At 64.9% G+C, this 56,152-nt stretch carries 54 protein-coding genes and 1 pseudogene (1 of these 55 cut by a window edge); 26 read left to right on the top strand and 29 right to left on the bottom strand.

What is annotated here, in order from left to right; all coding sequences use genetic code 11:
• Positions 1–412, top strand: the end of a protein-coding gene (gene mpl, locus AADJ04_RS01265) for a UDP-N-acetylmuramate:L-alanyl-gamma-D-glutamyl-meso-diaminopimelate ligase (RefSeq protein WP_341238488.1). 1,019 nt of this gene lie to the left of the window's left edge; only the last 412 of its 1,431 coding nucleotides appear in the window; the start codon falls outside the window, past its left edge; its stop codon occupies positions 410–412.
• A 111-nt stretch (positions 413–523) separates the two neighbouring features.
• Here mpl and AADJ04_RS01260 read toward each other — a convergent pair whose 3' ends face one another.
• The 7 genes from AADJ04_RS01260 to AADJ04_RS01230 form a co-directional block, all read right to left on the bottom strand.
• Positions 524–835: a hypothetical protein gene (locus tag AADJ04_RS01260; protein ID WP_341238487.1), complete on the bottom strand. Its 312-nt coding sequence runs from the start codon at positions 833–835 to the stop codon at positions 524–526.
• A 155-nt stretch (positions 836–990) separates the two neighbouring features.
• Positions 991–2,112 (bottom strand): 3-deoxy-7-phosphoheptulonate synthase, encoded by a 1,122-nt coding sequence (locus tag AADJ04_RS01255; RefSeq protein WP_198845866.1) that lies wholly within the window; start codon positions 2,110–2,112, stop codon positions 991–993.
• Positions 2,113–2,446: 334 nt separating this feature from the next.
• Positions 2,447–2,977, bottom strand: coding sequence for a hypothetical protein (locus AADJ04_RS01250; RefSeq protein WP_044401661.1), 531 nt, complete (start codon positions 2,975–2,977; stop codon positions 2,447–2,449).
• A gap of 122 nt (positions 2,978–3,099) precedes the next feature.
• Positions 3,100–4,584, bottom strand: coding sequence for a metalloprotease TldD (gene tldD / locus AADJ04_RS01245; protein WP_341238486.1), 1,485 nt, complete (start codon positions 4,582–4,584; stop codon positions 3,100–3,102).
• A gap of 60 nt (positions 4,585–4,644) precedes the next feature.
• On the bottom strand, positions 4,645–4,992 hold the full coding sequence (locus AADJ04_RS01240; protein WP_044401667.1) for a YegP family protein: 348 nt from the start codon (positions 4,990–4,992) through the stop codon (positions 4,645–4,647).
• Positions 4,993–5,122: 130 nt separating this feature from the next.
• Positions 5,123–6,295, bottom strand: coding sequence for a rod shape-determining protein RodA (gene rodA / locus AADJ04_RS01235; RefSeq protein WP_198845870.1), 1,173 nt, complete (start codon positions 6,293–6,295; stop codon positions 5,123–5,125).
• A 35-nt stretch (positions 6,296–6,330) separates the two neighbouring features.
• Positions 6,331–7,083, bottom strand: coding sequence for a GAF domain-containing protein (locus tag AADJ04_RS01230; protein ID WP_341238485.1), 753 nt, complete (start codon positions 7,081–7,083; stop codon positions 6,331–6,333).
• 173 nt (positions 7,084–7,256) lie between these two features.
• On the opposite strand from AADJ04_RS01230, the gene AADJ04_RS01225 reads away from it, so the two are divergent.
• Entirely contained in the window at positions 7,257–7,841 is a 585-nt protein-coding gene (locus AADJ04_RS01225; RefSeq protein WP_341238484.1) for a YqiA/YcfP family alpha/beta fold hydrolase, read from the top strand.
• Between the two features lie 6 nt (positions 7,842–7,847).
• Here the strand turns inward: AADJ04_RS01225 and AADJ04_RS01220 are convergent, their stop codons facing one another.
• Complete coding sequence (locus AADJ04_RS01220; RefSeq protein WP_341238483.1) at positions 7,848–9,443, bottom strand: Wzy polymerase domain-containing protein; 1,596 nt, start codon at positions 9,441–9,443, stop codon at positions 7,848–7,850.
• 249 nt (positions 9,444–9,692) lie between these two features.
• On the opposite strand from AADJ04_RS01220, the gene AADJ04_RS01215 reads away from it, so the two are divergent.
• The 4 genes from AADJ04_RS01215 to AADJ04_RS01200 all read left to right on the top strand — a co-directional run bounded on the left by AADJ04_RS01215 (position 9,693) and on the right by AADJ04_RS01200 (position 14,355).
• The gene (locus AADJ04_RS01215) at positions 9,693–11,774 is read left to right on the top strand and encodes an RNB domain-containing ribonuclease (protein WP_341238482.1); all 2,082 of its coding nucleotides are present in this window, start codon (positions 9,693–9,695) and stop codon (positions 11,772–11,774) included.
• A complete protein-coding gene (locus AADJ04_RS01210; RefSeq protein ID WP_341238481.1) occupies positions 11,771–12,631 on the top strand; it encodes a TonB family protein in 861 nt (286 codons plus the stop codon). The genes AADJ04_RS01215 and AADJ04_RS01210 overlap by 4 nt, the downstream gene beginning before the upstream one ends.
• Positions 12,632–12,714: 83 nt before the next feature.
• A complete protein-coding gene (gene aroE / locus AADJ04_RS01205) occupies positions 12,715–13,566 on the top strand; it encodes a shikimate dehydrogenase (protein WP_341238480.1) in 852 nt (283 codons plus the stop codon).
• A 54-nt stretch (positions 13,567–13,620) separates the two neighbouring features.
• Positions 13,621–14,355, top strand: coding sequence for a transglycosylase domain-containing protein (locus AADJ04_RS01200; protein WP_341238479.1), 735 nt, complete (start codon positions 13,621–13,623; stop codon positions 14,353–14,355).
• Between the two features lie 48 nt (positions 14,356–14,403).
• On the opposite strand, the gene AADJ04_RS01195 is transcribed toward AADJ04_RS01200, so the two are convergent.
• Positions 14,404–15,360, bottom strand: coding sequence for a cyanophycinase (locus AADJ04_RS01195; protein WP_341238478.1), 957 nt, complete (start codon positions 15,358–15,360; stop codon positions 14,404–14,406).
• 257 nt (positions 15,361–15,617) lie between these two features.
• Here AADJ04_RS01195 and AADJ04_RS01190 point away from each other — a divergent pair, with 257 nt between their 5' ends.
• From AADJ04_RS01190 to ruvC, 3 genes are all read left to right on the top strand, one after another.
• Positions 15,618–16,379, top strand: coding sequence for a lysophospholipid acyltransferase family protein (locus tag AADJ04_RS01190; RefSeq protein ID WP_198845875.1), 762 nt, complete (start codon positions 15,618–15,620; stop codon positions 16,377–16,379).
• A 146-nt stretch (positions 16,380–16,525) separates the two neighbouring features.
• Positions 16,526–17,518, top strand: coding sequence for a phosphatidate cytidylyltransferase (locus tag AADJ04_RS01185; RefSeq protein WP_341238477.1), 993 nt, complete (start codon positions 16,526–16,528; stop codon positions 17,516–17,518).
• Positions 17,519–17,577: 59 nt separating this feature from the next.
• Positions 17,578–18,126 carry a crossover junction endodeoxyribonuclease RuvC gene (gene ruvC, locus AADJ04_RS01180; RefSeq protein ID WP_273624685.1) on the top strand — a complete coding sequence of 183 codons (549 nt, stop codon included), beginning with the start codon at positions 17,578–17,580 and terminating at the stop codon, positions 18,124–18,126.
• A gap of 114 nt (positions 18,127–18,240) precedes the next feature.
• On the opposite strand, the gene AADJ04_RS01175 is transcribed toward ruvC, so the two are convergent.
• Positions 18,241–18,726 carry a CZB domain-containing protein gene (locus AADJ04_RS01175; protein ID WP_288485536.1) on the bottom strand — a complete coding sequence of 162 codons (486 nt, stop codon included), beginning with the start codon at positions 18,724–18,726 and terminating at the stop codon, positions 18,241–18,243.
• A 203-nt stretch (positions 18,727–18,929) separates the two neighbouring features.
• Here AADJ04_RS01175 and AADJ04_RS01170 point away from each other — a divergent pair, with 203 nt between their 5' ends.
• From AADJ04_RS01170 to AADJ04_RS01155, 4 genes are all read left to right on the top strand, one after another.
• Positions 18,930–19,967, top strand: a complete 1,038-nt coding sequence (locus AADJ04_RS01170) for an LLM class flavin-dependent oxidoreductase (protein WP_341238476.1) — start codon at positions 18,930–18,932, stop codon at positions 19,965–19,967.
• A gap of 178 nt (positions 19,968–20,145) precedes the next feature.
• Positions 20,146–21,378, top strand: coding sequence for a type II secretion system inner membrane protein GspF (gene gspF, locus AADJ04_RS01165; RefSeq protein WP_198845878.1), 1,233 nt, complete (start codon positions 20,146–20,148; stop codon positions 21,376–21,378).
• Positions 21,379–21,402: 24 nt separating this feature from the next.
• Positions 21,403–22,347, top strand: a complete 945-nt coding sequence (locus AADJ04_RS01160; protein WP_341238475.1) for a 5'-nucleotidase — start codon at positions 21,403–21,405, stop codon at positions 22,345–22,347.
• 170 nt (positions 22,348–22,517) lie between these two features.
• On the top strand, positions 22,518–22,850 hold the full coding sequence (locus tag AADJ04_RS01155; RefSeq protein ID WP_341238507.1) for an EF-hand domain-containing protein: 333 nt from the start codon (positions 22,518–22,520) through the stop codon (positions 22,848–22,850).
• Positions 22,851–22,893: 43 nt separating this feature from the next.
• Here AADJ04_RS01155 and AADJ04_RS01150 read toward each other — a convergent pair whose 3' ends face one another.
• From AADJ04_RS01150 to AADJ04_RS01140, 3 genes are all read right to left on the bottom strand, one after another.
• A complete protein-coding gene (locus AADJ04_RS01150) occupies positions 22,894–23,325 on the bottom strand; it encodes a hypothetical protein (RefSeq protein WP_341238474.1) in 432 nt (143 codons plus the stop codon).
• 152 nt (positions 23,326–23,477) lie between these two features.
• Complete coding sequence (locus tag AADJ04_RS01145; RefSeq protein WP_341238473.1) at positions 23,478–23,993, bottom strand: DUF1854 domain-containing protein; 516 nt, start codon at positions 23,991–23,993, stop codon at positions 23,478–23,480.
• Between the two features lie 13 nt (positions 23,994–24,006).
• Positions 24,007–26,313 (bottom strand): ABC transporter ATP-binding protein, encoded by a 2,307-nt coding sequence (locus AADJ04_RS01140; protein ID WP_341238472.1) that lies wholly within the window; start codon positions 26,311–26,313, stop codon positions 24,007–24,009.
• A gap of 370 nt (positions 26,314–26,683) precedes the next feature.
• Between AADJ04_RS01140 and cphA (AADJ04_RS01135) the strand changes: the two genes are divergently transcribed.
• From cphA (AADJ04_RS01135) to AADJ04_RS01125, 3 genes are all read left to right on the top strand, one after another.
• Positions 26,684–28,918, top strand: a complete 2,235-nt coding sequence (cphA, locus tag AADJ04_RS01135; RefSeq protein WP_341238471.1) for a cyanophycin synthetase — start codon at positions 26,684–26,686, stop codon at positions 28,916–28,918.
• 78 nt (positions 28,919–28,996) lie between these two features.
• The gene (cphA, locus tag AADJ04_RS01130) at positions 28,997–31,576 is read left to right on the top strand and encodes a cyanophycin synthetase (protein WP_341238470.1); all 2,580 of its coding nucleotides are present in this window, start codon (positions 28,997–28,999) and stop codon (positions 31,574–31,576) included.
• Positions 31,577–31,593: 17 nt separating this feature from the next.
• Positions 31,594–32,064, top strand: a complete 471-nt coding sequence (locus AADJ04_RS01125; protein ID WP_341238506.1) for a CreA family protein — start codon at positions 31,594–31,596, stop codon at positions 32,062–32,064.
• A 122-nt stretch (positions 32,065–32,186) separates the two neighbouring features.
• On the opposite strand, the gene AADJ04_RS01120 is transcribed toward AADJ04_RS01125, so the two are convergent.
• Positions 32,187–32,834, bottom strand: coding sequence for a DsbA family oxidoreductase (locus AADJ04_RS01120; protein WP_341238469.1), 648 nt, complete (start codon positions 32,832–32,834; stop codon positions 32,187–32,189).
• Positions 32,835–33,059: 225 nt separating this feature from the next.
• Between AADJ04_RS01120 and AADJ04_RS01115 the strand changes: the two genes are divergently transcribed.
• The 10 genes and pseudogenes from AADJ04_RS01115 to AADJ04_RS01070 all read left to right on the top strand — a co-directional run bounded on the left by AADJ04_RS01115 (position 33,060) and on the right by AADJ04_RS01070 (position 43,856).
• Positions 33,060–34,049 carry a DUF533 domain-containing protein gene (locus AADJ04_RS01115; protein WP_341238468.1) on the top strand — a complete coding sequence of 330 codons (990 nt, stop codon included), beginning with the start codon at positions 33,060–33,062 and terminating at the stop codon, positions 34,047–34,049.
• Positions 34,050–34,325: 276 nt separating this feature from the next.
• Positions 34,326–35,642, top strand: a complete 1,317-nt coding sequence (locus AADJ04_RS01110; protein ID WP_341238467.1) for an SPOR domain-containing protein — start codon at positions 34,326–34,328, stop codon at positions 35,640–35,642.
• A 161-nt stretch (positions 35,643–35,803) separates the two neighbouring features.
• Complete coding sequence (locus AADJ04_RS01105) at positions 35,804–38,338, top strand: EAL domain-containing protein (RefSeq protein ID WP_341238466.1); 2,535 nt, start codon at positions 35,804–35,806, stop codon at positions 38,336–38,338.
• Positions 38,339–38,465: 127 nt separating this feature from the next.
• The gene (locus AADJ04_RS01100; protein WP_066695091.1) at positions 38,466–39,155 is read left to right on the top strand and encodes a DUF3334 family protein; all 690 of its coding nucleotides are present in this window, start codon (positions 38,466–38,468) and stop codon (positions 39,153–39,155) included.
• Positions 39,156–39,279: 124 nt separating this feature from the next.
• Positions 39,280–39,603 carry a winged helix-turn-helix domain-containing protein gene (locus tag AADJ04_RS01095; RefSeq protein ID WP_341238465.1) on the top strand — a complete coding sequence of 108 codons (324 nt, stop codon included), beginning with the start codon at positions 39,280–39,282 and terminating at the stop codon, positions 39,601–39,603.
• A 32-nt stretch (positions 39,604–39,635) separates the two neighbouring features.
• The gene (locus tag AADJ04_RS01090; protein WP_341238464.1) at positions 39,636–40,127 is read left to right on the top strand and encodes an ArsI/CadI family heavy metal resistance metalloenzyme; all 492 of its coding nucleotides are present in this window, start codon (positions 39,636–39,638) and stop codon (positions 40,125–40,127) included.
• Between the two features lie 13 nt (positions 40,128–40,140).
• Complete coding sequence (locus AADJ04_RS01085; protein WP_044399497.1) at positions 40,141–40,647, top strand: arsenate reductase ArsC; 507 nt, start codon at positions 40,141–40,143, stop codon at positions 40,645–40,647.
• A 29-nt stretch (positions 40,648–40,676) separates the two neighbouring features.
• Positions 40,677–41,753: an ACR3 family arsenite efflux transporter gene (gene arsB, locus AADJ04_RS01080; protein WP_341238463.1), complete on the top strand. Its 1,077-nt coding sequence runs from the start codon at positions 40,677–40,679 to the stop codon at positions 41,751–41,753.
• Between the two features lie 168 nt (positions 41,754–41,921).
• Positions 41,922–42,878 (top strand): annotated as a pseudogene (gene garD / locus AADJ04_RS01075) (galactarate dehydratase); the annotation flags it as partial.
• A 153-nt stretch (positions 42,879–43,031) separates the two neighbouring features.
• Positions 43,032–43,856: an MBL fold metallo-hydrolase gene (locus AADJ04_RS01070; protein WP_288484310.1), complete on the top strand. Its 825-nt coding sequence runs from the start codon at positions 43,032–43,034 to the stop codon at positions 43,854–43,856.
• Between the two features lie 156 nt (positions 43,857–44,012).
• Here AADJ04_RS01070 and hisD read toward each other — a convergent pair whose 3' ends face one another.
• The 15 genes from hisD to AADJ04_RS00995 all read right to left on the bottom strand — a co-directional run bounded on the left by hisD (position 44,013) and on the right by AADJ04_RS00995 (position 56,017).
• Positions 44,013–45,338 (bottom strand): histidinol dehydrogenase, encoded by a 1,326-nt coding sequence (gene hisD, locus AADJ04_RS01065; protein ID WP_198845896.1) that lies wholly within the window; start codon positions 45,336–45,338, stop codon positions 44,013–44,015.
• A 20-nt stretch (positions 45,339–45,358) separates the two neighbouring features.
• Positions 45,359–46,018, bottom strand: coding sequence for an ATP phosphoribosyltransferase (gene hisG, locus AADJ04_RS01060; protein WP_341238462.1), 660 nt, complete (start codon positions 46,016–46,018; stop codon positions 45,359–45,361).
• Positions 46,015–47,289 carry a UDP-N-acetylglucosamine 1-carboxyvinyltransferase gene (murA, locus tag AADJ04_RS01055; protein WP_341238461.1) on the bottom strand — a complete coding sequence of 425 codons (1,275 nt, stop codon included), beginning with the start codon at positions 47,287–47,289 and terminating at the stop codon, positions 46,015–46,017. The genes hisG and murA overlap by 4 nt, the downstream gene beginning before the upstream one ends.
• Positions 47,290–47,374: 85 nt before the next feature.
• Positions 47,375–47,617 carry a BolA family protein gene (locus tag AADJ04_RS01050; protein WP_044397039.1) on the bottom strand — a complete coding sequence of 81 codons (243 nt, stop codon included), beginning with the start codon at positions 47,615–47,617 and terminating at the stop codon, positions 47,375–47,377.
• Between the two features lies 1 nt (position 47,618).
• Entirely contained in the window at positions 47,619–48,374 is a 756-nt protein-coding gene (locus AADJ04_RS01045) for an ABC transporter permease (protein WP_066695064.1), read from the bottom strand.
• Positions 48,371–49,309, bottom strand: a complete 939-nt coding sequence (locus AADJ04_RS01040) for an ABC transporter ATP-binding protein (protein ID WP_341238460.1) — start codon at positions 49,307–49,309, stop codon at positions 48,371–48,373. Before AADJ04_RS01040 ends, AADJ04_RS01045 begins: the two co-directional genes overlap by 4 nt.
• A gap of 50 nt (positions 49,310–49,359) precedes the next feature.
• Positions 49,360–49,656, bottom strand: coding sequence for an STAS domain-containing protein (locus tag AADJ04_RS01035; RefSeq protein ID WP_044397037.1), 297 nt, complete (start codon positions 49,654–49,656; stop codon positions 49,360–49,362).
• A gap of 35 nt (positions 49,657–49,691) precedes the next feature.
• On the bottom strand, positions 49,692–50,333 hold the full coding sequence (locus tag AADJ04_RS01030) for an ABC transporter substrate-binding protein (RefSeq protein WP_288484323.1): 642 nt from the start codon (positions 50,331–50,333) through the stop codon (positions 49,692–49,694).
• A gap of 178 nt (positions 50,334–50,511) precedes the next feature.
• Positions 50,512–51,264 carry a VacJ family lipoprotein gene (locus AADJ04_RS01025; protein WP_270174980.1) on the bottom strand — a complete coding sequence of 251 codons (753 nt, stop codon included), beginning with the start codon at positions 51,262–51,264 and terminating at the stop codon, positions 50,512–50,514.
• Positions 51,261–51,746 carry an outer membrane lipid asymmetry maintenance protein MlaD gene (gene mlaD, locus AADJ04_RS01020; RefSeq protein WP_288484327.1) on the bottom strand — a complete coding sequence of 162 codons (486 nt, stop codon included), beginning with the start codon at positions 51,744–51,746 and terminating at the stop codon, positions 51,261–51,263. The genes AADJ04_RS01025 and mlaD overlap by 4 nt, the downstream gene beginning before the upstream one ends.
• Before the next feature lie 31 nt (positions 51,747–51,777).
• Complete coding sequence (gene mlaE / locus AADJ04_RS01015; protein ID WP_044397034.1) at positions 51,778–52,560, bottom strand: lipid asymmetry maintenance ABC transporter permease subunit MlaE; 783 nt, start codon at positions 52,558–52,560, stop codon at positions 51,778–51,780.
• Positions 52,557–53,375 (bottom strand): ABC transporter ATP-binding protein, encoded by an 819-nt coding sequence (locus tag AADJ04_RS01010; RefSeq protein WP_198845902.1) that lies wholly within the window; start codon positions 53,373–53,375, stop codon positions 52,557–52,559. The genes mlaE and AADJ04_RS01010 overlap by 4 nt, the downstream gene beginning before the upstream one ends.
• Before the next feature lie 234 nt (positions 53,376–53,609).
• On the bottom strand, positions 53,610–54,413 hold the full coding sequence (locus AADJ04_RS01005; RefSeq protein ID WP_288484331.1) for an amino acid ABC transporter ATP-binding protein: 804 nt from the start codon (positions 54,411–54,413) through the stop codon (positions 53,610–53,612).
• The gene (locus AADJ04_RS01000) at positions 54,394–55,047 is read right to left on the bottom strand and encodes an amino acid ABC transporter permease (RefSeq protein ID WP_044397031.1); all 654 of its coding nucleotides are present in this window, start codon (positions 55,045–55,047) and stop codon (positions 54,394–54,396) included. The genes AADJ04_RS01005 and AADJ04_RS01000 overlap by 20 nt, the downstream gene beginning before the upstream one ends.
• Positions 55,048–55,219: 172 nt before the next feature.
• Positions 55,220–56,017 (bottom strand): amino acid ABC transporter substrate-binding protein, encoded by a 798-nt coding sequence (locus AADJ04_RS00995; protein ID WP_273624672.1) that lies wholly within the window; start codon positions 56,015–56,017, stop codon positions 55,220–55,222.
• Positions 56,018–56,152: the final 135 nt, after the last annotated feature.

Raw genomic sequence — 56,152 nt, 5'->3', positions numbered from 1 at the left:
GCGCGGCATTGCCGTGTATGACGACTTTGCCCACCACCCCACAGCTTTGCGCACCACGCTCGACGGCCTGCGCCGCAGCCTGGGAGCCAAGGCACGCATCCTGGCTGTGTTTGAGCCCCGCAGCAACACGATGAAACTGGGCGCCATGAAAAGCCAGCTGCCCTGGGCGCTGGAACCCGCCGACCTGGTGTTTTGCCACACCGCCGGCCTGGACTGGGACGCCGCTGACGCCCTGGCCCCGCTGGGCGTCGGCCCAGGCCAACGCGCCCAAACGGCCCCCGACATTGCCACGCTGGTGGACCAGATCACCCAGGCCGCCCAGCCCGGCGACCACGTGGTGTGCATGAGCAATGGCGGCTTCGGCGGTATCCACACCCGCCTGCTTGAAACACTGGCCAACCAACCGCTATAAAAACAATAGCTGCTGGCGCTTTACGGATAAGCGCTAGCAGCTATTTTGATCTCAAAACCCGCAGGCACTGCACAGGGGCATATGCCCTGCCCGGCACGCTCGGGGCTGCGTTCAGTACGTGACGGCCATGGCGGGCACATCGACCCGGATCACCTTCCTGGCCAAGGCGGCACTGGCAGCGCGGGCAAATGCCTGGCCCCAGTCAGGCTGTGCAAGCAGGTGGGCACCGGCGGCCTGCGCGACGGTCAGCACCTTGTCGGCCAGCAGCACTTTGCCGCTGGCGCGCAGGGGTTCGCAGTCGAGGGAGGTGAACTGGTCGTCCAGCCAGCGGCGCCCCGCCTCGTGCGCCATGGGTTCCGCGCTGGTCAGGTCGAAACGAAACTCCTGGTCGTCGGCCAAGCGGACCGAAACTTCACTCTGCATGGGTTACCTCGTTGGAATGTTGGGGGCGGTGAGAGGGCGGTGGCCCGTGCCACCCACCCCGCACGCGCCACGCTCTTGCAGACTGAGCTTACACGGTTCAAAAAGGCGATGGCCTGGGTTTTTTCCCTGTCGGCACATCGCCCCCGCCAACCATCTCAGCGCGAGCGGCGTGCCTGCACTGCGGCCGACAGCTCTGCCAGGGCTACCAGGGAATCGTCCCAACCCAGGCAGGCATCGGTGATGCTCTTGCCATATTCCAGCGCGCTGGCGTCATCCTTGCCAGGGGTGAACTTCTGCGCACCCGCGTTGATGTGGCTTTCAATCATCACGCCGAACACGCTGTGCGAGCCACCAGCAATCTGGCTGGCAATGTCGCGCGCCACGTCCAGCTGCTTTTCGTGTTGCTTGCTGCTGTTGGCATGGCTGCAATCCACCATCAGCGTGGCGGGCAGCTTGGCGGCTTCCAGGTCCTTGCAGGCAGCGGCCACGCTGGCGGCGTCATAGTTGGGGGCCTTGCCGCCGCGCAGAATCACGTGGCAATCTTTGTTGCCGCTGGTGTTCACGATGGCCACTTGCCCGTTCTTGTGCACCGACAGGAAGTGGTGGCCGCGGCTGGCCGACTGGATGGCGTCGGTGGCGATGCGGATGTTGCCGTCCGTGCCGTTCTTGAAGCCGATGGGGGCGGACAGGCCCGAGGCCAGCTCGCGGTGCACTTGGCTTTCAGTAGTGCGCGCCCCAATGGCGCCCCAGGCGATCAGGTCGCCGATGTACTGGGGCGAGATCACGTCCAGGAACTCGCTGCCCGCGGGCATGCCCAGGCGGTTGATGTCGATCAGCAACTGCCGCGCAATGCGCAGGCCTTCGTCGATGCGGTAGGTTTCGTCGAGGTAGGGGTCGTTGATCAGGCCCTTCCAGCCCACGGTGGTGCGGGGCTTTTCGAAGTACACGCGCATCACGATCTCCAGCGTGTCCTTGTACTGCTCGCGCACCACTTTCAGGCGGCGGGCGTAGTCGAGCGCAGCCGCAGGGTCGTGAATGGAGCAGGGGCCGATGATGACCAGCAGGCGGTCGTCATCACCCGCCATGATGTTGTGGATGTTCTTGCGGGTCTGGCTGATGAGCCCTTCCACCGGCGTGTTGCTGATGGGGAAAAAGCGGATCAGATGCTCTGGAGGAGGCAGCACGGTAATGTCCTTGATACGTTCGTCGTCGGTCTGGCTGGTTTTCTCGACGCTGCGGTACCAGGCATCGCTGGCGGGGGTGGCTTGCAAGCTCATGTTGTCGTCCTCGTAAGGTGGAAAAAGTGAAAAAAGGGGGCTGAAAAACAAAAAACCGCCGGGCTTTGCAGCTGCGGCGGTTGGTATGGGGAGGGTGCTTCAGTTACTTGCGCGTTTTCCTCTCATCCGCCTAGGACCGAGATAAAAAACCAAAAATAAAACGCGCTGCGAACTTGCATGGCTTTCAATGTAGCACAGCCCCCGGGTGGTCTTGCAAGCAGCTTGCGCAAACTTGGGCCGAAAAAACCACACCTGAACCGCCGAGGGCGAAGGCCATGCTCCGGGCGTGGATACGCGTCAGCCTTCACCCAGGGGGCGCGCATGCAGCAATGCCTCAGCGCCCTAACCAGCGCAAGGCGCGCTGCCACCAAGACCGGCTGCGGGAGGGCACTGGAGGCTCCGCCCCTCCCTCGCCACGGCTGCCCTGCTCATACATGTCGATGAGCAGCAAGGCCTCGCCCAGCGTGCGCCAGGCCAGCAACTCAAATTTGTCAAAGTGCTCGGTTTCGCTGGAGTGGCGAAGCTCCAAGGCCTCTTTCCAGGTGGAAACCGACTGGCCCAGCTCCCAAAGCGCCCGCTGGTACACCCCAAACTCGTACAGGGTGTGCCACCCGGAACCCAGCCCTGTCAGCAGCCGCTGGTGCTCTCGCACGCCCTGAAACAGGGCCGTTGCGGTGCGGTGGATGAGTTGGGTGTCTGTGCTGGTGCGCCGAATGCGCACGGCCTCTTCGATCGCGTTGGACAAAGCACCCAAGCTGTCGCGCAGCTGGCGCGAATCTTCGTCGGCAACGCCTTCGCGCAAAAAGCGGCTGATGTCTCCAAACGACTGGAAACTTTGCGACAGAAAAGTGCGCGAAGCCGGCATAGGCCGATTGTGCTGCGCGCCGCAAAAATTGTTACAGCGCAAAACCCCTGAATGGCCAGGGTGCAGCCAATGCGCAACAGCTGCACTGGCAGCCCCGCCCTCGCACCCCGGTCGTCAGGTGGTCAGGCCGTGCCGCCCACGGTAAGGCCTTCGATGCGCAAGGTGGGCTGGCCCACGCCCACAGGCACGCTTTGGCCTTCCTTGCCGCAAGTGCCCACGCCGCTGTCCAGGCGCATGTCGTTGCCGATCATGGTCACCTTCTTGAGCGATTCAGGGCCGCTGCCCACGATGGTGGCGCCCTTGACGGGGTACTGGATCTTGCCGTCTTCCACCCAGTAGGCTACGCTGGCAGAAAACACGAACTTGCCCGAGGTGATGTCCACCTGGCCACCACCAAAGTTGCTGGCGTACAGCCCCTTCTTGATGCTGGCGATGATTTCCTGCGGATCCTTGTCGCCACCCAGCATGTAGGTGTTGGTCATGCGCGGCATGGGGATGTGGGCGTAGCTTTCGCGGCGGCCATTGCCCGTGGGGGCCACGCCCATCAGACGGGCGTTGAGCGAATCCTGGATGTAGCCCTTCAAGATGCCGTCTTCGATCAGCACATTGCGCTGGCTGGGGTTGCCCTCGTCGTCCACATTCAGCGATCCACGGCGGTCGGCAATGGTGCCGTCGTCCAGCACCGTCACGCCCTTGGCGGCCACACGCTGGCCGATGCGGCCGCTGAAAGCGCTGGAGCCCTTGCGGTTGAAGTCCCCTTCCAGGCCATGGCCCACGGCTTCGTGCAGGAGGATGCCGGGCCAGCCCGCACCCAGAACCACCGTCATTTCACCAGCCGGAGCGGGGCGGGATTCCAGGTTGGTCAAGGCAGCGTTCACCGCCTCGTCCACATACTTGCTCAGCTGTGCGTCATCGAAATACGCCAGACCAAAGCGGCCACCGCCGCCGGCCGAGCCCACTTCGCGGCGGCCGTGTTGCTCGGCAATCACGGTGATCGACAGGCGCACCAGCGGGCGCACATCTGCGGCCAGCGTGCCATCAGCACGGGCCACCAGCACTACGTCGTACTCACTGGCCAAGCCTGCCATTACCTGTGCCACGCGGGGGTCCTTGGCGCGGGCGCGCTGCTCCAGGCGCTCCAGCAAGGCCACCTTGGCGGTGCTGTCCAGCGAAGCAATGGGGTCTACACCCTGGTAAAGGCTGCGGCTGGTGGCAATCTTCTTGGCGGGCACGCGCACACGGCCAGTCTGCGCCACAGAAGAAATGGCACGCACGGTGCGCGCGGCGTCCAGCAGCGAAGCCAGCGAAATGTCGTCCGAATACGCGAAGGCGGTCTTTTCGCCGCTCACGGCGCGCACGCCCACGCCCTGGTCAATGCTGAAAGAGCCGGTCTTCACAATGCCCTCTTCCAGGCTCCAGCCCTCGCTGCGCGTGTACTGGAAGTACAGATCGGCATCGTCCACCTGGTGGGCACGAATTTCCGCCAGCGCACGGGCCAGGTGGCTCTCGTCCAGCCCAAAAGGCGTCAACAGCAGTTCACGGGCGACATCAATGCGTTGGGTGGTGGATGCGCGCTGCGGCGCTGCGGTAGAGGAGCGAAAGGTCATCGCCGCATTTTAGGCGGGCAACCCCACCCGCACCGCCGCAGGGGAAAACTGCGCTATGCGCTATGCGCTCTGCGAAGCCGAGAGGTCCACCAGCACCGCCACCGGGGCATGGTGCTGCACGGCCTCGATGCCGGCATCGCGGGCTTTGGCGCCGGAGTACATCTGGCTTTGGCCGATGACCTGGCCGTTGCCCGCCTTCAAGGTGAAGTAGGGTGCGCCGTTGCGGGCACTCAGGCGCCCGAAGCGGGCATCATCAGGCGCGTGCTTTTTGACGGATTCGATGCCCTGCAAGGCACTGGCGCGCGAGTCGTAGGTCTCGCTGGTCAAGATCACCTGCCCGTTTGAGGCCAGCAGGTTGAAAACAAACTTGTCGTTGGACGTTTTCTTGAGCTCGAACTTTGCCGCCATGGGGAGCACCTCCAGGGGTTAGTGAAAACACGCCCCCGGGTTGTAACCTCAGGACAGCCCCCGAGGCAAGGGTATTGACCCCGCCCCTGCATCACCTGAGGGCATCGCCCGGCAAAACCGGCGCATCGCGCTACAGCGGCGCACGGGCTTTGGCGGGCTCCTGGCGCTGCGCGCGCGCCACCGACATGAGAATGCCCAGCGCCAGCCCCAGGGTGACCATGGCCGTGCCCCCGTAGCTGACAAAGGGCAGCGGCACGCCCACCACCGGCAGAATGCCGCTGACCATGCCCATGTTCACAAACGCATAGGTGAAGAAAATCATCGACACAGCGCCCGCCATCAGGCGACCGAACAAGGTGCCGGCCCCCATGGCAATGGCCAGCCCGCGCCAGATCAGCAGCAAAAAGCACACGATCAGAAACAGGTTGCCAGCCAGCCCGAATTCTTCGGAATAGGCCGCAAAGATGAAGTCGGTGGTGCGCTCGGGAATAAACTCCAGGTGGGTCTGCGTGCCCGCCATGAAGCCCTTGCCCGTGAGCCCGCCAGAGCCAATCGCGATCATGCCCTGAATAATGTGAAAGCCTTTGCCCAGCGGGTCGCGCGTGGGGTCCAGCAAGGTGCAGATACGCTGCTGCTGGTAGTCGTGCAGCACCGGCCAGCGCACGCCGTCCGCGCACAGCTGGGGTTCAAACCACACGATGAGGGCAATGCCGATGCCCCCCAGCACCACGGGCGGCAGCACCAGCTTCCACGACAGGCCCGCGAAAAAGATCACCGACAGCCCCGCCGCCAGCACCAGCAGCGAGGTCCCCAGGTCGGGCTGCTTCATGATGAGCCCCACCGGAACGGCCAGCAGGGCCCCGGCAGCGACAAAGTCCAGCGGGCGCAACTGCCCCTCGCGCTTTTGAAACCACCAGGCCAGCATCAGGGGCATGGCAATTTTCAGAATCTCGCTGGGCTGGATGACGATGCCCAGGTTCACCCAGCGCTGCGCGCCCTTCTTGGTGATGCCAAACAGCGCCACCGCCAGCAGCAGCGCCACCCCCGCGGCGTACAAGGGCACGGCAAATGCCATGATCCTCTGGGGCGGCACCTGCGCCACCACAAACAAGATGGTTCCGGCAATGAGCATGTTGCGGCCGTGGTCCACAAAGCGGGTACCGTGGTCGTAACCGGCCGAGTACATGGCCACCAGGCCTGCCCCTGCCAGCAACAGCACGACAAACAGCAAGGGCAGGTCAAACCCCCGAAACAGGGGCAATATGCGTTGCAGGAGAGAGGTTTTTTCAAAAACGGCGGCCATCCCCCAATTATCGGGCTGACGGCTGCGCCGGGAAGTCAGCCCGCTTGGCGAAAGGCCATCACCGCCTGGTTGCGCAAGGTGCGCAGCAAACCCGGGGCCTTGTCGTCCACCACGATGCCGCCAGGAACCGCCTGGTCGGCATAAATGAGTGCAAACGGCTGCCCCTTCATCTGCAGCGGCAGCAACAGAAAAGAGGGGGCGTTGACGCGTTCCACGTACCACCGGGGCAAGCGCGCACTGATGCGGGGCTCTGTAGCATCGTTGATGAGGGTGTCGGCGCCCCGCAGGCACACGGCCGTGAACAAATCGCCGGGCACGTTCAGCGGCACCTTCATGGCACGCACCACGGCTTCGCTGCCTTCGCCCAGGCCAAAGCGGCCGGTGAGCTGGTCGGTGCGCGCCTCACGCAGGCAAAACACCATGCGCCGAAAACCCAGAGCGCGGAACATCGTCTCCAGGATCATGCGCAGCACGTCGTTGAGCTGAAAGCTCTCGACCATGGCGTTGGTGATGTCCTGGATGCCAGCAGCCAGCACCTCGTTCACCTGCGCGACCGACACCGCGCCGCCCGCCTGCGACGCCAGCAAAGCGGGCAAAGGCTTGGCTTCGCTGGGCTTGAGTTCCAGGGGGCTGAGGGCGTCGTCCTGCGCGGTGGCGTCTTGCGCCGCCGGGGGCAGCTTCAGCAACCGGGCAGCGGGCGAGCCAGCGTCCACCCGCAGATCCAGCGCCTCGGCCAGCGCCACCAGCTTGCGGCGTGCGCGCAGCGTCGCTTCGTTGACGGCCCGCATGCAAGGGAGCGCTGGCTGCAGAAAGCGGGGCAAAATCAGTCATGGTGCTGGCGGCTCAACAGACCCCGCACAGTGCCGGGTCTTCGTGGCTAGACATCTTATGCCCGCTCAGGCCCGCCAAAAGCAGTGATTCCCCTGCCCTGCGTCTTCCGCACACACCCTTCAACGCGCCCATGACCACCACGTACCTTCTGTACCTGCACGGCTTTCGTTCATCGCCCTCTTCGGCCAAAGCACGGCAAATGGCGGCCCATGTGGCGCAGCACCACCCGGCCGTCACCTTCTGGTGCCCGCAGCTTCCGCCCTCGCCCCAGGCCGCGATGGCGCTGGTAGCACAAGGCATTGCATCCTGGCCCAGGGGCGCCATGGCGGTCATCGGCTCTTCGCTGGGCGGCTTCTATGCGAGCTGGGTTGCGCAAGACGCAGGCTGCCCCAGCGTGATGCTCAACCCCGCTGTGGACCCGGCCCGCGACCTGGCGCGCTACATCGGCGAGCAAACCAGCTGGCACGACCCGGCCGAGCGTTTTTACTTTCTGCCCGAATACATCGGCGAGCTGCAGGCGCTGGATGTGCGCGGCCGCCCACCTGCTGCGCCCGAGCTGGCCATCATCGCCAAGGGCGACGAAGTGCTGGACTGGCGCGAGATGGTGGCCCGCTACCCGCAGGCCGAGCTGCGTTTGCTCGAAGGCGGCGACCATGCCCTGAGCGACTTCACCGAGCACTTGGAGCCCATCACGCGCTTCCTGCGGCTGGCATGACGACGGCTACTGCACGCCCGATGCGCTGGCCGCGCTGGCAGCATTGGCGTGGCGCGCCTGCCAGCGGGCGAAGTCGTTCGGGTAGGCAATGCGGTAGCGCTGCTGGTGCCAAGCCGCTTCGTCCACCCGGCCCAAGGCCAGGGCGCCGTCCACCACCTTCTCGATCACCCGGGGTTCGGGCGAGAAATGCAGCAAATCCAGCGCCACGGCGTGCATCTGGGCCGCGTTGGCGGGCGTTAAATCCTGCGTGGTGAGCCAGGCAAAGCGCACCTGGTCAGAAAACAGCACCCCCTTGGGCTGGGGCACGGCCCGCACATCGCGCAAGGTGGGTGGGCGCTGGGCCACCGGCTTGTAGAGCTGGCTCACCACCCGGTACTGGTAGGCAGCCATGCCCAGCACGGCGGCGCCGATCAGGCACACGGCGGCCCCCAAGCCCCACCCCACAGTGACATCGCCCAGCTTGCTGCCCAGCCACCGCCACGCCTCGGGCACACCACGCCCCGGCGCACGCCGCCAGCACAGCAACACCAGCGCAAACAGGGTAGTGACCTGGAAGGGGCCGTACCACAGCGGGTATTCGAGCAGGCTGTGCAGCCCCACCACGGCGACCACACCCCAGGCCAGCTGGCGCACGGGGTCGGTCTCGCGCCAGGGGCGCGACCACACCAGCCACGCCAGCACGCCGCCGCACAGCAGCAGCGCGGCGGGCAGGCCCAGCTCCACCGCCAGGTGCAGGGGCAGGTTGTGGGCGTTGTCCAGCAGCACGCAAAAGCGCTCTTCAGGGAACAGCGTGATGTAGTGCGCGTAGCTCAGCTCCCCCCACCCCCAGCCCGTCCAGGGCTTGAGCGAGATGAGGTGCAGCATGTTCGACCACAGCACCCGGCGTGCGCCGCAGGCGCCCGAGGTGTTGGAGAACCGGTCGAACAGCCCATCAATGCGTATGCCACTCACCTGCAGCAGCACCTGCGGCAGCGCCCAGGCGGCCAGCACATACAGCACCATGCCCACCAGCACCAGGGCGATGGCCTTGCGTGCATCGGTGCGGCGCCACAGGCAGAGCAAGCCCAGCATCAGCAGCCACTGCAGCGCGCCGGTGCGCGAATTGGTGGCGGCAGCGGCCACTGCCAGCACCGCCAGCGCCCCACCCAGCACCATGCCCATGCCCCACTGGGGGCGCTGCACCCGCTCGGCCCGCACCCACAGCCAGAGCAGGGACCACACGCCCAGCGCCATCAGCGATGCCTGCTGGTTGCGCTGGCGCAGGTTGCCCACCGCCTCACCCGGTATGGATGGATGGATCCACGGCAAGCCCCAGGGCTCTGCGCCCAGGTACTGCAACAGCCCCACCACGCCGCCCAGCACCGCCGCCAGCAAGAGCCCCCACGCCAGCGCGCCACCGGCACGGTTGCCCAGGCGCACGCACTGGGCGCGGGTGACTACCGCCGCCCCCAGCACCAGCCCCCAGGCAGCCAGTGCCAGGCCGCACGCCCAGGAAAACACCAGCGGCCAGAAGTTGGGAGACGGCGGCGCCGTGACCGCGAACAGGAAGGGCAGCGCCACGGCCAGCACCGCCAGCAGCGTGTTGAGGGCAGAAAACGGCATCGTCTGGGGTATGCGCAAGGGTCAGAAATCAAAAGACAAATAACGAGGCGGCGCCGCCAGCCCACCACGGGGCGCAGGCTGCGCCAGGGTGGCGATCATAGGGGCGCCAGAAAGGCTTTGGGCATAAAGTGCCTCTGACGCTTATCCAACAAGCGTCAGCAGCTACAAATTCAATAGCATTTCATTTCACCCGGCTTGGCCGGGTCTGCACCGTGCGGGGCGGGCAGACAGCCATGGGAGAATCCCCCGATGCATGCACTGTTTGAAGAAGCCGGCAAATTCATGGCCGGACGTATCCTGTCCGAAGCCGACACCTCGGCCCAGGTTGAGCTCGATTCGGGCAAGCGGGTCAAGGTCAAGGCCGCGAACATTCTGTTGAAGTTCGAAAAGCCCGCCCCCGCCGAACTCATCGCCCAGGCCCAGGCCGTGGCCGAAACCATTGAGCTGGACCTGGCCTGGGAATTCGCGCCCGAGGACGATTTCGGCTTTGCCGACCTCGCCCGCGACTATTTCTCGGAAAACGCCACGCTGGCCCAGCAGGCGGGAGCGCTGTTCCGCCTGTACGAGGCGCCGCATTACTTCCGCCGCGCAGGCAAGGGCCGCTTCAAGAAGGCGCCCGCAGAAATCCTGCAGCAAGCCCTGGCCGCCATCGAGAAGAAAAAGGCCATCCTCGCGCAAATCGACGAATGGGCCGCAGCCCTGGGCCGGGGCGAATGCCCCCAGCCCATCCGCGACCAGCTCTACAAAATCCTGTTCAAGCCCGACAAGAACGCGCCCGAATACAAGGCCGTGGTCGAGGCCAGCCGCGCCACGCACACCGCGCCGCTTGATCTGCTGCAAAAGGCAGGCGCCATTGACTCGGCTTACCAGTTCCACTGGAAGCGCTTTTTGTTCGAGAACTTCCCCAAGGGCACGGGCTTTCCCGCGCTCACGGCACCTGTCATTGCCGACGAGCTGCCGCTGTCGCCCGCGCAGGCGTATTCCATCGACGACTCGCAGACCACCGAAATCGACGATGCCCTGTCCGTTCAGGGCCTGGGCACCGGCACCGTGGTGCTGGGCATCCACATCGCTGCGCCGGGCCTGGCCATCCAGCCGGGCAGCGCGATCGACCAGCTCGGCCGCGCCCGCCTGTCCACCGTGGACATGCCGGGCTACAAGATCACCATGCTGCCCGACGAGGTAGTGCAGACCTACACGCTGGATGAAGGCCGCGCCAACCCGGCCGTGTCGCTGTACGTGACCATCGACGAAGCCACGCTGGAGTTCAAAGGCTCCGAGACCAAGCTGGAGCGCGTGCACGTGGCCGCCAACCTGCGCCATGACCAGCTCGACAGCGTGGTGACGGAAGAATGGCTCACCAACCCAGCGTTTGAGCACCAAAACGACCCGCAGCGCTTGTCTGACCTGCGCGGGCAGCTATCATTTTTATACCGCCTTGCCAAAGAACTCAAAGCCCGCCGCGAGGTGGTGCGCGGCAAGCCCGAGAACTTCAACCGGCCGGACTACAACTTCCGCCTCGTCGGCAACAACGGCGCGGAGCCCACAGGCAACGAGCAGGTGCAAATCAGCGTGCGCCAGCGCGGTGCGCCACTCGATCTGATCGTGGCCGAGGCCATGATCGTGGCCAACAGCACCTGGGGCAGCTGGCTGGCCGAGCTGGGCGTGCCCGGCATCTACCGCAGCCAGGCCAGCATGGCCCCCGGCGTGAAGGTGCGCATGGGCACCAAGGCGCTGCCGCACGCAGGCATTGGCGTCAAAGCGTATTCCTGGGCCACGTCGCCACTGCGCCGCTACACCGATCTGGTCAACCAGTGGCAGATCATTGCCTGCGCCCGCCACGGCGCCACGGCTGCGCTGGCCGCACCGTTCAAGCCCAAGGATGCAGACCTGTTCTCCATCATCAGCAGCTTTGATGCGGCCTACAGCGCCTACAACGGCTACCAGGCAGGCATGGAGCGTTTCTGGACGCTCAAGTACATCGAGCAAAACCACATCACCGAGCTCACGGCGGCCGTCATCAAGGAAGGGCCGGGTGGCAGCTTTCTGGTGCGGGCGGACGACATTCCGCTGGTCTTCCCCGTGCTGGGCGCGCAAAACCTGCCGCGCGGCGCGCGCCTGAAGGTGCGGCTGGGCGAGGTGGATGAAATCACCCTGGACATCCACGGCACGGTGGTGGAACGCCTGGACGACCCGAACGACGCCAGCGACGATGCCGTGGTGGAGGACGAGGGCGACGAAGACGCCGTGGCCGGCCCGATCGCCATCGCCGTGGATGTGAACGAAGCCGACAGCACCGCACCCGCCAACGCCGATAATCCGACGCCGTGAACATCCGCTCGCTTTTCCGCTCCTTCAGCACGCTGCAGATTGCCCTGGGCGTGTCGGTGGCCGTGCACGCGGCCCTCCTCTCGGTGCGCTTCATCGACCCCGAGGGCTTCAACCGCGTGTTCCAGGACACGCCGCTGGAAGTCATCCTGGTCAATGCCAAGTCCACCGAGCGGCCCGAAAAGGCCCAGGCCATCGCCCAGTCCAACCTGGCGGGCGGCGGCGATGCCGCGCAGGGCCGCGCCACCAGCCCCCTGCCCTACTCGGCCCTGACGGCGGTGGGCGACGACTTTGAAGAGATGCAGCGCAAGATGGACGCCATGCAGGAGCAGCAAACCCAGCTGCTCACGCAACTGCGCAAGCAGCTGGCCTCCATGCCCGAGCCCGACCCGCGCAAGCAAAGCGACAGCGGCGAGCAGATGTCGCAGGAAGAAAAGCGCCGCCAGTTGCTGAAGCTGCTGGCCGAGATTGAAAAGCGCATCAACGAAGAAAACTCGCGCCCCAAAAAGCGCTACATCAGCCCCGCCACGCGCGAGGAAGCCTACGCGGTGTACTACGACGCGCTGCGCCGCAAGGTGGAAGACAAGGGCACCGAGAACTTCCCCGAGCAGGGCGGCAAAAAGCTGTATGGCGAGCTGATCATGATCGTCACCGTCAACCACGACGGGCGCGTGCTCTCTACCGAAGTGGTGCAAGGCTCGGGCAAGACCGCGCTGGACCGCCGGGCCGAAGCCATTGCCCGCGCCGCCGCGCCGTTTGGCCGCTTCACCCCCGAAATGCGCGCCAAGGCCGACCAGGTGGCCATGGTGGCCCGCTTCAAGTTCACCCGCGAACAGACCCTAGAAACCAGCGTGCGGTAACCCCCTTCAGGCACCTGTGGACTGGCGCAGCCAGCTTCGCGGCAGCCCTGGCCTGCCCCCTGCATGCAGCCCTTGTTGTTCCCATGAACTCTTCGACGCTCCCCTACGACCTGTACTGCGTGATGGGCAACCCCGTAGCCCACAGCCGCTCGCCCGCCATCCACGCCCGCTTTGCCGAACTCGCCGGCCAGCAGCTGCGCTTCGAGCGCCGACTGATCGCGCTGGACGGCTTTGCGCAAGGCGTGCGTGACTTCATCGCCGAGGGCGGGCGCGGCTGCAACATCACCGTGCCCTTCAAGTTCGAGGCCCCGGCCCTGGCCAGCGAATGCAGCGAACGCGTGCGCCTGGCCGGTGCTGCCAACACACTGAGCCTGCAACCCGATGGCAGCATCCACGCCGACAACACCGACGGCCTGGGCCTGGTGGCCGACATCACCCGCAACGCGGGCGTGCCCCTGCAAGGCGCGCGCGTGCTGCTGGTGGGTGCGGGCGGTGCGGCCGCCGGCGTGCTGGGCCCGCTGCTGCAGGCTGGCGTGCGCCACATCACCATTGCCAACCGCACCGTGGCCAAGGCCGAGGCGCTGGTGGCCTCGCACAGCGCCCTGGCGGCGCTACAAAAAGCAGAGCTGCTGGCGCTTGCTCCGCAAGCGTTAGTGGGCGATTTTGATGTGATCATCAACGCCACTGCCAGCAGCCTGGCGGGCGATGCCGTGCCCGTGCCCGCCAGCGTGCTGCGCCCCGGCAGCCTGGCCTACGACATGATGTACGGCCCCGCTGCGCAAGGTTTTCTGGACTGGGCCCAAGCCCACGGCGCGGTGGCGCGCGACGGCCTGGGCATGCTGGTGGAACAGGCCGCCGAGGCGTTTGCCATCTGGCGCGGCGTGCGCCCGCCATCGGCCCAGGTGCTGGAAGAACTGCGCCGCGCCCCGCACTGACCCAGCCATGCGCGCCCTGCCCGTCACGCCCTGCAGAACCCTGGAGCCCAGGCCATGAAAGCGCTGCTGCGCTGGCTGGGCCTGGTGCTGCTGGCCCTGGTGGGCCTGCAGCTGTTCTTTGTGCTGCGCATTGCGGCCATGGCAGCCATCAACCCCGAATCCACCACCTTCCAGCGCTCGGAAGCCTGGACACTGCTGACCAGCAAGGGCAGCGTGCCCTGGCGCCAGCAGTGGGTGCCCTACGGCAGGATTTCCGACCACCTCAAACGCGCCGTCATCGCATCGGAAGACGATGGCTTTGTGAACCACGAGGGCGTGGACTGGGCCGCGATTGAAAAGGCCTGGGAGCGCAATGCCAAGGCCGAGGCCCAAATCGCCAAGGCCCAGATCCGCGCCCCCGACCGCCCGGTGCGTGCGCCCAAGATCCGCGGCGGCTCCACCATCACGCAGCAGCTGGCCAAAAACCTGCTGCTCTCGGGCGAACGCACGCTGCTGCGCAAGGGGCAGGAGTTTGTGCTCACGCTGCTGCTGGAACAGATCCTGAGCAAAGAGCGCATTCTCGAGATTTATCTCAACAACGTGGAATGGGGTGAGGGCGTGTTTGGCGCCGAGGCCGCTGCGCAGCACTACTTCAAGAAAAGCGCAGCCCAGCTCACCCCCACCGACGCAGCCCGCCTGGCCGTGATGCTGCCCGCGCCCAAACGGTTTGAGAAAACGCCTGGCTCGGCGTATCTGGCGGGGCGCACGCGAACCATCCTGGCGCGGATGGGCAGCGCTGAACTGCCTTGATGCAACCACGCCGCCTTGGGGTGTAGCGCAGGGTCGTAGGTCGCACGCTCAGGGGATGTTCACCTCCTGGAATTCCACCCGGCGCCGCCGCGGGTCGAACAGCCCGCCCTCAGGCAGCACATGCATGCGGATGTCGGCGGCCTTGGCCATGGGCCCCCGGTCGTCCACGATCTGCGCGCGGCGGGCGTCAAAAATCTTGACGTAGTAGTTGCCCAGCACCTCCCACTGGCCGTCTGCGCGCACCAGCAGGGCGGTCTCTTCGTCAATGCCCACGCCAATGAGCTGGGGGTGGTCGAGCACCGCGCTGATGAGCCGGTTGTAGCGGGCGCGGTGCATGAAATGCTGGTCCACGATGGCGCCCTTGAAGAAGCCGAAGCCCGGGGCCAGCTCCTTCATGCCGCGTGCGATGTTGACCTGCTCCTCTTCATCGGAATTGCGCGGCGTGCGCCACTTGCCGGTCAGCATCAGCCGGCTCATCACCGAAGCCCCGGCCGAGGTGCCGCCCACCACCGCGCCGGCCTGGTAGCGCGCCTCAATGGTCTGCAGTGCGCGCGTGCCCACCAGCAGGGCGGACAAGCGCGACTGGTCTCCCCCAGAAAACCAGAAGCCACTGAACTTCTCCAGCGTCTGCGCCACAGCAGCGCTGTTGACATCGGCGGGCCGGATTTCCACCACCTGGGCCCGGGCGCCCAGGCCCTCCAGGTCGCGCACCACTTCCTGCGCTTCTTCGTCTGACCGGGAACTCGCCATGGGCAGCACGGCAATGCGCGCGTTTTCAGGGCCACCGGCCAGCGCCACAAAGCGCTGCTGCACGCTCAACGGGGTGTCTCCACCGCCCACGATGAGCAGATTGCCCTGTGGGCGGCTGAACAAGCGGCCCACGGCCTGCAGGGCGCTGCTGCCCAGGCCACCGGCACCACCGGCCGTTTGCGCCTGCACCGAGGCGCCCACGCCCAGCCCTGCCGCCATGCCCCCCAGCACGCGCAGCGCCCCCCGGCGTCCCATAACAAACCCATCACTTTTCACCATGGAATGAAACCCCACCAATGAGCCTGTGTTCAACGCAGCCAGGGCTTGCCACAGCGTGGCGATGCGCGCGCAGGTAAGGCGCGCCCTGCGGCTGCGTTCGTCAAGAAATGCCTGGAGCCGACCGTGCAACACCGGGCGTGGCGCCCCACCCGCGCCGGGGCGCAAGGTGGGGCGCGCATTCTAGGGCCTGCACAGCGGGCAGGCACCGCACCCCTGCCCGTATGATCCCCGCCATGCTTGCCAAGTTAATGAGTTACCTTCTGCTCGGCGTGGTGCGGTTTCTGACGGGCTCCCAAGCGCGCTGGTACGGCTGCCCACCCAAGGCCGAGCAGCGCATCTACTTTGCCAACCACCAGAGCCACGCCGACATGGTGCTGATCTGGGCTGCGCTGCCCGAAGAGCTGCGCAGCATCACCCGGCCCATCGCCGCCAAGGATTACTGGACCAAAACCCCCTTCAAGCAGTGGATCACCACCGCCGTGTTCAACGCGGTGTATGTGGACCGGCAAGCCAGCCCTGCGCGCACGCCAGCCCCGGCCGCGGAGGCTGCAGGCAACGCCGCCCCGGCGCTGGACAGCGCCGCAGAAACCGCCGCCCCCGGTGGCCCCGACCCGGCCCCCGAGCCCGCCGCCCCGCCCTCGCCCGAAGCCCTGCGCGCTGCGCTGCCTGACAGCGACCCGCTCGCACCGCTGGTGCGGGCGCTGGAGAGCGGGGATTCGATCGTGATCTTCCCTGAGGGCACACGCGGCCATGGCGACGAGCCCCAGCCCTTCAAGTCGGGCCTGTACAAGCTGGCGCAGATGTTCCCGAACGTGGTGCTGGTGCCCGCGTGGATCAACAACGTGCAGCGCGTGATGCCCAAGGGCGAAGTGGTGCCGGTGCCCATCCTGTGCTCGGTGACGTTTGGCGCGCCGATTGCGCTGGAACCGGGGGAAGAGCGCCGCCCTTTTCTCGACCGTGCCCGCCGCGCGGTGATGGCCCTGCGCGAGGTATGAAATGAAGCCCCCCCTGAGTCGCTTTGCGCCTTCCCCCCGAGGGGGGACGACGCCCTCACTGCAGGGCGGCCTTTGCTCGGCGTCCCCGGCAGGGGCAGCGCCCACTGCAAAGGCAGCATTGAATGGGTCGATATGGGATTCCTGGAATGAATAGTTTTTTGCGCAACCTCACCGCCTCGCAGCAGATCGGTGCCTTGTTCATCGTGGTGTTTGGCGTGCTCTCGCTGGCCACCTTGTGGGGGTTTTTCCGTTCGCTGCGCGAGCACGCCAGCGACGACCCGCAGGCCGAAGCGCATGCGCAGGAGGTCAAGCGCTTTTGGGGCCTGATCAAGACCTCGTGGGTGATGGCCACGGTGTTCTGGATTGGCTGGGCGCTGGGCGACACAGTGGCCACGGTGCTGTTTGCCATCGTCGGCTTTTTTGCGCTGCGCGAATTCATCACGCTGTCGCCCACGCGGCGGGGCGACCACCGCAGCCTGGTGCTGGCCTTCTTTGTGGTGCTGCCGCTGCAGTTCACCATCGTGGGCAGCCGCATGTTCGACCTATTCACCGTGTTCATCCCGGTGTACGTGTTTTTGGCGCTGCCGGTGGTGAGCGCACTGGCCAACGACCCGGAGCGTTTTCTGGAGCGCAACGCCAAGCTGCAGTGGGGCATCATGGTCTGCGTGTACGGCATGAGCCATGTGCCCGCGCTGCTTCTGCTGGACTTCCCTGGCTACCGCGAAAAGGGCGCGTTCCTGGTCTTCTTCCTGGTGTTTGTGGTGCAGACCTGCATGCTGGTGCAGCACCTGGTGGGGCAGCGCTTCCCGCACAAGCCGGTGGCGCCGCAGGTGAGCCAGAGCTTTCAGTGGGCAAGCTGGCTGGCCGGCGTGGCCGCCGGGGGGCTGGCGGGCGGGCTGCTGTCGTTCATTACCCCATTCAAGCCGGGGCAGGCGTTGGGCATGGCGCTGCTGGCCTGCTTTGCAGGCAGCCTGGGGCATCTGGTGATGAAGGCCCTCAAGCGCGACCGGGGCGTGACCAGCTGGGGCATGCAGGGCATGTCGGTCACCGGCGCGGGCGGCCTGCTCGACCGCGTGGACGCGCTGTGCTTCGCCGCCCCCGTGTTCTTCCACTCCACCCGCTGGTACTTCGGTCTTTAAGCAAAATTGGCCACTAGCGCTTGATGAATAAGCGCTAACAGCTATTAATTCAATAGCACATGCGTATTTTAGGGATTGACCCCGGCCTGCAGACCACTGGTTTTGGCGTGGTGGACATGGATGGCCACCAACTCCGCTACGTGGCCAGCGGCACCATCCGCACCACCACCCTGGCCCTGGGCGACCTGCCCGGGCGGCTGAAGATTCTGTTCGACGGCATCACCGAGGTGGTGGCCCGCTACGAGCCCGATGTGGCCTCGGTCGAAATTGTGTTCGTGAACGTCAACCCGCAGTCCACCCTGCTGCTGGGGCAGGCGCGGGGCGCGGCCATCACCGCCCTGGTGGCCAGCAACCTGCCCGTGGCCGAATACACCGCGCTGCAGATGAAAAAAGCCGTGGTGGGCCACGGCCGCGCCGCCAAAAGCCAGGTGCAGGAGATGGTGCGCCGCCTGCTGCAACTGCCCGGCCTGCCCGGCACCGATGCGGCCGACGGGCTGGGCCTGGCCATTACCCACGCCCACGCGGGTGCCGCCATGGGCCGCCTGGGCGAAACCGCTACGCTGAACCGCCGCCAGCACGCCATGTACAAGGGCGGGCGCAGTTACTGAGGGGGTTGGCATCGCCCCCTGCTTATCGCCTGAATTTTTATAGAGAATCGGCCTCTAGCGCTTATCCAGCAAGCGCCAGCAGCTCACCTATTGATAGCAAAAGCCGGTTGACGATCAGCGCCCCAGCCCGCGCTTGAGTTCTTTGAGCAGCAACAGCACCTGGTTAGACGCGTGGCGGCAACTGGTGTTGAAAAGGTGCAGCGCCTTGGGCTGGTCGCCCGCGCGCATCTGATCGACCACCCCGGCCGCCTGCTGGTGAAAGTACTGGTGGCGGGCCACCAGCATGCCAAACGCCGGGTAGTGGCCCAGCCGCAGCCGCCCGGTGCCGCCCAGCCAGCGCCCCAGGTCACACCGGTCGGCGCTGCAAATGGGCTCGGCCTGCGGCACCTCGCCCGAGCGGCCATGCACCAGGTCTTCCAGCTGCTGGCGCCACACCTCGTGGTTGGCAATGGCTGCGTCCAGGTCCAGCTCGGTCATCAGCGTGGCAGCGTATTCAGGGTCCAGCACCAGCTCGCTGCCGTTGTCTTCCATGGCCCAGGTGGTTTCTGCGCTATCTGGGTCTTGTTCGCGGATCTTGAAAAAACGGCTGAAAAAGCCCATACCTTGCCTTGGTTGGTGAACGGGGAAGTGCGGAGGCATTCCGCAATTGGAGCCGCCATTCAGAAACATTTTGTATTGCAAGCAAGTTTTTGGCTATCAAAAAAATGCACTCCTGTGCTTTTGCAATGCAGAGCAACCCCGCTGGCGGGCACGGCTCCCCACCAGGGCCTGCAGACTGCCGTCAGGGGGCGGACAATGACGGCATGAACGCACCCACTCCCACCCATCGCCCTGCCCTGTCCATGCTTGATCTGGTCGCCGTGCGCGAAGGCGGCACCGTGGCCCAGGCGCTGCAAATCGCCCTGCGCACCGCCCAGCACGCCGAAAAGCTGGGGTTTGCGCGCTACTGGCTGGCCGAGCACCACAACATGCCAGGCATTGCCAGCTCGGCCACGGCGGTGCTGGTGGGCTACATCGCGGGGGGCACCTCGCGCATCCGCGTGGGCTCCGGCGGTGTGATGCTGCCCAACCATGCCCCGCTGGTGGTGGCCGAAGCCTTTGGCACGCTGGCAGAGCTGTACCCTGGCCGCATCGACCTGGGCCTGGGCCGCGCACCCGGCACCGACCCCACCACCATGCGCGCGCTGCGCCGCAGCCGGGTGGAAACCGCCGACGACTTCCCGCAGGACGTGGCCGAGCTGCAGCGCCTGCTGGGCCCCGTGCAGCCAGGCCAGCGCCTGGTGGCCATGCCCGGTGCGGGCACCAACGTGCCGATCTGGCTGCTGGGCTCCAGCCTGTTTTCTGCGCAACTGGCCGCACAAGAAGGGTTGCCCTACGCCTTTGCCTCGCACTTTGCGCCGCGCCTGATGCACCAGGCCATTGACCTGTACCGCCGCCTGTACCAGCCATCGGCCGCATGGCCCAAACCGTACGTGGCCATTGGCGTGCCCTTGATTGCTGCCCCCACCGACGACGAGGCCGAATACCTGGCCAGCAGCACCTACCAGCGGGTACTGGACATCCTCACCGGCAACCGCCTCAGCCTGCAGCCACCGGTCGAGAACTACGCCGCCCGCCTGCAACCGCAGGAACGCGCGGCCATTGGCGACTTTCTGGCCGCCGCCGTGATTGGCGGGCCCGATACCGTGCGTGACGGCCTCACCACGCTGGCGCAAGAAACGGGTGCCGACGAGCTGATTCTGGTGTGCGACGTGTACGACCCCGCGCTGCGCCTGCGCTCGCTGGACATTGCCGCCCAGGCGCACAGCGCCATGGGGCAGGCCACAGCCGCTGCGCTGTGAGAGCCTGCTCGGCGGACCGGCAGGCCATCGGCCGATCACGGCGCAGGTCACCGCCATGCGCTGGGCATAAGGCCCCCGCACATTCCCAGGCACCCCGGTCACACCGAGCGGCTACCATCGCGGGGGCAGCATTGCCTTGAGCGCAGTGCCCCTTTGCCCCCGACACCGCCACTGATTCATGCCCGCTTTTTCTTTTGAAGCCCTGGACGCCCAGGGCCAGACCCGCAAAGGCCTGCTGGAGGCCGACACCGCCAAGTCCGCTCGCAGCATGCTGCGCGCCCAGGCTTTGGTGCCCCTGACGGTGGAGCTGGTGCAGACGGGGCAGACTGCCGCGGGTGGCGGCACCTCGCTGGGCCAGCGCCTGTTCACCCGCCCGGTGTTCAGCGCCACCACGCTGGCGGTGTGGACCCGGCAACTGGCAGGGCTGGTGTCATCAGGCCTGCCGCTGGAGCGGGCACTCACCGCCCTGAGCGACGAGGCCGACGACGAGCGCCAAAGCCACCTGGTGGCCGCCTTGCGCGCCGAGGTCAATGCGGGCTCCACCTTTGCCCGCGCGCTGAGCCAGCACCCGCGCGAGTTTTCCGACATTTATTGCGCCGTGATCGGTGCGGGAGAGCACAGCGGCAACCTGGGCATGGTGCTGGAGAAGCTGGCCGACGACCTGGAAGACCGCCAGGCCCTCAAGGCCAAACTGGTGGGCGCGGCGCTTTACCCCGCCATCGTCACCGTGGTGGCCATCGTCATCGTGCTGTTTCTGGTGGGTTACGTGGTGCCCCAGGTGGCCAGCGTCTTCGCCGGCACCAAGCGGGCGCTGCCCTTCCTCACGGTGATGATGCTCACCATCAGCTCTATCGTGCGCAACTACGGCTGGTGGATGTTGAGTGCTCTTATTTTGATAGCTGCTAGCGCCCGCTGGGCGCTGACTCTGGAGTCTTTTCGCCAAAAGTTTGATGCTGCCTGGCTCAACCTGCCGCTGGTCGGCAAACTGGCACGCGGCTACAACGCCGCCCGTTTTGCAGGCACCCTGGCCATGCTGGCGGGCGCGGGCGTGCCCATTCTGAAGGCACTGCAGGCGGCGGCCGAAACCCTCAACAACCGCGCCATGCGGGCCGACGCGCTCGATGCGCTGGTGCTGGTGCGCGAAGGTGCACCGCTGGCCTCGGCCCTGGCGCAGAAGAAGCGCTTTCCGGGCCTGGTGTCCATGTTCGCCCGCCTGGGTGAACAAACCGGGCAATTGCCGCTGATGCTGCAACGCGCCGCCACACAAATCTCCACCGAAGTGCAGCGCCGCGCCCTGCAACTGGCCACCATCCTGGAGCCGCTGCTGATCGTGGGCATGGGCCTGATCGTGATGACCATCGTGCTGGCGGTGATGCAGCCCATCATCGAGCTCAACCGCTTCGTGAAATAACGCCCCCGGCAGAAAAACCGCACCATGGCCGTAACGCTGGACGACAAACTGGTGGTGGCGATCTCGTCACGCGCGCTGTTTGACTTTGAAGAGGAAAACCGCGTTTTCGACCCCCTGGACCCGCGCGCCTACATGGAACTGCAACAGGCGCGGCTGGAAGTACCGGCCAAACCGGGGGTGGCCTTCCAGCTCGTGAAAAAGCTGCTGGCCTTCAACACCGCCCACGCCCGCAATGTGGAGGTGGTCATCCTCTCGCGCAACGATCCGGTCAGCGCGCTGCGGATTTTTCGCTCGGCCAAAGAGGCAGGCCTGCCCCTGGAGCGGGGCGTTTTCACCCAGGGGCGCGACCCCTTCCGCTACCTGCGGCCGCTGGGGGCGCACCTGTTTTTGTCGGCCAACGAGCAGGACGTGAGCGAAGCGCTGGCGCTGGGCTTTCCGGCTGCGCGGGTGCTGACCGAATCGGTAGCCGCCGGAGTCGATTACCCCCACGAGCTGCGGATTGCGTTTGACGGCGACGCGGTGCTGTTCTCGGACGAAGCCGAGCGCGTGTACCAAACCGAAGGGCTGGAAGCCTTTCAGACGCATGAAATCAACAAAGCCGAGCTGCCGCTATCTGGCGGCCCATTCAAGCCCCTTTTGGCTGCGCTGCACCAGTTGCAGCAGCAGGCGGGCGCCTCGGGCATGCGCCTGCGCATCGCACTGGTCACGGCCCGCAGCGCCCCTGCGCATGAGCGCGCCATCAATACGTTGATGAAATGGAACCTGGCGGTGGACGAAGCTATGTTCCTCGGCGGCCTGGAAAAAGGCCCGTTCCTGCGCGAATTCGAGCCCGACTTTTTCTTTGACGACCAGACGGGCCACGTTACCTCGGCCGCGCTGCATGTGCCTTCAGGCCACGTGCGCGCCGGTATTGCAAACCCACCGCTGGTGGTGGATGAAACCACCGCGCGGCGCAAGCCCAAGGCCTGACCCTGTGCAAAGGCATGTGAATGCGCGCAACTACCGGTAAAAGGCCTGTCGCCACGGTTGCAAATCCAGCACATTCACCTCAAATGCCAAGCTACACACCTGAGGAGCACGCTTTGCTGTTGATTCGAACACTGTGGTTTTGCAGCGTTGCCTTGCTGGGCACGGCGGCGATGGCACAAGGCACGCCCGCCCCCACTGAAACCGCACCCTCGCAGGAAGCAGCGCTCACCAAGGAAGAGTTGAAGGCGATGCGCGACTTCAAGATGCTGGACTTCAACGGCGATGGCAAGCTCAGCCGCACCGAGGTCAAGCTGTTTCCGCGCCTGTCAGCCGCATTCGACGATGCGGACACCAACCACGACAACTACGTTTCGTACGAGGAAGTGCGCGAATTTGCCGCCAAGTACCGCGCCGAACGCGACCGCCAAAAAGCAGCGCAGGCCGCACAGCACCCCATTCAAGAGGCGCCTGTCGCGCCAGCCGCACCCCTCAAGGCCGAATGAGGCGCTGGCGGGATGGGAAAACACCCGCCGCGTCCCCTTGGAGTCACAAACCCGTGGTGCGCTTGACCTTCGGATCTGAATAAGTCAGATCTTCTTTTTTAACCTGCTGGGCCAGGCGCTCCTGCTGGGTCACCTTGTTCACTTCTTGCGCCATCTCCACCGCGCTGCCGCTGGCGCGCCACATGGACTGGATCAACTCCAGCAACTGCTTGTAGATGGGCTCTTTGGGTGGCTCAGGGGGTTCCTCCACCGTGTCTTTTTTCTTGACTTCAGTCCAGTCCCGGTTCGTCGCATCGGGGGCAGACGGCTTGTCAGGCTCGCGCACCACGGCGCCCTGACCCAGTCGGTCGACAGACTCGACGGGGTTGGGGGCGTTGATAGGACGCACCGGCGGTGCGCCAGAAGCCCCAGTGGAATACAAATCGGCGCCCTGAGGACGCCAGGCAGGCGATCGGTCAACAGGTGGCAATTGCATGACATGGGCCCATGGTGAAATGAAAAAGCGAAGGCTTTACCGCCTCCTTCGTAATCCATTTCGGCAAAAAGAAGGGCAAATTAAGCCTTTTTTCAGCCTTTTGGCCAAAACCAGGGTAAACCCTAGTTTTTTCACACTTCCACCCGTGCGATTTACAGGAAGCGCTCCAGCAGCTTGCGGGAATGTTTGTCCAGGGCGGTGGTGTCAGGCACTTTGAACTGCCCGCCTTCGCCTGCGGCAATCAGCAAACGCGTGCGTCCAGCCAGGCGGCGGATGTCCTCCTCCGCCTTCAGCACCAGGCGAGCGGCACCACGGTCCGTGATCACATCCCAGGTACTGGGGGTGGAGAAGCTGGACACCGCCACGATTTTTTCGATGGTGGGCACGAACTCCCGCACCGCCAATTCTTCTTCCAGCAACTGCCGCTGGGGCGCTGGCAGCGTATCGATGCGGTCTATCCACAGCAGCTCGTGCCCGTTTGCGCCCACGAGGGAAAGGCCCTCCTGGGGCGCAGCGATAGGGAAGGCGCGCACAGGCACCACGCCTTCGTGCGCTGTGCCGTCTGGCAGGGTGAGCACCAGGCGCCCGTGGGGGTTGCGGAGCAGTTGCACAGAAGCAGCCAGGGCGGGGGTAGCTGAGCCAGCAGGGGAATGGTTTTGCGAAGTCATGTCTTCTCCGGGCTCAGGAGTTACCTGCGGGGTGGGCGGGGTGCAGCAGGCTGCTGTCGATGATGACGCCCGCGGCCTGTGCGTCCTCTTCGGCACGGCGGGCTTGCGCTTCGTAAAGGCGCCAGTAGGCCCCCTGCTTTTCCATGAGTTCGTCGTGTGGCCCAACTTCCACCACTTCGCCGCGGTCCATCACCACCAAGCGATCGGCCTTGCGCAGGGTAGAGAGGCGGTGGGCAATGGCAATGGTGGTGCGGCCTTGCACCAGGTTGTCGAGCGCCCGCTGGATTTCCTTCTCGGTCTCTGTGTCCACGGCTGACGTGGCCTCGTCCAGAATCAGGATGCGGGGGTCAATCAGCAGCGCGCGGGCAATCGAAATGCGCTGGCGCTCGCCGCCCGACAGCCCCTGGCCGCGCTCACCGACCAGCGAGTCGTAGCCATGCGGCAGGCGCAGGATGAATTCGTGCGCATGGGCGGCACGCGCGGCGGCCACGATTTCCTCGCGCGTCGCGTCGGGCTTGCCATAGGCAATGTTCTCGGCAATGGTGCCGAAGAACAGGAACGGCTCTTGCAGCACGAGGCCAATGTGACGGCGGTAGTCGGCCACCGCAAAGCGGCGAATGTCGATGCCGTCTACCTGGATGGAGCCATCGCTCACGTCATAGAAACGGTTGATCAGGTTGACCAGCGTGCTTTTGCCCGAGCCGCTATGGCCCACCAGGCCAATCATTTCGCCCGCCCGGATTTCCAGATCCAACCCCTTGATCACGGCGCGGCTGCCGTAGCGGAAACCCACGTTCTGCATGGTGATAGAGCCCGCGATCTTGTCCACCTTCACGGGCTGGGCCGGGTCGGGCACGTTGCTGACGTGGTCCAAGATGTCAAAAATGCGTTTGGCCCCCGCCGCCGCCTTTTGCGTGACGGACACGATGCGGCTCATGGAATCCAGACGGCCATAGAACCGACCGATGTAGGCGATGAACGCCGTGAGCACACCCACCGTGATCTGGTTGCGCGACACCAGCCAGATGCCAAAGGCCCACACCACCAGCAGCCCTATTTCGGTGAGCAGCGACACCGTGGGCGTGAACAGGCTCCAGGTCTTGTTCAGCTTGTCGTTCACTTCCAGGTTGTGCTGGTTGGCGTCGCGAAAGCGCTGGGCTTCGCGCTTTTCCTGGGCAAAAGCCTTCACCACGCGGATGCCGGGGATAGTGTCGGCCAGCACATTGGTCACTTCGGACCACACGCGGTCGATCTTTTCAAATCCGGTGCGCAGGCGGTCGCGCACGGTGTGGATCATCCAGGCAATGAAAGGCAGCGGCACCAGGGTGACCAACGCCAGCCAGGGGTTGATGGAGAACAGAATCACCGCCGTCATGAAGATCATGAGCACGTCGGTGATGAAATCGAGCGCGTGCAGCGACAGGAAGACGTTGATCCGGTCGGTTTCCGACCCAATGCGCGCCATCAGATCGCCCGTGCGCTTGCCGCCAAAGTAATCGAGCGACAGGCGCAGCAAGTGCTCATAGGTGGTGGTGCGCAGGTCAGCACCGATGCGCTCGGACACCAGCGCCAGGATGTAAGTTCGCGCCCACGACAAGCCCCAGGCGGCCAGAGCCGCTAAAAGCAGCCCACCCAGGTACGTCAATACCAGCCAGGGATCAATGGTCTGCCCGTTCTGGTAAGGAATCAGGATGTCGTCCATCAGCGGGATGGTGAGGTACGGGGGCACCAGCGTGGCGGCCGTGGACGCCATGGTGAGGGCAAAGCCCGCCGCCAGTTGCTTGCGGTAGGGGCGGGCAAACCGCCACAGGCGCAACAGTACCCAGGTGGAGGTCTGGGGCGCCTGGGCGCGGGCGCAGGCGGGGCATTCGTCCGTATCGGGCGGCAGGGGGGTATGGCAAGCGGGGCAGGCGGGCTCGTCTTCCTCTGTGGCGGCTTGACCGGCCCCGCGCTCGACCTGCTGCTCAAAGCGCTGCACCAGGCGCAGCGCCTGGGGATGGTGGCCGAGGGTAAAGCGCCAAAAAGCCACACGCTCCTGCGGGTTGTGCAACTCCAGCGTTCCCACGCCCCCGTGGTCCTGCAGCTTGAGCGCCAGGCCGGGTGCCAGGGGCCAGTCCCGCCATACCGTGGCGCCCGGATCGCACGCCAGCAGGCGCCTGGAAGTCACCACCACCCAACCGCTGACGAAGCGCAAATCTGCACTCAGGTCAACCTGTAACGCAGCCAGTACGTTTTCATCAGACGCGAGCTTGGCCCGCAAATCGGCCCCTACCGGGCCGGAAAAGACACCCGAGGCGTCCACAGAATGGTGATGTTGCATATTCTTTGTGTTTTCCGCAGCTGGCAGTACAAAACTGCTGGCCGTGCAGATGCAGGAATTTTGACCGAAACCCAGGCCGCCAACGACCGCTGACACTTGGAACCTGTTTACGATCTTTAAAGGAACGCATTGGTGTGCCATTGGGATGACCGGATGACCAGTGTTCGCTGCAGGCGCTCATGCCCATGCAAGCAACCGAGACAGACGCATCGCCAGCCTGCACTCCAACTCTTCCAACCTGTGAGTTGCGCAACCCCGAAAAAGTCGCAAACCGTTTCTGATTCCTACCGTCCCGTCCATTTCCAGCCCAACCGGGCGCACAATGGCAACCCTGTCCGGCCCGTCCGGTGTCTCTGAACCGCTCCGATCCATGGCAAAAATCGACGACATCCAACTGCTTCGCATCAACTACCTGCGCGGCCCCAATATCTGGACTTACCGCCCCGTGCTGGAAGTCTGGCTGGACCTCGGGGTGCTGGAAGACCACCCCTCCAACACACTGCCGGGTTTCAACGACCGGCTCACCGCCTGGCTGCCCGCCCTGGTCGAGCACCACTGCGGCGTGGGTGAACGCGGCGGTTTCCTGCAGCGCCTGCAGGAAGGCACCTGGTGCGGCCATGTGCTGGAGCACATCGTCATTGAACTGCTGAACCTGGCGGGCATGCCCACCGGTTTTGGCCAAACCCGCAGCACCTCGGTGCGCGGGGTGTACCGCATGGTGTTCCGTGCCCGCGACGAGAGCGTGGCGCGTGTGGCGCTGGCCCAAGGCCATGCACTCATCATGGCCGCCATCAACGACGAACCCTTTGATGTGCAAGCCGCCGTGGCCCGCGTGCGCACCGAGGTAGACGACCAATACCTCGGCCCCAGCACAGCGTGCATCGTCACCGCAGCGACCGACCGGGGCATTCCTCACATTCGCCTGAACGATGGCAACCTGGTGCAGCTCGGCTACGGCGCTGCCCAGCGCCGCATCTGGACAGCCGAGACCGAGCGCACCAGCGCGATTGCCGAAGGCATAGCCAGCGACAAAGACCTCACCAAGAGCCTGCTCAAGGCCTGCGGCGTGCCGATTCCTGAAGGCCAGGTGGTCAACAGCCCCGAAGAGGCCTGGGAAGCCGCTCAGGACATCGGTCTGCCCGTGGTCGTCAAGCCATCAGACGGCAACCATGGCCGGGGCGTGACGCTGGAGCTGCGCAAGAAAGAAGACATCGAGGCGGCCTACCACGTGGCCTACCCCGAAGGCAGCGACGTGATGGTGGAGCGCTTCATCCCCGGCGACGAACACCGCATTCTGGTGGTGGGCGGCAAGGTGGTGGCCGCCGCGCGTGGCGAGGTGGTCAGCATCACCGGCAATGGCCGCTCCACGGTCAAGGAACTCATCGACAGCCAGCTCAACTCCGACCCCCGCCGCGGCTACGAGGAAGAGTACCCCCTCGAAATCATCGACCTGGTCACCGACACCAAGGTGCAGCTCGAACTCAAGCGCCAGGACCTCCAGGCGGACTCGGTGCCTGCCGCAGGCCGCCAAGTGGTCATCCAGCGCAACGGCAACGTGGCCGTGGACTGCACGGACGACGTACACCCTGAGGTGGCTTACATCGCCCAACTGGCTGCCAAGGTGGTGGGCCTGGACATTGCCGGTATCGACATGGTGGCGCAAGACATCAGTAAACCCCTGCATACCCAAGGCGGCGCGATTGTGGAAGTGAATGCCGGCCCCGGCCTGCTGATGCACTTGAAGCCCGCCGTGGGCGCCCCCCGCCCCGTGGGTCAGGCCATCGCCGAACACCTCTTCCCCTCGGAAGACCATCCAGAAGGCACGGCCGGCCGTATCCCCGTGGTGGGCGTGGCCGGCACGCGTGAGACTTCCACCATTGCCCGCGTGGTGGCCTGGCTGCTGCACCTGGGTGGCCACCACACCGGCCTGGCGTGCCGCGATGGCCTGTTCCTGGACCGCCGCCGCGTCGAGTCTTCGGACAGCGCCCACTGGGAAGCCGCCCACCGCCTGCTGATGAACAAGATGGTGCAGGCCGCCGTGATCGAAAGCGACGCCCGCACCATCCTGCGCGACGGCCTGGCGTATGACCGCTGCCAGGTGGGCGTGGTGACCGACATGGACGGCGTGGAATCGCTGGCCGAGTTTGACGTGCATGAGCAAGACCAGATGACCAAGGTGCTGCGCACCCAGGTGGACGTGGTGCTGGACAACGGCGCCGCAGTGCTCAATGCCGCCATTGCGCAAGTGGCTGCGCTGGCCCCGCTGTGCGACGGCGACGTGGTGCTGTACGCGCAGGACCCCACGCTGCCCGCCATCGTGGAGCACCGCGCCAACGCCAATGGCCGTGCCGTGCTGGTCAAAAAAGGCTACGTAGTGCTGGCCACTGGCGCTGCAGAGCATGTGCTGGGCACCCTGGACGAGCTGACCTTTGGCCGCAACGCTGTGGTGCCTGACACCGACGCCCTGCTGGCCGCCATTGGCGCTGCGTGGGCCCTGAACATTGCCCCCGACCTGATTGGTGCTGGTATCAAGACCTTCGAGCCCGAGCTGCAAGCCCCCGTTGGCATTCGCCCCGCGGGCGTGAGCACGCTGAACACGCTCTGAGCAACCAACCCCATCTTGCTGCACGCGATGACACTCCAGCGCACGGCGCACTGACGGAACACAAAAGAGAGAACTTCCATGGATGTAACCCGCACCCGGGCCCTGCGTGGCCCCAACCTCTGGAGCCGCCACATGGCCATCGAGGCCGTGGTGACCTGTACCGATACCGAGCGCGCCATCGGCAAGATGGCCGGCTTTGAAGACCGCCTGCGCGCCCTGTTTCCGGCCATTGGCGTGCTGCACCCCGAGGGGGGCGATAGCGACATCTCGCTGGCCCACGTGCTGCAAACCGCTGCCCTGGCCCTGCAAGCCCAGGCTGGCTGCCCCGTGACTTTTGCCCGCACCACGGCCACCACGGATCCTGGCGTGTACCAGGTGGTGGTCGAATACAGCGAAGAAGCCGTGGGCCGCAAGGCGTTTGAAGATGCGCAGCAGCTCATCCAGGCCGCCTTGGGTAACGGCAGCTTCGATGCCGACAAGGCCGTGGCCGACCTTCGCGAGCTGGACGAAGACGAGCGCCTGGGCCCCAGCACGGGCTCCATCGTCGAGGCCGCCGTGGCCCGTGGCATTCCTTATCGCCGCCTCACCCGCGGCAGCCTGGTGCAGTTTGGCTGGGGTTCCAAGCAACGCCGCATCCAGGCGGCCGAGGTCGATTCGACCAGCGCTGTGGCTGAATCCATCGGCCAGGACAAAGACCTGACCAAGCGCCTGCTGCACGCCGCTGGCGTGCCCGTGCCGCTGGGCAAACCGGTGGAAACGGTGGAAGAAGCCTGGGAAGTGGCCCAGAAGGTGGGCCTGCCCGTGGTGGTCAAACCGCAAGACGGCAACCAGGGCAAGGGCGTAACGGTCAACATCACCGACCGCGCCCAGCTGGAAGAAGCTTATAAGAACGCCGCCGAATACGGCACCGTGATGGTCGAGCGCTTCCTGCCCGGCCACGACTTCCGCCTGCTGGTGGTGGGCGACCAACTGGTGGCCGCCGCCCGCCGCGAACCGCCCCAGGTGCTGGGCGATGGCCAGCACACCGTGCGCGAACTGGTGGATGTGGTCAACCAGGACCCCCGCCGTGGCGAAGGCCACGCCACCTCGCTCACCAAGATCCGCCTGGATGACATCGCCGTGGCACGCCTGGCTGCGCAAAACCTCACGCCGGATTCCGTTCCTGCCAAGGGCCAGCGCGTCATCCTGCGCAACAACGCCAACCTCTCCACCGGTGGCACCGCCACCGACGTGACGGACGACGTGCACCCCGAAGTGGCCGCCCGCGCCATTGCTGCCGCCCAGATGGTGGGCCTGCACATCTGCGGCGTGGACATGGTGGCCGAAACCGTGCTGCGCCCACTCGAAGAGCAAGGCGGCGGCTTTGTGGAAGTGAACGCCGCCCCCGGCCTGCGCATGCACCTGGCGCCCAGCTATGGCAAGCCCCGCAACGTGGGCGCGGCCATGGTGGACAAGCTCTTTGCCCACGGCGATGACGGTCGCATCCCCACCGTGGCCGTGACCGGCACCAACGGCAAGACCACCACGGCACGCCTGATTGCGCACCTGTTCACCGCCCAGGGCCTGCGCGTGGGCATGACCAACACCGACGGCGTGTACGTGAACGGCCGCCAGATTGACAGCGGCGATTGCAGCGGCCCCAAGAGTGCCCGCAACGTGCTGCTGCACCCCGAGGTGGATGCCGCCGTGTTCGAGACCGCCCGGGGCGGCATCTTGCGCGAAGGTCTGGGCTTTGACCGCTGCCAGGTGGCCGTGGTCACCAACATCGGCGCAGGCGACCACCTGGGCCTGAACTACATCACCACGGTGGAAGATCTGGCCGTGCTCAAGCGCGTGATCGTGCAGAACGTGGCCACCACAGGCTACGCCGTGCTCAACGCGGCAGACCCCATCGTTGCCGCCATGGCACCGGCCTGCCCCGGCAAGATCATCTTCTTTGCCAGCGACCGTCACCACCCCGTGATGGCCACGCACCGCGCACAGGGCCATCGCACCGTGTACGTCGATGGCGACTCCATCGTGGCCTCGGAAGGCTCATGGCGCGAAACCATCCACCTGCGCGATGTGCCCATCACACGCAACGGCAAGATCGGCTTCCAGGTTGAGAACGTCATGGCTGCCGTGGCAGCCGCCTGGGGCGTGGACATGCCCTGGCAGACCATCCGCCGGGGCCTGTCGGGCTTTGTGAACGACAGCGACAACGCGCCCGGCCGCTTCAACATCATGGACTACCGCGGCGCCACCGTGATTGCCGACTATGGCCACAACCCTGACGCCATGCGCGCCCTGGTGCAGGCCGTGGACGCCCTGCCCGCCAAGCGGCGCAGCGTGGTCATCAGCGGCGCGGGTGACCGCCGCGACGAAGACATCCGCGAGCAGACGGTGATCCTGGGCGCTGCATTTGACGACGTGATCCTGTACCAGGACGCAGCCCAGCGCGGCCGTGCCGACGGCGAGGTGATGGCCCTGCTGCGCGAAGGCCTGGCTGGCGCACCGCGCACCACGCACGTCGAAGAAATCCGTGGCGAATTCATCGCCATCGATGCCGCCCTGGCGCGCCTGCAGCCGGGCGACCTGTGCCTGGTGCTGGTGGACCAGGTGGAAGAAGCGCTGGCCCACCTGGCTCAGCGCTGCGCTGACGCGGGACCTGCGGCATGAGGCCCCACGCGCTGGCCATGCTGGCGCTGTGCGCCGCCCTTGGGTTGCCGGGGGCCGCACAAGCGGCTGCTGGCGAAAAAATCGGCACGGTGGACACTGCCTTCCAGTGGCTGGGCCGCGACCACGACATCATCGTGGAAGCCTATGACGACCCTGGCGTGCAGGGCGTGACCTGCTACGTGTCGCGGGCCCGCACTGGCGGTATCAAAGGCACACTGGGTTTGGCCGAAGACCGCGCCGAGGCATCGATTGCCTGCCGGCAGGTGGGGCCCATCAGCTTCCCAGAGCCACTGAAGAAGCAGGAAGAAGTGTTCAGCGAACGCATGTCCATCCTGTTCAAGCGCCTGCGCATCGTGCGCATGGTAGACGCCCCGCGCAACACCCTGGTGTACCTGACCTATTCCGAAAAGCTGGTGGACGGCTCGCCGCAAAACAGCGTCACAGCCGTGCCGGTGGACAGGGTCCAGCCCATTCCGGTGCGCAAGTAAACCGTCGGCCCAACCACTGACGCCCCGCAGCGGCCATCGTTGCGGGGCGTTTTTATTTGAGCACCAAAATGGCCTCTAGCGCTTTATCCATAAGCGCCAGCAGCTATCATTTTTGAAGCATCTCAAGACTGCGCTGCAATCTGTCGCAGGGCCTGCTCAAACACCTCCACCGGTTGCCCGCCGGAGATCAGGTGGCGCTCGTTGATGATGATGGCGGGCACCGAATGGATGCCGTTTTGCAGATAGAACTGCTCGCGCTCACGCACCTCGTCGGCGTAGCGGTTGGAGGCCAGCAGGGCCTGCGCTTCCTGGGCATCCAGCCCCACGCTGGCAGCCACCTGCACCAGCACTTCGTGGTTGCTCGGATCTTTCCCGTCGGTGAAGTAGGCTGTGAACAGCGCATGTTTCAGCGCCTTCTGCAGGCCCTGCTCCTCGGCCCAGTGCAACAGGCGGTGTGCGTCAAAGGTGTTGTAGATACGGCTGCGCTTGTCCATGCCAAAGGTGAACCCCAGCTCCGCCCCGCGCGCAGCGATGGCTTCGCGGTTCTTCTGGCTTTGTTCGGGCGTGGCGCCATACTTTTCCTGCAGGTGCTCGCCAATGTCCTGCCCCTCGGGGCCCATCTGCGGGTTCAGCTCGAAGGGCTGGAAGTGCAAATCCAGCGCGACTTCGCCCTGCAGCCGCTCAGCCGCCTGCTCCAGCGCCTTGAGGCCGATGATGCACCAGGGGCAGGAGACATCGGAGACGAAATCGATCTTGAGCGTGGTGGTCATGTGCGGGCTTTCAGGGTGCAAAGCCGCCATCGTAGGCGGCCTTGGCGCTGGCCGCAGCATGGGCGGGGATGACCTTTGTTACCCGCAGGGCTGCGCACCACCAAAAACCCCACGCCACCAGCCATTGATAGCGCGCCGATCCCCCCGATATGCCACGCTAACGCCCGCGCCCGGCACGCCACCCGCGCGCACTTCCCTTGAATTGACCGTGGAAAGAGCCCTCCCATGAACCTGCAGCAGCAACAGTCCGTCCTCACCATTGCCATGCTGGCCGCCTTTGCCGATGGCGCCAAAGACGACACCGAGCGCGAGGAGATTCGCCGCATTGCGCAATCGTTGGCAGCCGAGGGCAATATGCCCGACCTGCCCCGCCTGTACCAGGACGTGCTGCTGCGCCGCACCAGCCTGGAATCAGCCGCCGCCGCACTGCAAGACCCCACCCACCGCCAGCTCGCCTACGAAATGGCCGTATGCGTGTGCGATGTGGATGGCCGCCAGACGCCTACCGAGCGTGAATTCCTGGCCCATCTCAAGCAGACCCTGCAACTGGGCGGTGCAGCCACAGCTGCCTTTGATCAGGAAGAGCAAGCCCTGCTCAACGCGCTGGACGGCGCCACCACACCCACCGCTACCAAACCCGGCTTGCCAGTGCCGGTGCCTGCCGCCGCACCAAACGGCCCATCGGCCGCCGCCGTGCAGCGCGATGCGGAGTTGGACAAATCCATCCTGAACTACGCGCTGCTCAATGGTGCGCTGGAGCTGCTGCCGCAGTCGTGGGCGTCCATGGCCATCATTCCGCTGCAGATCAAGATGGTGCACGCCATTGGCCTGGCCCACGGCGTGGAGCTGGACCGGGGGCACATCAAGGAATTCATCGCCGCGGCCGGGGTGGGCATGGCGTCGCAATACGTCGAGCAGTTTGGCCGCAAGCTGCTGGGTGGCCTGCTGGGCAAGGTGGCTGGCAAAACCATCGGCGGGCTGGGCGGTGCTGCCACCGGCATGGCGTTTTCTTTTGCCACCACCTACGCGCTGGGGCAGGTGGCCAAACGCTACTACGCTGGCGGGCGGGTGATGAGCACCGCCATGCTGCGCGAGAGCTTTCAAGACCTGCTCGGCCCCGCCAAGCAGTTGCAGACCGAATACCTGCCGCAAATCCGGCAAAAGGCCGCCACGCTGGATGCGGGGCAAATCATGTCGATGGTGCGAGGCGCCTGAGCCCCTCACCACGAGGCACGTCTTTGCCTCCATGCGCAAGCTTCCGCATTGAGTCGCTATTTAATTGATAGCTGGTAGCGCTTACTGCCAAAGCGCCAGGCCCTTATTTGATTCAAAATTGGGGCATCCTTTAGCAAGCCCCGCTCAGCCGCTGCCATGCTCGGGCCGTACTCTCCGGCGCAAGACTCATATGCGCAGCGATGGGCCGCGCTACTGGGCCACGCCACCCGTGCTTTTCCCCGCATTGGACGCTGAAGCGGCATGCCAGAATGCGGCATGCCCGCCCCTTTGGTCACCACACCAACCGTTGCCCATATGACCCTGGAGTCTCCTTCCGACAAGGCCATCACCAGCCTGTACCGGGCGGCCCTGGGGCCGGTGAACCCCGAGCGCTACATGCCCGTGTTTGCCCGGCTGGATGCCGTGGGCCGCACGCTGACGAGCTGGCACTGGTCGGCCTGCTTCTTCACACTGGGGTGGATGGTGTTCCGGCGCCTGTGGGGCGCCGCGCTGGTCTATGTGGCGGCCGCAGAGGGTGTCGCACTGCTGGTGTTTGGCGTAGGCCGCCCGCTGCTGCAATGGCCGCAAGCGGTGGAATGGGGCGTGGTGGGCGCCTTTGCCGTGGTGGGCAGCGTCATCCCGGGGCTGTACGCCCACGCCATCTTGCACGCCGACATTCGCAAGCGCGTGACCAGCGCCCTGGCCGCCTCGGCCAACATTCCGCAGGCCTGCGACCTGCTGGCCGCGCAGGCCGTTTCGCGCAAGCGGCTGCATGGGGTGATTGGCGGGCACGCACTCATCGTGGCCGCGGCTTTGCTGGCTTATGTGCTGTTTCCCCAAGGCCTGTTTGACGCGCCCGCAGCGCAGCCCGCTGCCGCTGCGCAAGAGCCCGCCAGCCGCGCGGCATCCTGGAACCAGCCCGAACCAACGCTGGCCACCGCCAGCCGCCCTGCAGTGACGACATCGGCATCGGCATCGCCAGCGTCTGCCCAGGCACCGCTGCCTGAGGAAGATGCGCGTGCCACTGCCGTGGCAGCCTCCGCACCCCTACCTGCAGCAGAGTCCTCCTCCAGCGCGTCTGCGCCCGCTGCAGCTCCGGCACCGACCGAGCCAGCCAGTCAGGCCATCGCAACCAACGCGCAGTCGCCCGACACCCCCCGCAGCGCCAAACCAACGGCAGCGAACAACGAGAAAACCAAGGCGCCCCCGCCCACCAGCAAGGCCAGCGCCCCCGCCAAAGCATCTGCCCCTGCGCCCGCCGCGTCCAAAACGGCTTCTGCCACCAAGTCCGCAGAACCTGCACGCCCCAAGCCAACCGCAGCAGCCAAAGCGCCTGCGGAGGACCTGGCGACCGTCGGCTCGGCGCCCGGCTTCTACATCAACGTGGGCTTGTTCGCCGACGAAAGCAATGCGCGCAAGGCGCAGTCTCGGCTGCTGAACGAGGGGCTGCCCGCGTTTCGCCAGACGCTGGATGGCGCCAAGGGCACTCGCGTGCGCGTACGGGTGGGGCCCTATGCGTCGCGCAGCCAGGCAGAGGCCGCCGCCACCACAGTCAAAGCGTTGGGCCTGGAAGCCGTGGTGCTCCGCAAGTAGCCCCTACGGGAAAACATCAGTTGACAAAACCTCTTTTGGCAATACTGAACCCCACCAAAAGGTTACTGCATGTAACCAAAAATGGCGCTCGGTGTTAAATTGATACAACATAGGCGCGGAGCATCCTCTCCCCGCCCGAATCAGCAATTCACAGGCAGCCCGTGGAACTTGATCGCGACTTTCAACGCCGCAAGGATTTTTTGTCGTTAACCCCCGAGGATGAGCGCACGCTGCGCGGATTGCATTCTTTGCTGGGCGATCAAACCCCGGGGTTCGTGGAATCGTTTTACGACCATCTGTTGTCCTTCGGGGAAACACGCGCGCTCATTCCCGACGAGTCCACACTGAGCCGCCTCAAAAAGGCCCAATCCACCTACTTCAAGGCCCTGGTGGCAGGCGTGTATGACCGCCCCTACCTTGAAGACCGCCTGCGTGTCGGCCTGGTACATGCCAAGGTGGGCCTGTCCCCAGGCTGGTATCTGGGGGCTTACAGCCACTACCTGATTGAACTGCTGCCGCGCGTTGCCAAGGGTATGGGGGCAGCACAGACCGAAGAGCTGATGCACACCTTCCAGGCGCTCATCAAGGTAGTGTTTCTCGATGTAGGGCTGGCCATCGACAGCTACATCGCCCACCGCGACGATCTGATTGCCGACTTGCGCGACTACGGCGCGGCGTTTGCCAACCTGTCCTACGGCACGATGGTTGCCACGTCCGATCTGAAGGTGGTGTTTGCCAACCGGGCGTTTGAAAACCTGTTTGGCTTCGCCCCCAGCAGCCTGCGCGGCTGCCCTCTGTCGAATGTGATGGATGTGGCCCCTATCTCTGCGCTGATCGATACCGCCATGCGCCAGCAAAGCGCACGCGAGACGCTGGAGGTGCGCCCCCACCACAACCCGCTGGCCGTCCCCGTGAGCATCACAGCCCACACACTGCCCAAGACCGAAGACGGCGACGAGCAGCGCCTGCTGCTGGTGTTTGAAGACCTGCGCGAACAAACGCAGCTCACGCGCGACTTGCTCAACGCCCAGGCAGTGGCCAACATCGGCACCTGGCAGACGCATTTCGACGGGGCCATCACCCTGACCCCCCAGGCGGCGCGGCTTTTTGGCTGGCCCATGACCAAGCCGTTCACCTATGCGCAATTCCTGAGCTCCATCCACGAGGACGATCGGGTTCGGGTGGATGGCGAATTGAACGCTGGCTTGCGCCTGGGTCGTTTCCGGTTTGAATGCCGGGTGCAGTCGAGCCCCGGCGTGCGCTGGGTGGAAATGCGCGGCGTGATTGAAAAAGACCACCAAGATCAGCCCATTCGCGGCTATGGCACGGTGCTGGACATCACCGACCGCAAGGCCACCGAGCACGCCATGGAGCGCCTGGCGTTTTACGACTCGCTCACCGGCCTGCCCAACCGCACCAACGGCATGATGCTGGCGCAGCAAATGCTCGACCAGGCCCGGCAAGAAGGGGTGGCGGCCGCTATGCTGTTTGTGGACTTCGACCGCTTCAAGGAAATCAATGACACCCATGGCCACATCGTGGGTGACAACGTGCTCAGCGAGCTGGCGGCCCGGTTTCGTTCAGCCTGTGCCAAGAACGACGTCTATGCCCGCGTGGGGGGCGATGAATTCATGTGCACCTACAAGCTCGCACCCGGCGAAGACCCACTGGAGCGGGCAAAGCAATTGCAGCACGCGATCGGCCTTCCGGTGGTGTTCGACAGCCTGAAGTTTGAGGTAGGCGCCAGCATCGGCGTGGCCCTGTTCCCCGAGCATGGCGACAGCGTGGAAGACCTGCTCAAACACGCCGACATCGCCATGTACGACATCAAGGTGCGCGGGGGCGGCAGCATGCTCTTTAACGAAGCGCTGGCCCTGAAGCTGGAGAGGCGCATCTCGCTGGGCGCCAAGCTGGCCCATGCACTGGCCCATTCGCAACTACAACTGCACTACCAGCCCAAGGTGCACCTGGCCACCGGCACGCTGTGCGGCGTGGAAGCGCTCTCGCGCTGGTGCGACGAAGAGGGGCAATGGATCAGCCCAGCCGAATTCATTCCGGTGGCGGAAGAGCGTGGCCTCATCAACGAGCTGGGCGACTGGACGTTGGCCCAGGCCGCACGCGACATTCGCCACTGGCAGGAAGCGGGCGCGGCGGTGGTGCCCCGCGTGGCGGTCAACGTGTCCGCAACGCAGATGATGGACGAAGGCTTTGCGGAGCGCGCACTCCACCTGGTGCGCGCGCAAGGGGTGGAGCCCAGCATGATCGAGCTGGAAATGACCGAATCCGCACTGATGAACGAGCCCGAAAAGGCGCGCCATGCGGCTTCGCGGCTGGTGCAGGCGGGTTTCTGCCTGTCCATCGACGACTTCGGCACCGGCTATTCGTCGCTGGAGCGGCTGCAGAGCTTTCCCGTGTTCAAGCTCAAGATCGACATGTCCTTCGTGCGCAACATGGACACCCATGCAGGCAACCGCGCCATCGTCACGGCCGTGATCGGCATGGCCAAAGCGCTGAAGCTGGAGACGGTGGCCGAGGGCGTGGAGACTGCGGCGCAAGCGGCCTTGCTGAGGGAGCTGCATTGCGACGAAGCGCAGGGCTACCTTTATTCCAAGGCCCTGCCACCGCAAGTGCTGCTGCAGCGCTGGCTGCAGCAACCCTCCTCAGAGACAGCCCCCGGCAGCACACCCAAGGCTTGAACCTGCCCCTGCACGACCCCAGTGTTGCGCAGGGCACCACCCACGGAGCAATGCTGATGGCGGCCAATGCTTTCATGGCCTATGCTAGCGGGCACTGTTCCCTATCAACGCAACGCACATCGCCATCATGAGCCTCCCTGATCAATCCGTCGTATTCGGCACCGAAGACCTGCTGATGAGCCTGTGCAACTCCGTCACGCGCGTGCTCTCCGTGGCCACGCAAAGCCAGGTGCACTATTCCGGCATGGTGCAGCGCATCTCCAAAACCTGCCTCAAGCCCGACATTGGATGCTTTGTGCTGTTCGATGGCGGCTTCTCGGGCCTGGTCATCATCAATTTCTCTGCCTCCGCCGCGATGGAGCTGTACCAAAGCTACCTGCTGAGCATGGGGATGTCCAAGGAAGACCTGGTGTCTTCGTACACGTCTGATGAAGTCAGCAACGTGATGGGCGAACTGATGAACCAGGTGGTGGGCGACTTCACCGGCAAGATCCGCCGCGAACTGCAAACCCACATCACCCAGAACCAGCCCAAGATGCTGGTGCTGAACAAGCAGGTGATGCTGAGCGTGGACGCCAACCTCGACAACCCCGAGGCCCGCCGAGTGACCTTCTATACCGGCAACAACAACATCTTCTACCTGGAACTGGCCATCGACCGGACCGAGTTCATCAAGCTCTACGACTTCGAGCCCCAGGAAACCCCCGACCCCGACGCGCTGATGGCCCAGGCCCACCAGCCCGCGCCCGCTGCTGCAGCACCTGCCGCAGCGACGGACAGTGACACCGACGACCTGCTCAAGTCTCTGGGCATGTAAGGACAGCGGCGACAGCACCTGCCGCACACCTGCAGGCTGCCACACGCGGCCCAACGATCATGGCACCGGAAACCCCGGTGCTTTTTTCTTGCCTTGACTTCCATATTTCAATTATCATTGAATTATGGAAACCAATGATGTTGTCAAAGCCATGGCGGCGCTGGCCCAGGCCTCGCGCCTGGAGATTTTTCGCGCCCTGGTCGTGGCCGGCACCGAGGGCATGACGCCCTCGGCCCTGAGTGATGCACTGGGTGTGGCGGCCAACACCCTCTCGTTCCACCTGAAGGAACTGACCAACGCCGGCCTGGTGGCGCAAGAGCGCGCTGGCCGCCACCTGATCTACCGCGCCCAGTTCAAGCGCATGAACGCGCTGATGGGCTACCTCACCGAAAACTGCTGCCAGGGCCAGGCCTGCCTGCCCGCGCAGACCACCAGCTGCGCCTGCTGAGCGCAGCCCCCCTTTTCACCCCAGGAGACCCCATGAAGCGCTTTCACGTTCACCTGCACGTCAACGATCTAGCGGCCAACATTGCCTTCTATTCGCGCCTGTTTGGCGCTGCCCCCACCCGCGTGGAGGCCGACTACGCCAAATGGATGCTCGAAGACCCACGCGTGAACTTCGCCATCTCCACACGCGGTGCGCAAGCAGGGCTGGACCACCTGGGCTTTCAGGTGGATGACGCGGCCGAACTGGCGGCGCTGAAGGAACGCGCCATGGCCGCCGACATGGCTTTGCTGGACGAGGGCGCCACCACCTGTTGCTACGCCCGCAGCGAAAAGCACTGGATCACCGACCCCCAGGGCGTGGCGTGGGAGCACTTTCACACGCTCGAAAACATTCCTGTGTTCAATGAAGCGGCAGCGGTGCCGCAAGGCGCCTGCTGCACCCCCAAAGCAACCGCTTCACCCCAGGCCACCACACAGGCCGCGTGCTGCGGCCCGTCCAAATCATCTTCTTCCCAGTGCTGCTGACCTGAGGCCCCGAATGACCGAATCCACCACCCCTCTGAACGTTCTCTTCCTGTGCACCCACAACTCGGCACGCAGCATCCTGGCCGAAGCACTGCTCAACGCCATGGGCGAAGGGCGCTTCAAGGCCTATTCCGCCGGCAGCAGCCCGCGTGATAACCAGCAGCCCAATCCGCTGGGCCTGCAGGTGCTGCAAAAAGCCGGCATCTCCACAGAAGGGCTGCGCAGCAAAAGCTGGGACGAGTTTGCCACCCCCGGCGCGCCCCACATGGACCTCATCATCACCGTGTGCGACAACGCCGCAGGCGAGGTCTGCCCCTTCTGGCCTGGCCACCCGGCCACCGCCCACTGGGGGTATGCCGACCCCTCCGAAGGCGATGGCAGCGACGAAGAAAAGCTCGAAGCCTTCCGCAAGACCCTGCACGCCATCCAGCGCCGCCTGTCGCTGCTGATCAGCCTGCCCGACGAAAAGCTGCACCACGCCATGCTGCAAAGCAGCGCGCGCGACCTGGCCAGCCACTGATCCTCCCCCACCCTCTGCTCCGTTTCCCCATGTCCACCCTCACGCCCACCTCCTGCCCACCCGCCGCGCCCCCCACCCAGGGCATGAGCATGTTCGAGCGCTATCTCACCGTCTGGGTGTTCCTGTGCATCGTGGTGGGCATTGCGCTGGGGCAGTTGTGGCCCGGCGCGTTCCAGGCCATTGGGCGCATGGAAGTCGCCCAGGTCAACCTGCCCGTGGGCGTGCTGATCTGGGTGATGGTCATCCCCATGCTGATGAAGGTGGACTTTGCCGCGCTGGGCGAAGTGCGCCAGCACATGCGGGGCATTGGCGTCACGCTGGTGGTGAACTGGCTGGTCAAGCCGTTTTCGATGGCGTTTCTGGGCTGGCTGTTCATTCGCCAGTGGTTCGCCCCGTGGCTGCCCGCAGACCAGATCGACAGCTACATTGCCGGGCTCATCCTGCTGGCCGCCGCGCCGTGCACGGCCATGGTGTTTGTGTGGAGCCGCCTGACCGGGGGCGACCCGCTGTTCACCCTGTCGCAAGTGGCGCTGAACGACAGCATCATGGTGCTGGCCTTCGCACCGCTGGTGGCGTTCTTGCTGGGGGTGTCGGCCATCACCGTGCCGTGGGACACACTGCTTACCTCGGTGGTGCTGTACATCGTGATCCCCGTGGCCATTGCCCAAGCGCTGCGCCGTGTCCTTCTGGCACGCGGCGCACCGGCGCTTGATGCAGCATTGGCACGCATTGGCCCCTGGTCCATCGGCGCGCTGCTGGCCACACTGGTGCTGCTGTTCGCCTTCCAGGGTCAGGCCATCCTCAACCAGCCGCTGGTCATCGCCTTGCTGGCCGTGCCCATCCTCATCCAGGTGTTCTTCAACGCGGGGCTGGCGTACTGGCTCAACCGCGCAGTGGGTGAAAAGCACAGCGTGGCCTGCCCCTCGGCGCTGATTGGTGCGTCCAATTTCTTTGAACTGGCCGTGGCCGCCGCCATCAGCCTGTTCGGCTTTCACTCTGGCGCAGCGCTGGCCACGGTGGTGGGGGTGCTGATCGAGGTACCGGTGATGCTGCTGGTGGTGCACATCGTCAACCGCAGCAAGGGCTGGTACGAGCGCACTGCGTAAAAGGGGCAGCGCCTGGCAGGGTGAGGCGAGTGCCAGCGCACTCCGCTCACCAGTTCAAAAATGATAGCTGCTAGCGCTTACCCAATAAGCGCTGGAGTCACTTTTGCCTGATTAGCGACATATCTCAGACTGAGCAGAACCAACGCCAGCTAGAGGACTCCAAAGGACATGCCGAGCCTGGGCTGCGAAAAGCTGCAGCCCGAGCGTTTGCTGCCCCCCCCCGGCTCCATCCCCGTGGTGGACGAGCGCAGCAGCACCCAGGGGCTGGATGTGGTGTGCCTGCAGGACGAGGCCCATGTGGGCTTCATGTCGATGGTGGAGTCCATCATGCGCCAGGCGGAAACCCACCTGCAGCGCCTGAATGCGCGCCGCCGCGAGACCGTGCCTGCCAGCGAACTGGTGGTGGGCGTGCAGTGCGGGGGCAGCGATGCGTTCTCGGGCGTCACCGCCAACCCGGCCGTGGGCTTTTGCACCGACTTGCTGGTGCGCGCTGGTGCCAGCGTGATGTTCTCGGAAACCACCGAAGTGCGCGACGGCATTGCGCAGCTCACGGCCCGCGCCGCCCCCCCTGAGCTGGCCGAGGCCATGGTGCGCGAGATGGCCTGGTACGACGCCTACCTGCAGCGCGGCAGCGTGGACCGCAGTGCCAACACCACGCCGGGCAACAAGAAGGGCGGGCTGTCCAACATCGTCGAAAAGGCCATGGGCTCGATCGTCAAGTCCGGCTCCGCCCCCATCTCCGGTGTGCTGTCGCCGGGCGAGAAGCTCCAAACCCGGGGCCTGACCTACGCGGCCACGCCTGCCAGCGACTTCATCTGCGGCACCCTGCAACTGGCTGCGGGCATGAACCTGCATGTGTTCACCACGGGCCGCGGCACGCCTTACGGGCTGGCAGAATGCCCGGTCATCAAGGTGGCTACCCGCACCGATCTGGCCCGCCGCTGGCACGACCTGATGGACGTGAACGCAGGCACCATTGCCGAAGGCCAGGCCACCATTGAAGAGGTGGGCTGGCAGCTCTTTCACCTGATGCTGGACGTGGCCAGCGGCCGCAAGAAGACCTGGGCTGAACACTGGAAGCTGCACAACGCCTTGGTGCTGTTCAACCCGGCCCCGGTGACCTGAGCCGCGGGAGGCCTCTTTCACGCAGTAGCCTTGGAGGGAGGTGCCTAGCAAAGCCAGCACCGCTCTTTTTTTAACAATTCGGCTTGATATTGATCAACTTTCGTTGTTGGGGGTACTCGTACAGTCAACGCTTCATTGCTTCTGTGCGCCACCATGTCCATCGAACTCTATCGCGACAAGAATCATGCCTGCATCATGTTCACCGACCTCATCGAGGAGGATGGGCAGGCGGTGCAGGCCAACCAGTTCCTGATCGTGGACGATGACACCGGGGCCATCATCGACCCGGGCGGCAACCTGGCGTTCAACGAGCTGTTCATGGGAATGACGACGCATTTCCCGCCCCACAAGCTGTCGTACCTGATCGCCTCCCACGCAGACCCGGACATCATTGCCTCGCTGGATCGGTGGCTCACCAGCACCAAGGCATCGCTGGTCATCTCCCGCGTGTGGGAGCGCTTTGCGCCGCACTTCACCAAGGTGGGCAAGACAGAAAACCGCGTCATCGGCGTGCCCGACAGCGGTGGTCACCTGCCCCTGGGGCGGCATGAATTGGTGCTGTTGCCAGCCCACTTCATGCACTCGGAAGGCAACTTCCATTTCTACGACCCGGTCAGCAAGATCCTGTTCACGGGTGACCTGGGCGTGTCGATGATGTCCGGCGCAGAGGCAAGCCGCCCCGTCACTGACCTGCAGGCCCACATTCCCCTCATGGAAGGCTTCCACCGCCGCTACATGGTGTCCAACAAGATCCTGCGGTTGTGGGTGAACATGGCCCGGCAACTGGACATTTCCATGATCGTGCCGCAGCACGGCGCCCCCATCATGGGCAAGCCAGCCATCCAGGATTTCTTTGCGTGGATCGAAAACCTCAAATGCGGCATCGACCTGTTTGATGACCGTGCCTACCAGGTGCCCACAGCGCACATCGACCCCGTGACGCGCCAGATGCGTCCCGCCTTGCGGCAGGTGGGTTGACACTCTGAGCAGGGCTGCCGGCGGGCGGGCCCTGCTTTCTGGCAACAAGCCGCACGACAAACGAGTTTTGGAGCCTCCCCTCGAACAAGGGCTCTCACCGCCTCGCTAAGGACTTGGCCGACAGACCACCGCCGGTGGTCAGCCGTTGGCAGAGACTCAGCCCTGCTTCTTCAAGCGCATCTCTGCCGCCTGCGCATGGGCCTGCAGGCCCTCGCCGTAGGCCAGCTCGGCAGCGATTTTCCCAAGCACCTGGGCACCCGCTTCGCTCACCTCAATGAGGCTGCTGCGTTTCTGGAAGTCGTACACGCCCAGCGGCGAGGAGAAGCGCGCGGTGCCGCTGGTGGGCAGCACATGGTTGGGGCCTGCGCAGTAGTCGCCTAGGCTTTCGGAGGTGTACGCCCCCAGGAAGATCGCGCCCGCGTGGCGCAGCAGTGGCTCCCAGCGGTGCGGGTCGTTGCTGCTGACTTCCAAGTGCTCTGGAGCGATGCGATTGCTGATCGCGCAGGCTTCTTCCATGTCCTTCGTCAAAATCAGCGCACCCCGGCCGGTAAGGCTCTTGGCGATGATTTCGGCGCGCGGCATGGTGTGCAGCAGGCGGTCGATTTCGCGCTGTACGGCGTCGAGATAGGCGGCGTCGGGGCACAGCAGGATGGACTGGGCCAGCTCGTCGTGCTCGGCCTGGCTGAACAGGTCCATCGCCACCCAGTCGGGCGGCGTGGTGCCGTCGGCCAGCACCAGAATTTCGCTGGGGCCCGCAATCATGTCGATGCCCACGGTGCCGAACACGCGCTTCTTGGCGCTGGCCACGTAGGCGTTGCCAGGGCCGGTGATCTTGTCCACCTTGGGCACGGTTTCGGTGCCGTAGGCCAGCGCGGCGACGGCCTGCGCACCGCCGATGGTGAAGGCGCGGGTCACACCGGCCACGTAGGCGGCTGCCAGCACCAGCGCATTCTTCTCGCCCTTGGGGGTGGGCACCACCATGATGATTTCTTCGACCCCCGCCACATGGGCCGGGATGGCGTTCATCAACACGCTGGAGGGGTACGCCGCCTTGCCGCCAGGCACATAGATGCCAACACGGTCCAGGGGAGTGACCTTCTGGCCCAGCAAGGTGCCATCTTCGTCGCGGTAGCTCCAGCTCTCGCCGGAGGCCTTCTTTTGAGCCACGTGGTAACTGCGCACCCGCGCTGCGGCCGCTTGCAATGCGTCACGCTGCACCGCGGGGATGGCGTCGAAGGCCTCCTTGAGTTCTGCCTGGGTCAGCTCCAGCGCTGCCATGGTGGGCGCGGTAAGGCCGTCGAAGCGGGCGGTGTACTCCAGCACCGCCGCGTCGCCGCGCTTTTGCACAGCGGCCAGGATGTCGGCCACGCGCTGCTCGATGGCCGCGTCGGTGTCGGCAGACCAATGCAGGCGGGCTGCAAAATCAGCCTCAAAAGTGGCTGCAGCGGTGGACAGACGAGCGGGAGCAGCTACCAATTTCATAGTGCGTTGCAGTTCAGGTTTCAGTTTTGCTCTGCCGGAATGGCCGAGGCAAAGGCATTGATGATGCGGCGCAGCGGTTCACGCTTGAGCTTGAGCGCCGCCTGGTTAACCACCAGGAACGAGCTGATGTCCATGATGCGCTCCACTTCCACCAGGTGGTTGGCCTTGAGCGTGTTGCCGGTGGAGACCAGATCGACGATGGCGTCGGCCAGGCCGGTGAGCGGGGCCAGCTCCATGCTGCCGTAGAGCTTGACCATGTCCACGTGCACGCCCTTGGTCGCAAAGAATTCGCGGGCGATGGAGGTGTACTTGGTGGCCACCTTCAGGCGCGAGCCCTGCTTGACGGCGCGCTCGTAATCAAAGTCCTGGCGCACGGCCACGCTCACGCGGCACTTGGCGATGCGCAGATCCAGCGGCTGGTACAGGCCCTGGCTGCCATGCTCGATCAGGGTGTCCTTGCCCGTCACGCCCAAATCCGCGCCGCCGTATTCCACATAGGTGGGCACATCGGACGCACGCACCAGCACCACGCGCACATCGGGCTGGTTGGTGGGCAGGATGAGCTTGCGCGACTTTTCGGGGTCTTCCAGCACCTCGATGCCCGCAGCAGCCAGCAGCGGCAGGGTTTCTTCAAAGATGCGGCCCTTGGAAAGCGCCAGGGTGATCATGTTGGTGCTCATGCTTTTACTCGCTCGATGTCGGCACCGATGCCGCGCAGTTTGGCTTCCATGCAGTCGTAGCCACGGTCCAGGTGGTAGATGCGGTCGACCATGGTTTCGCCATCGGCCACCAGGCCGGCGATGACGAGGCTGGCCGAGGCGCGCAGGTCGGTCGCCATCACGGTGGCGCCCGACAGGCGTGGCACGCCTTCAATGACCGCCACCTTGCCGTCCACCTGGATTTTGGCGCCCAGGCGAACCAGCTCGTTGACGTGCATGAAGCGGTTTTCAAAAATCGTTTCTGTCACCGTGGCCGTGCCCTGGGCGATGCAGTTGAGCGCCATGAACTGGGCCTGCATGTCGGTAGGGAAACCGGGGTATTCGGTGGTGCGAAAGCCCTGGGCTTTGAGCGTGGCGCCGCCAGTGCTTTGCACGCGAATGCCGCCGTCCACCGCCTGTACGGTGGCGCCCGCTTCGCGCAGCTTTTCGATGACGGCATCAAGGTGGTCGGCACGGCCATGGCGCAGCACCACATCGCCACCCGTGGCGGCCACGGCGCACAGGAAGGTGCCCGCTTCAATGCGGTCAGCCACCACGCGGTGGGTGCAGCCGTGCAGCTTCTCGACGCCCTGGATGCGGATCCGGCTGGTGCCGTGGCCTTCGATCTTCGCGCCCATGGCGATCAGCATCTCGGCCAGATCCGAAATTTCAGGCTCTTGCGCGGCGTTTTCGAGCACCGTCTCGCCCTCGGCCAACGCAGCGGCCATCATGAAATTTTCGGTACCCGTCACGGTGACCATGTCGGTGGTGATGCGGGCGCCCTTCAGGCGCTTCCACCCTGCGGGCAGCTTGGCGATCATGTAGCCGTGCTCGACCACGATCTCGGCCCCCATGGCGGCCATGCCTTTGATGTGCTGGTCCACCGGGCGCGAGCCAATCGCGCAGCCGCCGGGCAGCGACACCGTGGCCTCCCCGAAGCGGGCCAGCAGCGGGCCCAGCGCCAGCACCGAGGCGCGCATGGTTTTGACCAGCTCGTAGGGAGCTTCGGGCGAGTTCAAGGCGCTGGCGTCAATGCGCACCGTGCCGTCGTCAGCCCGCTCGGCCGTCACACCCATGTTGCGGATGAGCTTGAGCATGGTGCTCACGTCCTGCAATTGGGGCACGTTGAGCAGGGTCACGGGCTCGGCCGTGAGCAGTGCGGCGCACAACTCCGGCAAGGCGGCATTTTTGGCACCAGACACCAGCACCTCGCCTTGCAAGGTACGGCCGCCGCGGATCAGGAGTTTGTCCATCTCAAAAAACCAGAATATGAATCAAAAGTGCCTCCAGCGCTTTCCTATCAAGCGCCAGCAGCTATCAATACAGTAGCAAGCCGAATCAGGCCTGCTGGGTGGCCCACTCGGCGGGCGTGAAGGTCTTCATCGACAACGCATGCACTTCATCGGTCTGCATGCGGTTGCCCAGGGTGGCGTACACGCGGCGCTGGCGCTGCAGGGTGCGCTGGCCCTCGAACTCGGCCGAAACGATGGTGGCGTACCAGTGGCGGCCGTCGCCCTCCAGGGTGATGTGGTCGCAGGCCAGGCCAGCGCTGATGATGTCTTTGAGTTGGTCTGCAGTCATTTCAGTTTCTGATTTTGTAGCCAGTGCGCAGCAGGTGCACGGCCAGTGCGCTTACCGCAAGCCAGGCCAGGCCGACGATGCCCAGGCTGACCCAGGGCGACACATCGCTTTGGCCAAAGAAGCCGTAGCGGAAGCCGTCGATCATGTAGAAAAACGGGTTGAGGTGGCTCACGGTCTGCCAGAACGGCGGCAGCGACTGAATGGAGTAGAACACGCCCGATAGGAAGGTCATGGGCACGATGATGAAGTTCTGGAACGCGGCCATCTGGTCGAACTTGTCGGCCCACAGCCCCGCAATCAAGCCCAGCGTGGCCAGCAGCGCAGCGCCCAGCAGGGCAAACAGCAGGATCCACAGCGGCGCCGCAAACTCCGGCCGTGCAAACGCCAGCGTGACGATGAACACGCCCAGGCCCACCACCAGACCACGCACCACCGACGAGCCCACATAGGCCACGAACCACGCCCAGTGCGACAGCGGCGTGAGCAGCACAAACACCAGGCTGCCCATGATCTTGCTCTGGATGATGCTGGACGAGCTGTTGGCAAACGCGTTTTGCAGCACGCTCATCATCACAAGGCCTGGCACCAGAAACGCGGTGTAGCTGATGCGGTCGTAGACCTTCACATGGTCTTCGAGCACATGGCCGAAGATCAGCAGGTACAGCACGGCGGTGAGCACCGGCGCGGCCACGGTCTGGAAGCTGACCTTCCAGAAGCGCAGCACTTCTTTATAAAAAAGCGTCTGCCAACCCGTCATAGAGCCACCTCGGACAAAGGAATGTTGGACGCCGAGGTACCCGACATCACCTGCAAGAACACATCTTCCAGGTCGGGCCGGCGGATCTCCATGTCCTGCACATCCACGCCAGCGACGCGCAGCGTAGCCAGGCCGTTTTCAATTTCCGCCCCGCCCTGCGCCGGCACCTGCCCGATGCGCCCCGTGACCCGCGCGATGGATGCCAGCGCCGCAGGCAGCACCGCGTCGGTCTTGAACTGCAGCACGCTGCCAGAAGCGGCCTTGAGCAGCTCGGACGTGCGGTTCAGCGCCACCACCTGCCCGGCCTTGAGCATGGCGATGCGGCCGCACAGCGCCTCGGCCTCTTCCAGGTAATGGGTGGTGAGCAGCACCGTGTGCCCTTCCTTGTTCAGGCGGGCGATGAAGTGCCACAGCGTCTGGCGCAGCTCTACGTCCACACCGGCGGTGGGCTCGTCCAGCACGATGATGGGCGGCTTGTGCACCAGCGCCTGGGCGACCAGCACGCGGCGCTTCATGCCGCCCGAAAGCTGGCGCATGTTGGCGTTGGCCTTGTCGGCCAGGCCCAGGTTTTCGAGCAGCTCGTCAATCCAGGCATCGTTGTTCTTCACACCGAAATAGCCGGACTGGAAGCGCAGCGCCTCGCGCACGTTGAAAAAGGGGTCGAACACCAGCTCCTGCGGCACGATGCCCAGCTTGCGGCGGGCATCGGCATAGTTGGCTTGCACATCGCTGCCCTGCACCAGCACACGGCCACTGGTGGCGCGGCCCAGGCCCGCCAGGATGCTGATGAGGGTGGTTTTGCCGGCGCCATTGGGCCCGAGGAGCCCAAAAAATTCGCCCTGTTCAATGTCCAGGCTGACTTGGTTCAGCGCCTGGAAAGGGCCTTTGGGCGTGGCAAAGGTCTTGGAGATGGCTTGGAATGAGACTGCGGGCATGAAGCCCTCGATTTTACGGGCTGGGGGCGGTCTGCGCTCGTCCGCACCCATCAGGCCGCGTCGTTGAGCAGGCCATCCACCCCATACAGCCCCGCCATCCCCTGCAGCGCCTGTGGCAGGCCCTGTACGGCAAAGCGCAGCCCGGCGGCCAGCGCTTCGCGCCGAAACTCCAGCAGCACGGCCAGGGCCGAGGTGTCAAACACGCGCAGCGGGGCGGCGTCTACCACTAGGGCGCTGCCAGGCGCAGCGCCCCCCACCGACTGCAGCAACTGCGCCAAACAGGCCGTGGCCTGGCGGTGGGTCAGCTCGGAGGGCAAACGCAGTGCAGCGGCGGCAGAGGTCGTCATGGCGTGTGGAATGAAAAGAAGCTGCGCGCCAACGGTCAGCCTTTGGCGGCGTTCGACTTGTTGCGGGCCACCAGCGTGTCGATCAGGCCATCAATGCCCTTGGCGTTAATTTCCTGCGCGAACTGGCTGCGGTAGGTTTCTACCAGCCAAACGCCCAGCACATTGAGGTTGTAAATCTTCCAGCCCGCGCCCTCGCCCGGCGTCTTTTCCAGGCGGTAGTCGAGCTGAATGGGGTCCCCCTTGCCCACGATTTCGGTGCGCACGAGCACGTCCTTGTCTTCGGCGGCTGCGCGCAGCGGCTTCACAACGATGCTCTGGTCCGTGACCTGGCTGAGCGCGCCCGCGTAAGTGCGCACCAGCAGTGTCTTGAACTCGTCCTGCAGGCGCGCCTGCTGCTCCGGCGTAGCCTTGCGCCAGCCCGGCCCGACGGACGCTGCCGTCATGCGGCGGAAGTTCACGTGGGGCATGATGGTCTTGTCCACCAGCGCCATGATGCGGTCCACGTCGCCGGCCTTGATGGATTTGTCTTTGCGCAGCGTCTCCAGCACATCGACCGAGAGGCGCTTGACGAGGGCATCCGGCGCCTCGTCGGCCGCCAGCGCGGCCTGGGGCACGGCCACCCACGTGGCCACCGCCATCGCGGCGGCGGCATGGATCAGGGTACGGCGGTTCATCATGGTGAGGCTCCTTGCGTGCAGCGCGACGCCGTGCGCTGCCATGTCTGGTTTCGTTGGGTAGATTGTGGAGGGCGCCCCGCGCTGCACATGCGTCGCCACCGTGCAGGGATGCAAGCAACTGCAACCGCGCCTGTCAGCCAGGGGCCCGAGTGCTTGTCAGGCCGGCCTTTGCGGGTTTTCAGTACTCGTCGTCAGGCAGCTTGCCCCCGTTTTCCTCATAGGCGCCCTCGTCGCGTGCGCCTGACACGCCACTACGCACCTTGAGGTACACGTCGCGCGTGAAGCTGTAGGGGTCCAGGGCCGCCGTATCCAGCACCGAGCCCGCGCGCAGCAAGCTAGCGCGCTTATCGACAAGGCGCAGGCCGTACAGGGAATTGCGGACCTCCACCGGGTCGAGCTGGCCCAGCGGGTTGCCCCAACTGTCTACCGGCAAAGCGGCCGTGTCGCGCACGGTGGACGGCCCCAGCAGCGGCAGCACGAGATACGGCCCCGTGGGCACGCCCCAGCGGCCCAGCGTCAGGCCAAAGTCCTGCTTGTGCCGCTCGATGCCTGCCTCGCTGGCAATGTCCAGTACGCCGCCCAGCCCGAAGAAGGTGTTGGTGGTGAAGCGCACGAGGCTCTCGTAAGCCTCCAGCCCGCGGAACTGCAGCAGGTTGTTGACGAACGACCAGGCATCGCCCAGGTTGCCAAAGAAGTTGCTCACGCCCGTACGCACCGGCTGCGGCGTCACGTCGCGGTAAACGGTGGCGACGGGTTTGATTACCGCCTTGTCCACACTGTCGTTGAACGAATGCACGCCGCGGTTGAAGGGTTCGAACGGATCTGCGGGGTTGGCGTTGGGGCCCGTGGCGCAGCCGCTCATGAGGGCCGCGCCGAGCAACAGCGCCGCCCAGCGGGCAGTCCAGCCCGTGAAGCGAGGTTGATTTGTCATTTCTTGGTACCTCCATTGGACGAAGCACCTTCTTCGGCCTTGCCATACAGGAACTGGCCGATCAGGTTTTCCAGCACCACGGCCGACTGCGTTGCCGTGATCGTATCCCCGGCCGTCAGGTTTTTCTCGTCGGCGCCCGCTTCAATGCCGATGTACTGCTCGCCCAGCAAACCGCTGGTCAAAATCTTCAGCGAGCTGTCTTTGGGGAAAGCGTAGCGATCATCCATGGACAAGGTCACGCGCGCCTGAAAGGTCTTGTCATCAAACGTGATGGATTCCACACGCCCGACCACCACACCCGCGCTGCGCACAGCCGCCTGCGGCTTGAGGCCGCCAATGTTGTCAAACCGCGCACTGATGCGGTAACCCTTTTGAAAATTGAAACTGAGCAGGTTGGCCGACTGCAGCGCCAGGAACACTAGCGCCACCGCACCCAGCATCACAAACAACCCGACCCACACATCATTTTTGGAGCGTTGCACGCTGATCCTTCCACCACCGGGCGAGCCGGCATCAAATACTGAACATCAAGGCCGTGAGGACGAAGTCCAACGCCAGCACGGCCAACGAGGCAATGACCACGGTGCGCGTGGTGGCACGGGAAACCCCCTCGGGCGTAGGGCGGGCCTCAAAACCCTGCAAAAGCGCAATGAACGTCACGGTGAAGCCAAACACCAGGCTTTTGAGCACGCCATTGCCCACGTCTTTCCACACATCCACCCCGCCCTGCATCTGGCTCCAGAAGGCGCCGGGGTCGATGCCGATCATCAGCACGCCCACCACCCAGCCGCCAATCACGCCCACGGCGCTGAACACGGCAGCCAGCAGGGGCATGGTGATGACACCGGCCCAAAACCGGGGGGCGAGGATGCGGCGCACCGGATCCACGGCCATCATTTCCATGGCGCTGAGCTGCTCACCCGCACGCATGAGGCCGATCTCGGCCGTCAGCGAAGTACCTGCACGCCCCGCGAACAACAGAGCCGTGACCACCGGGCCCAGCTCGCGCACCAGCGACAGCGCCACCAAAAGGCCCAGCGCTTCCGAAGATCCGTAGCGCTGCAGCGTGTAATACCCCTGCAGGCCCAGCACAAAACCGACAAAGAGCCCCGACACCGCAATGATGGCCAGGGAGTAGTTGCCCAGAAAGTGCACCTGATCGCGCACCAGCCCTGGCCGCGCAAACGCAGCGCCCACCAACTGCATCAGGCGAGCAAACAGCCGGGCGCCACGGCCAATGTCGGCCAGTTTCGACCGCACGGCAAAACCGAGGTTGGCGGGATGGAACCAGTTCATGGCCGTGCCCCTGCGGTAGGGCCAAAGTCCTGGGCGGCATCAGGCCCTGGGTAGTGGAAGGGCACGGGCCCCACGGGCAGCGCATTCACGAACTGGTGCACCAGCGGGTCGGTGCTGGCCATCACCTCCGCAGGGGTGCCCTGCGCCGCTACCACACCCGGCCCCAGAACGATGACGTGGTCCGCCAGATGGAAGGTTGCCGTGAGGTCGTGCGACACCAGCACGCTGGTCAGGCCCATGGCGTCGTTGAGCTGGCGGATGAGCTGGGCCGTGGTGCCCAGCGAGATAGGGTCCAGGCCCGCAAAGGGCTCGTCGTACATGATGAGTTCGGGGTCGAGCGCAATGGCCCGGGCCAGGGCCACACGCCGGGCCATGCCGCCGGATATCTGGCTGGGCAGCAAATCCCGCGCCCCGCGCAAGCCCACGGCGTTCAGCTTCATCAGCACCACATCGCGGATCAGGGCTTCAGACAAGTCCGTGTGCTCGCGCAGCGGAAAGGCCACGTTCTCAAACACGCTCAGGTCGGTGAACAACGCTCCGAACTGGAACAGCATGCCCATGCGACGGCGCGCTGCGAACAGGCCGGCCGCATCGAGCAGGCCCACGTCCTGCCCGTCAAACAGGACCTGGCCCCGCTGTGCGCGTTGCTGCCCGCCAATCAACCGCAAGACCGTGGTTTTGCCCCCGCCCGAGGCGCCCATGAGCGCCGTGACCTTGCCGCGCGGCACTTGCAGCGACACGTCGCGCAGGATCACCCGCTCCCCATAGGAGAAGGTGACATTGCGCAAGTCAACGAGGGCGGAAGTGTCTGGCATTCAAAAGTGCAGGGACAAAGCAAACGAAAAGGAACGGGCAAACCCCGATTGTCGCGGCGCAGCATTCACCGCAGAAGGCGCTATGGTAATCCATGCACCTATACATACATTCACATTTGTTTGTTTCTGAAACGTGAATGCTGTGTTCGCAATGTCGGAGGCTGCGCGCTAGTGAGTAACAGCGCTCCCATCCGGAGCGTCGGGGCAACCCACGCGCGTCACATCAGAGGCCTGCTACAGCATATGGTTCAAAAAAGCCCGGCTGCGCTCGTGGCCCGGGCTACCAAAAAACTCGGCAGCAGGCCGCGTTTCCAGCAGCTCGCCCTGGTCCATGAACGCCACGGTGTGCGCCACCTCGCGCGCAAAGCCCATTTCGTGCGTCACCACCAGCATGGTCATGCGCTCCTGGGCCAGGGCGCGCATGGTGCGCAGCACCTCGCCCGTCAGTTCGGGGTCGAGCGCCGAGGTGGGCTCGTCAAACAGCATGATGTCGGGCTCCATGGCCAGTGCCCGGGCGATGGCCACACGCTGTTTTTGCCCACCCGACAGGCGCGCGGGGTAGTTGTCACGCTTGGCACGCAGGCCCACTTTGTCCAGCAGCACTTCGGCGCGGGCAATGGCCTCGTCGCGGGCCATACCGCGCACCACCAGGGGCGCTTCGATCAGGTTTTCCAGCACGGTGAGGTGCGGAAACAGGTTGAAGTGCTGGAACACCATACCGGTCTTGCGGCAGATGCGGCGCACCTCGGCATCGCTGACGTACGTGCAGTTCCCCGCAGCATCCGTCTGCGCCAAGGCCTCGCCTTCGATGGCGATGAAGCCCCGGTCGATGGTCTCCAGATGGTTCAGGCAGCGCAGGAAGGTGCTCTTGCCCGAGCCCGAAGGCCCGATCAGCGCCACCACTTCGCCCTGCCCCACCGTGAGCGAGACATTGCGCAGCACGGGCACACGCCCAAAGGCTTTATGAATGCCGCGGGCTTCGATCATGGGCTGACTGGCGGCAGCGGCGCCTGCGCGCTCATTCGTCGTGCTTGGCATAACGTTTCTCCAGACGCTGGAAGCCCCAGGTGAGCACCAGGGTCATCACAAGATAGAAAGCCGCCGCCACGATGAAAGGCGTGGTGGTGAAGTCACGCTGCACGATGCCGCGCGCTGCACGCAGCAGGTCGTTGAGGGCCAGCACGTAGATGAGAGACGTGTCCTTGACCAGGGTGATGGTCTCGTTGCTCATGGGCGGCAAGATACGGCGCACCATCTGCGGCAGCACGATGCGGCGCATGGTCTGGCCGTAGCTCATGCCCAGCACCTTAGCGCCCTCGTATTGACCCCGGTCGATGGACTGGATGCCCGCACGGAAGATTTCAGCAAAGTACGCCGCGTAGTTGAGCGCGAAGGCAACCACGGCAGCAGGAAAATCTGGCAGCCGCACACCGATCACCGGCACGAATGGCAGCGCAAAGTAGATGAACAACATCTGCAGCATGAGCGGCGTGCCACGCATGAGCCAGATGTAGCCATTGACGAAGGCCGACAGAGCCTTCCAGCGCGACACGCGCGCCAACGCCAACACCAGCCCCAGCGGCACCGCCAGCAGCAAGGTGATGACAAAAAGCTTCAGGGTGACGGTAGCGCCTTGCGCCAGCGGCCCCAGAAGTGAGAGAACGTAATCCATGCTGTCGCGACAGTTCCGTGTGTTTTTTGCTCTTGGCCGTTACCACTGGCGCGACCTAAGTCAGCGACCGCCGCGCAAGGGCCGCCCCGCCGCGCTGGCGGTGTCCCCCTTCCGCATCGCGTAGCGATGCCAGAGAAGGGGGAAGGCGCGCAGCGCCTCAGGGGGTTGTCCCTTATTTGATGATGTTCTTACCGAACCACTGTTCGGCAATCTTGGCAGCGGCGCCATCGGCCTTCATGTCGGCCAGAGCCTTGTCGAGCTTGCCCTGCAGCTCGGTGTCGTCCTTGCGCACGCCCACGCCGTAGTCTTCCGTGCCGAAGTGGGCTTCCAGAACCACGTAGTCCTGGGGCTTCTTGGCCACGTAGTAACGGCCCACCACTTCGTCCACCACCACGGCATCCAGGCGGCCGGTGGACAGGTCCATCAGCGCGGTCACATTGTCGCCAAAGGTCTTGAAGTCCTTGAAGCTCTTGAAGACGGCCTCTTCCTTCTTCACGGCGTCCACAGCGCTGCTGCCTTCCTGGGCGCCCACGGTCTTGCCGGCCAGATCGGCCTTGGTCTTGATGGCGGAGCTGGCTGCCACCACGATGATCTGGTGGTTTTCCATGTAGGGTGCGGTGAAGGCAATGTTCTGCTTGCGCTCTTCGGTGATGGTCAGGCCGTTCCACAGCGCGTCCACGCGCTTGCCCGACAGTTCGGCTTCCTTGGCGCTCCAGTCGATGGGCTTGAAGCTCACTTCCAGGCCCAGGCGCTTGGCGGCTTCCTTGGCCATGTCGATGTCAAAACCCACCAGCTCGTTCTTCTCGTCACGGAAACCCATGGGCGGGAAGTTGTCGTCCAGGCCCACAACGATCTTGGTCACGGCCGCTGGCGCGGGCGTGGCGGCTGCAGGCGCGGGGGTTTCGGTCTTGCTGCACCCAGCAAGCAAGGCACCCAGCAAAACGAGGGCAGCGGCAGCGGTCTTCTTCATGGCAAATCGATTCTCAAAACACAAAAATAAAACACGGCACGCAATCGCGGCCGTGGCGCAAAACCCTTGATTGTCCCTTAGAACCAATGGGATGGACGCCCCCACCCTAAACGGCATCGAAAGTGCCACAGTGGA

This window comes from uncultured Acidovorax sp. (assembly GCF_964021665.1).
GTDB classification, from domain to species: Bacteria; Pseudomonadota; Gammaproteobacteria; order Burkholderiales; family Burkholderiaceae_C; genus Acidovorax; species Acidovorax temperans.
This window is presented reverse-complemented; position numbering and strand designations above follow the sequence as displayed.

Coding starts and splice junctions, on each gene's coding strand:
- AADJ04_RS01260 (WP_341238487.1), bottom strand. CDS start 835: ATGCAGAGTGAAGTTTCGGTCCGCTTGGCCGACGACCAGGAGTTTCGT.
- AADJ04_RS01255 (WP_198845866.1), bottom strand. CDS start 2,112: ATGAGCTTGCAAGCCACCCCCGCCAGCGATGCCTGGTACCGCAGCGTC.
- AADJ04_RS01250 (WP_044401661.1), bottom strand. CDS start 2,977: ATGCCGGCTTCGCGCACTTTTCTGTCGCAAAGTTTCCAGTCGTTTGGA.
- tldD (WP_341238486.1), bottom strand. CDS start 4,584: ATGACCTTTCGCTCCTCTACCGCAGCGCCGCAGCGCGCATCCACCACC.
- AADJ04_RS01240 (WP_044401667.1), bottom strand. CDS start 4,992: ATGGCGGCAAAGTTCGAGCTCAAGAAAACGTCCAACGACAAGTTTGTT.
- rodA (WP_198845870.1), bottom strand. CDS start 6,295: ATGGCCGCCGTTTTTGAAAAAACCTCTCTCCTGCAACGCATATTGCCC.
- AADJ04_RS01230 (WP_341238485.1), bottom strand. CDS start 7,083: ATGCGGGCCGTCAACGAAGCGACGCTGCGCGCACGCCGCAAGCTGGTG.
- AADJ04_RS01225 (WP_341238484.1), top strand. CDS start 7,257: ATGACCACCACGTACCTTCTGTACCTGCACGGCTTTCGTTCATCGCCC.
- AADJ04_RS01220 (WP_341238483.1), bottom strand. CDS start 9,443: ATGCCGTTTTCTGCCCTCAACACGCTGCTGGCGGTGCTGGCCGTGGCG.
- AADJ04_RS01215 (WP_341238482.1), top strand. CDS start 9,693: ATGCATGCACTGTTTGAAGAAGCCGGCAAATTCATGGCCGGACGTATC.
- aroE (WP_341238480.1), top strand. CDS start 12,715: ATGAACTCTTCGACGCTCCCCTACGACCTGTACTGCGTGATGGGCAAC.
- AADJ04_RS01200 (WP_341238479.1), top strand. CDS start 13,621: ATGAAAGCGCTGCTGCGCTGGCTGGGCCTGGTGCTGCTGGCCCTGGTG.
- AADJ04_RS01195 (WP_341238478.1), bottom strand. CDS start 15,360: ATGGGACGCCGGGGGGCGCTGCGCGTGCTGGGGGGCATGGCGGCAGGG.
- AADJ04_RS01190 (WP_198845875.1), top strand. CDS start 15,618: ATGCTTGCCAAGTTAATGAGTTACCTTCTGCTCGGCGTGGTGCGGTTT.
- AADJ04_RS01185 (WP_341238477.1), top strand. CDS start 16,526: ATGAATAGTTTTTTGCGCAACCTCACCGCCTCGCAGCAGATCGGTGCC.
- ruvC (WP_273624685.1), top strand. CDS start 17,578: ATGCGTATTTTAGGGATTGACCCCGGCCTGCAGACCACTGGTTTTGGC.
- AADJ04_RS01175 (WP_288485536.1), bottom strand. CDS start 18,726: ATGGGCTTTTTCAGCCGTTTTTTCAAGATCCGCGAACAAGACCCAGAT.
- AADJ04_RS01170 (WP_341238476.1), top strand. CDS start 18,930: ATGAACGCACCCACTCCCACCCATCGCCCTGCCCTGTCCATGCTTGAT.
- gspF (WP_198845878.1), top strand. CDS start 20,146: ATGCCCGCTTTTTCTTTTGAAGCCCTGGACGCCCAGGGCCAGACCCGC.
- AADJ04_RS01160 (WP_341238475.1), top strand. CDS start 21,403: ATGGCCGTAACGCTGGACGACAAACTGGTGGTGGCGATCTCGTCACGC.
- AADJ04_RS01155 (WP_341238507.1), top strand. CDS start 22,518: ATGGCACAAGGCACGCCCGCCCCCACTGAAACCGCACCCTCGCAGGAA.
- AADJ04_RS01150 (WP_341238474.1), bottom strand. CDS start 23,325: ATGCAATTGCCACCTGTTGACCGATCGCCTGCCTGGCGTCCTCAGGGC.
- AADJ04_RS01145 (WP_341238473.1), bottom strand. CDS start 23,993: ATGACTTCGCAAAACCATTCCCCTGCTGGCTCAGCTACCCCCGCCCTG.
- AADJ04_RS01140 (WP_341238472.1), bottom strand. CDS start 26,313: ATGCAACATCACCATTCTGTGGACGCCTCGGGTGTCTTTTCCGGCCCG.
- cphA (WP_341238471.1), top strand. CDS start 26,684: ATGGCAAAAATCGACGACATCCAACTGCTTCGCATCAACTACCTGCGC.
- cphA (WP_341238470.1), top strand. CDS start 28,997: ATGGATGTAACCCGCACCCGGGCCCTGCGTGGCCCCAACCTCTGGAGC.
- AADJ04_RS01125 (WP_341238506.1), top strand. CDS start 31,594: ATGCTGGCGCTGTGCGCCGCCCTTGGGTTGCCGGGGGCCGCACAAGCG.
- AADJ04_RS01120 (WP_341238469.1), bottom strand. CDS start 32,834: ATGACCACCACGCTCAAGATCGATTTCGTCTCCGATGTCTCCTGCCCC.
- AADJ04_RS01115 (WP_341238468.1), top strand. CDS start 33,060: ATGAACCTGCAGCAGCAACAGTCCGTCCTCACCATTGCCATGCTGGCC.
- AADJ04_RS01110 (WP_341238467.1), top strand. CDS start 34,326: ATGCCCGCCCCTTTGGTCACCACACCAACCGTTGCCCATATGACCCTG.
- AADJ04_RS01100 (WP_066695091.1), top strand. CDS start 38,466: ATGAGCCTCCCTGATCAATCCGTCGTATTCGGCACCGAAGACCTGCTG.
- AADJ04_RS01095 (WP_341238465.1), top strand. CDS start 39,280: ATGGAAACCAATGATGTTGTCAAAGCCATGGCGGCGCTGGCCCAGGCC.
- AADJ04_RS01090 (WP_341238464.1), top strand. CDS start 39,636: ATGAAGCGCTTTCACGTTCACCTGCACGTCAACGATCTAGCGGCCAAC.
- AADJ04_RS01085 (WP_044399497.1), top strand. CDS start 40,141: ATGACCGAATCCACCACCCCTCTGAACGTTCTCTTCCTGTGCACCCAC.
- arsB (WP_341238463.1), top strand. CDS start 40,677: ATGTCCACCCTCACGCCCACCTCCTGCCCACCCGCCGCGCCCCCCACC.
- AADJ04_RS01070 (WP_288484310.1), top strand. CDS start 43,032: ATGTCCATCGAACTCTATCGCGACAAGAATCATGCCTGCATCATGTTC.
- hisD (WP_198845896.1), bottom strand. CDS start 45,338: ATGAAATTGGTAGCTGCTCCCGCTCGTCTGTCCACCGCTGCAGCCACT.
- hisG (WP_341238462.1), bottom strand. CDS start 46,018: ATGAGCACCAACATGATCACCCTGGCGCTTTCCAAGGGCCGCATCTTT.
- murA (WP_341238461.1), bottom strand. CDS start 47,289: ATGGACAAACTCCTGATCCGCGGCGGCCGTACCTTGCAAGGCGAGGTG.
- AADJ04_RS01050 (WP_044397039.1), bottom strand. CDS start 47,617: ATGACTGCAGACCAACTCAAAGACATCATCAGCGCTGGCCTGGCCTGC.
- AADJ04_RS01045 (WP_066695064.1), bottom strand. CDS start 48,374: ATGACGGGTTGGCAGACGCTTTTTTATAAAGAAGTGCTGCGCTTCTGG.
- AADJ04_RS01040 (WP_341238460.1), bottom strand. CDS start 49,309: ATGCCCGCAGTCTCATTCCAAGCCATCTCCAAGACCTTTGCCACGCCC.
- AADJ04_RS01035 (WP_044397037.1), bottom strand. CDS start 49,656: ATGACGACCTCTGCCGCCGCTGCACTGCGTTTGCCCTCCGAGCTGACC.
- AADJ04_RS01030 (WP_288484323.1), bottom strand. CDS start 50,333: ATGATGAACCGCCGTACCCTGATCCATGCCGCCGCCGCGATGGCGGTG.
- AADJ04_RS01025 (WP_270174980.1), bottom strand. CDS start 51,264: ATGACAAATCAACCTCGCTTCACGGGCTGGACTGCCCGCTGGGCGGCG.
- mlaE (WP_044397034.1), bottom strand. CDS start 52,560: ATGAACTGGTTCCATCCCGCCAACCTCGGTTTTGCCGTGCGGTCGAAA.
- AADJ04_RS01010 (WP_198845902.1), bottom strand. CDS start 53,375: ATGCCAGACACTTCCGCCCTCGTTGACTTGCGCAATGTCACCTTCTCC.
- AADJ04_RS01005 (WP_288484331.1), bottom strand. CDS start 54,413: ATGCCAAGCACGACGAATGAGCGCGCAGGCGCCGCTGCCGCCAGTCAG.
- AADJ04_RS01000 (WP_044397031.1), bottom strand. CDS start 55,047: ATGGATTACGTTCTCTCACTTCTGGGGCCGCTGGCGCAAGGCGCTACC.
- AADJ04_RS00995 (WP_273624672.1), bottom strand. CDS start 56,017: ATGAAGAAGACCGCTGCCGCTGCCCTCGTTTTGCTGGGTGCCTTGCTT.